General features: G+C 68.6%; 54 protein-coding genes (1 of these 54 running past the window's edge). 31 read left to right on the top strand and 23 right to left on the bottom strand.

Features of this window, described 5'->3' with window-relative positions:
* Positions 1-1084, bottom strand: partial view of an indolepyruvate ferredoxin oxidoreductase family protein gene (locus E5198_RS01905; protein WP_136488325.1) — the start only. 2522 nt of this gene lie to the left of the window's left edge; 1084 of the gene's 3606 nt are visible here — the first part of the coding sequence; its start codon is at positions 1082-1084; its stop codon lies beyond the left edge, outside the window.
* Positions 1085-1220: 136 nt separating this feature from the next.
* Here E5198_RS01905 and E5198_RS01900 point away from each other — a divergent pair, with 136 nt between their 5' ends.
* The gene (locus E5198_RS01900; RefSeq protein ID WP_136488324.1) at positions 1221-1676 is read left to right on the top strand and encodes an Lrp/AsnC family transcriptional regulator; all 456 of its coding nucleotides are present in this window, start codon (positions 1221-1223) and stop codon (positions 1674-1676) included.
* Positions 1677-1715: 39 nt separating this feature from the next.
* Here the strand turns inward: E5198_RS01900 and E5198_RS01895 are convergent, their stop codons facing one another.
* Positions 1716-2834: a hypothetical protein gene (locus E5198_RS01895; RefSeq protein WP_178084034.1), complete on the bottom strand. Its 1119-nt coding sequence runs from the start codon at positions 2832-2834 to the stop codon at positions 1716-1718.
* A gap of 330 nt (positions 2835-3164) precedes the next feature.
* A complete protein-coding gene (locus E5198_RS01890) occupies positions 3165-3854 on the bottom strand; it encodes an OmpA family protein (protein WP_136488323.1) in 690 nt (229 codons plus the stop codon).
* Between the two features lie 274 nt (positions 3855-4128).
* On the opposite strand from E5198_RS01890, the gene ycaC reads away from it, so the two are divergent.
* Positions 4129-4755, top strand: a complete 627-nt coding sequence (ycaC, locus tag E5198_RS01885) for an isochorismate family cysteine hydrolase YcaC (protein WP_136488322.1) — start codon at positions 4129-4131, stop codon at positions 4753-4755.
* A 218-nt stretch (positions 4756-4973) separates the two neighbouring features.
* Entirely contained in the window at positions 4974-5708 is a 735-nt protein-coding gene (locus tag E5198_RS01880) for an OmpP1/FadL family transporter (RefSeq protein WP_168772454.1), read from the top strand.
* Between the two features lie 257 nt (positions 5709-5965).
* Here the strand turns inward: E5198_RS01880 and fahA are convergent, their stop codons facing one another.
* The 3 genes from fahA to E5198_RS01865 all read right to left on the bottom strand — a co-directional run bounded on the left by fahA (position 5966) and on the right by E5198_RS01865 (position 9234).
* Positions 5966-7279, bottom strand: coding sequence for a fumarylacetoacetase (gene fahA, locus E5198_RS01875; protein WP_136488320.1), 1314 nt, complete (start codon positions 7277-7279; stop codon positions 5966-5968).
* 3 nt (positions 7280-7282) lie between these two features.
* Positions 7283-8587 carry a homogentisate 1,2-dioxygenase gene (hmgA, locus tag E5198_RS01870; RefSeq protein ID WP_136488358.1) on the bottom strand — a complete coding sequence of 435 codons (1305 nt, stop codon included), beginning with the start codon at positions 8585-8587 and terminating at the stop codon, positions 7283-7285.
* Between the two features lie 95 nt (positions 8588-8682).
* Positions 8683-9234, bottom strand: a complete 552-nt coding sequence (locus E5198_RS01865) for a VOC family protein (RefSeq protein WP_136488319.1) — start codon at positions 9232-9234, stop codon at positions 8683-8685.
* A 147-nt stretch (positions 9235-9381) separates the two neighbouring features.
* On the opposite strand from E5198_RS01865, the gene E5198_RS01860 reads away from it, so the two are divergent.
* Positions 9382-10158: an IclR family transcriptional regulator gene (locus E5198_RS01860; RefSeq protein ID WP_136488318.1), complete on the top strand. Its 777-nt coding sequence runs from the start codon at positions 9382-9384 to the stop codon at positions 10156-10158.
* 21 nt (positions 10159-10179) lie between these two features.
* Here E5198_RS01860 and E5198_RS01855 read toward each other — a convergent pair whose 3' ends face one another.
* Positions 10180-11649 carry a PLP-dependent aminotransferase family protein gene (locus E5198_RS01855; RefSeq protein WP_136488317.1) on the bottom strand — a complete coding sequence of 490 codons (1470 nt, stop codon included), beginning with the start codon at positions 11647-11649 and terminating at the stop codon, positions 10180-10182.
* A gap of 92 nt (positions 11650-11741) precedes the next feature.
* Between E5198_RS01855 and E5198_RS21880 the strand changes: the two genes are divergently transcribed.
* Genes E5198_RS21880 through E5198_RS01840 form a run of 3 tightly spaced genes read left to right on the top strand, consistent with a single transcriptional unit; the run spans position 11742 to position 13023 of the window.
* Positions 11742-11831 (top strand): FMN-binding negative transcriptional regulator, encoded by a 90-nt coding sequence (locus E5198_RS21880; protein ID WP_136488316.1) that lies wholly within the window; start codon positions 11742-11744, stop codon positions 11829-11831.
* Between the two features lie 45 nt (positions 11832-11876).
* Positions 11877-12329, top strand: coding sequence for a GNAT family N-acetyltransferase (locus tag E5198_RS01845; protein ID WP_136488315.1), 453 nt, complete (start codon positions 11877-11879; stop codon positions 12327-12329).
* A gap of 13 nt (positions 12330-12342) precedes the next feature.
* A complete protein-coding gene (locus tag E5198_RS01840) occupies positions 12343-13023 on the top strand; it encodes a GNAT family N-acetyltransferase (protein WP_136488314.1) in 681 nt (226 codons plus the stop codon).
* Between the two features lie 171 nt (positions 13024-13194).
* Here the strand turns inward: E5198_RS01840 and hppD are convergent, their stop codons facing one another.
* Both hppD and maiA read right to left on the bottom strand, forming a co-directional pair.
* On the bottom strand, positions 13195-14271 hold the full coding sequence (gene hppD / locus E5198_RS01835; RefSeq protein WP_136488313.1) for a 4-hydroxyphenylpyruvate dioxygenase: 1077 nt from the start codon (positions 14269-14271) through the stop codon (positions 13195-13197).
* A 155-nt stretch (positions 14272-14426) separates the two neighbouring features.
* Positions 14427-15059: a maleylacetoacetate isomerase gene (gene maiA, locus E5198_RS01830; protein ID WP_136488312.1), complete on the bottom strand. Its 633-nt coding sequence runs from the start codon at positions 15057-15059 to the stop codon at positions 14427-14429.
* 203 nt (positions 15060-15262) lie between these two features.
* Here maiA and chrA point away from each other — a divergent pair, with 203 nt between their 5' ends.
* The 3 genes from chrA (at position 15263) to gorA (ending at position 19125) form a co-directional block, all read left to right on the top strand.
* The gene (gene chrA, locus E5198_RS01825) at positions 15263-16477 is read left to right on the top strand and encodes a chromate efflux transporter (RefSeq protein ID WP_136488311.1); all 1215 of its coding nucleotides are present in this window, start codon (positions 15263-15265) and stop codon (positions 16475-16477) included.
* A gap of 341 nt (positions 16478-16818) precedes the next feature.
* Positions 16819-17658, top strand: a complete 840-nt coding sequence (gene galU / locus E5198_RS01820; protein WP_090348120.1) for a UTP--glucose-1-phosphate uridylyltransferase GalU — start codon at positions 16819-16821, stop codon at positions 17656-17658.
* A gap of 108 nt (positions 17659-17766) precedes the next feature.
* Positions 17767-19125, top strand: a complete 1359-nt coding sequence (gene gorA, locus E5198_RS01815; protein WP_136488310.1) for a glutathione-disulfide reductase — start codon at positions 17767-17769, stop codon at positions 19123-19125.
* 59 nt (positions 19126-19184) lie between these two features.
* Here gorA and E5198_RS01810 read toward each other — a convergent pair whose 3' ends face one another.
* Entirely contained in the window at positions 19185-19679 is a 495-nt protein-coding gene (locus tag E5198_RS01810) for a copper chaperone PCu(A)C (protein ID WP_136488309.1), read from the bottom strand.
* A 370-nt stretch (positions 19680-20049) separates the two neighbouring features.
* Here E5198_RS01810 and E5198_RS01805 point away from each other — a divergent pair, with 370 nt between their 5' ends.
* From E5198_RS01805 to E5198_RS01795, 3 genes are read left to right on the top strand one after another with little or no spacing between them, the layout of a single operon-like run.
* Positions 20050-20571: a chalcone isomerase family protein gene (locus E5198_RS01805; protein ID WP_136488357.1), complete on the top strand. Its 522-nt coding sequence runs from the start codon at positions 20050-20052 to the stop codon at positions 20569-20571.
* Positions 20572-20580: 9 nt separating this feature from the next.
* The gene (locus E5198_RS01800) at positions 20581-21108 is read left to right on the top strand and encodes a DUF3833 domain-containing protein (RefSeq protein ID WP_136488308.1); all 528 of its coding nucleotides are present in this window, start codon (positions 20581-20583) and stop codon (positions 21106-21108) included.
* Entirely contained in the window at positions 21108-21803 is a 696-nt protein-coding gene (locus tag E5198_RS01795; RefSeq protein ID WP_136488307.1) for an SDR family NAD(P)-dependent oxidoreductase, read from the top strand. The genes E5198_RS01800 and E5198_RS01795 overlap by 1 nt, the downstream gene beginning before the upstream one ends.
* Positions 21804-21807: 4 nt before the next feature.
* On the opposite strand, the gene E5198_RS01790 is transcribed toward E5198_RS01795, so the two are convergent.
* From E5198_RS01790 to E5198_RS01750, 9 genes are all read right to left on the bottom strand, one after another.
* A complete protein-coding gene (locus E5198_RS01790; RefSeq protein ID WP_136488306.1) occupies positions 21808-22305 on the bottom strand; it encodes a DUF2878 domain-containing protein in 498 nt (165 codons plus the stop codon).
* A 1-nt stretch (position 22306) separates the two neighbouring features.
* Entirely contained in the window at positions 22307-23581 is a 1275-nt protein-coding gene (locus E5198_RS01785) for a cyclopropane-fatty-acyl-phospholipid synthase family protein (RefSeq protein WP_136488305.1), read from the bottom strand.
* Entirely contained in the window at positions 23568-24359 is a 792-nt protein-coding gene (locus E5198_RS01780; RefSeq protein ID WP_136488304.1) for a DUF1365 domain-containing protein, read from the bottom strand. Before E5198_RS01780 ends, E5198_RS01785 begins: the two co-directional genes overlap by 14 nt.
* Positions 24356-25603 carry an NAD(P)/FAD-dependent oxidoreductase gene (locus tag E5198_RS01775; protein ID WP_136488303.1) on the bottom strand — a complete coding sequence of 416 codons (1248 nt, stop codon included), beginning with the start codon at positions 25601-25603 and terminating at the stop codon, positions 24356-24358. The genes E5198_RS01780 and E5198_RS01775 overlap by 4 nt, the downstream gene beginning before the upstream one ends.
* Positions 25600-26361, bottom strand: coding sequence for an SDR family oxidoreductase (locus E5198_RS01770; protein WP_136488302.1), 762 nt, complete (start codon positions 26359-26361; stop codon positions 25600-25602). The genes E5198_RS01775 and E5198_RS01770 overlap by 4 nt, the downstream gene beginning before the upstream one ends.
* Positions 26358-26783, bottom strand: a complete 426-nt coding sequence (locus E5198_RS01765; protein WP_136488301.1) for a nuclear transport factor 2 family protein — start codon at positions 26781-26783, stop codon at positions 26358-26360. Before E5198_RS01765 ends, E5198_RS01770 begins: the two co-directional genes overlap by 4 nt.
* Before the next feature lie 35 nt (positions 26784-26818).
* Positions 26819-27775, bottom strand: a complete 957-nt coding sequence (locus E5198_RS01760; protein ID WP_136488300.1) for a MerR family transcriptional regulator — start codon at positions 27773-27775, stop codon at positions 26819-26821.
* Between the two features lie 215 nt (positions 27776-27990).
* Positions 27991-28242 (bottom strand): TIGR02450 family Trp-rich protein, encoded by a 252-nt coding sequence (locus tag E5198_RS01755; protein WP_136488299.1) that lies wholly within the window; start codon positions 28240-28242, stop codon positions 27991-27993.
* A gap of 216 nt (positions 28243-28458) precedes the next feature.
* Positions 28459-28911 (bottom strand): PAS domain-containing protein, encoded by a 453-nt coding sequence (locus tag E5198_RS01750; protein WP_136488298.1) that lies wholly within the window; start codon positions 28909-28911, stop codon positions 28459-28461.
* Positions 28912-29090: 179 nt separating this feature from the next.
* Between E5198_RS01750 and E5198_RS01745 the strand changes: the two genes are divergently transcribed.
* Positions 29091-30041: a MerR family transcriptional regulator gene (locus tag E5198_RS01745; RefSeq protein WP_136488297.1), complete on the top strand. Its 951-nt coding sequence runs from the start codon at positions 29091-29093 to the stop codon at positions 30039-30041.
* A gap of 11 nt (positions 30042-30052) precedes the next feature.
* Here the strand turns inward: E5198_RS01745 and E5198_RS01740 are convergent, their stop codons facing one another.
* Positions 30053-31036, bottom strand: a complete 984-nt coding sequence (locus E5198_RS01740) for a site-specific integrase (RefSeq protein ID WP_218569027.1) — start codon at positions 31034-31036, stop codon at positions 30053-30055.
* A gap of 344 nt (positions 31037-31380) precedes the next feature.
* On the opposite strand from E5198_RS01740, the gene E5198_RS01735 reads away from it, so the two are divergent.
* From E5198_RS01735 to E5198_RS01695, 9 genes are all read left to right on the top strand, one after another.
* Complete coding sequence (locus E5198_RS01735; protein ID WP_136488296.1) at positions 31381-32229, top strand: TauD/TfdA family dioxygenase; 849 nt, start codon at positions 31381-31383, stop codon at positions 32227-32229.
* A gap of 50 nt (positions 32230-32279) precedes the next feature.
* Positions 32280-33335, top strand: coding sequence for a 3-keto-5-aminohexanoate cleavage protein (locus E5198_RS01730; protein WP_136488295.1), 1056 nt, complete (start codon positions 32280-32282; stop codon positions 33333-33335).
* A 244-nt stretch (positions 33336-33579) separates the two neighbouring features.
* On the top strand, positions 33580-34560 hold the full coding sequence (locus E5198_RS01725) for a quinone oxidoreductase (protein WP_136488294.1): 981 nt from the start codon (positions 33580-33582) through the stop codon (positions 34558-34560).
* Positions 34561-34571: 11 nt separating this feature from the next.
* Complete coding sequence (locus E5198_RS01720) at positions 34572-35420, top strand: TauD/TfdA family dioxygenase (protein WP_136488293.1); 849 nt, start codon at positions 34572-34574, stop codon at positions 35418-35420.
* A gap of 81 nt (positions 35421-35501) precedes the next feature.
* Positions 35502-36554, top strand: a complete 1053-nt coding sequence (locus tag E5198_RS01715) for a 3-keto-5-aminohexanoate cleavage protein (RefSeq protein ID WP_136488292.1) — start codon at positions 35502-35504, stop codon at positions 36552-36554.
* Between the two features lie 150 nt (positions 36555-36704).
* Positions 36705-38036 carry an MFS transporter gene (locus E5198_RS01710; protein ID WP_136488291.1) on the top strand — a complete coding sequence of 444 codons (1332 nt, stop codon included), beginning with the start codon at positions 36705-36707 and terminating at the stop codon, positions 38034-38036.
* The gene (locus E5198_RS01705) at positions 38033-38692 is read left to right on the top strand and encodes a DsbA family oxidoreductase (protein ID WP_136488290.1); all 660 of its coding nucleotides are present in this window, start codon (positions 38033-38035) and stop codon (positions 38690-38692) included. Before E5198_RS01710 ends, E5198_RS01705 begins: the two co-directional genes overlap by 4 nt.
* Positions 38689-39018 (top strand): Rieske 2Fe-2S domain-containing protein, encoded by a 330-nt coding sequence (locus tag E5198_RS01700; RefSeq protein ID WP_136488289.1) that lies wholly within the window; start codon positions 38689-38691, stop codon positions 39016-39018. The genes E5198_RS01705 and E5198_RS01700 overlap by 4 nt, the downstream gene beginning before the upstream one ends.
* A complete protein-coding gene (locus tag E5198_RS01695; protein WP_136488288.1) occupies positions 39015-40025 on the top strand; it encodes a YeiH family protein in 1011 nt (336 codons plus the stop codon). Before E5198_RS01700 ends, E5198_RS01695 begins: the two co-directional genes overlap by 4 nt.
* 68 nt (positions 40026-40093) lie before the next feature.
* Here E5198_RS01695 and E5198_RS01690 read toward each other — a convergent pair whose 3' ends face one another.
* Complete coding sequence (locus E5198_RS01690) at positions 40094-41107, bottom strand: AraC family transcriptional regulator (protein WP_136488287.1); 1014 nt, start codon at positions 41105-41107, stop codon at positions 40094-40096.
* Between the two features lie 280 nt (positions 41108-41387).
* On the opposite strand from E5198_RS01690, the gene E5198_RS01685 reads away from it, so the two are divergent.
* The 7 genes from E5198_RS01685 to E5198_RS01655 all read left to right on the top strand — a co-directional run bounded on the left by E5198_RS01685 (position 41388) and on the right by E5198_RS01655 (position 52975).
* Positions 41388-41963, top strand: coding sequence for an alpha/beta hydrolase (locus E5198_RS01685; RefSeq protein WP_136488286.1), 576 nt, complete (start codon positions 41388-41390; stop codon positions 41961-41963).
* 82 nt (positions 41964-42045) lie between these two features.
* Positions 42046-43974 carry a DUF1302 domain-containing protein gene (locus E5198_RS01680; RefSeq protein WP_136488285.1) on the top strand — a complete coding sequence of 643 codons (1929 nt, stop codon included), beginning with the start codon at positions 42046-42048 and terminating at the stop codon, positions 43972-43974.
* A 39-nt stretch (positions 43975-44013) separates the two neighbouring features.
* On the top strand, positions 44014-45372 hold the full coding sequence (locus E5198_RS01675; protein ID WP_136488284.1) for a DUF1329 domain-containing protein: 1359 nt from the start codon (positions 44014-44016) through the stop codon (positions 45370-45372).
* Positions 45373-45515: 143 nt separating this feature from the next.
* Positions 45516-46589, top strand: a complete 1074-nt coding sequence (locus E5198_RS01670) for a YCF48-related protein (protein ID WP_136488283.1) — start codon at positions 45516-45518, stop codon at positions 46587-46589.
* A 29-nt stretch (positions 46590-46618) separates the two neighbouring features.
* A complete protein-coding gene (locus tag E5198_RS01665) occupies positions 46619-49177 on the top strand; it encodes an RND family transporter (RefSeq protein ID WP_136488282.1) in 2559 nt (852 codons plus the stop codon).
* 55 nt (positions 49178-49232) lie between these two features.
* Positions 49233-51011 (top strand): acyl-CoA dehydrogenase C-terminal domain-containing protein, encoded by a 1779-nt coding sequence (locus tag E5198_RS01660; protein WP_136488281.1) that lies wholly within the window; start codon positions 49233-49235, stop codon positions 51009-51011.
* A gap of 302 nt (positions 51012-51313) precedes the next feature.
* Positions 51314-52975 (top strand): fatty acid--CoA ligase, encoded by a 1662-nt coding sequence (locus E5198_RS01655; RefSeq protein ID WP_136488280.1) that lies wholly within the window; start codon positions 51314-51316, stop codon positions 52973-52975.
* A 112-nt stretch (positions 52976-53087) separates the two neighbouring features.
* Here the strand turns inward: E5198_RS01655 and E5198_RS01650 are convergent, their stop codons facing one another.
* Positions 53088-54419, bottom strand: coding sequence for an aspartate aminotransferase family protein (locus tag E5198_RS01650; protein ID WP_136488279.1), 1332 nt, complete (start codon positions 54417-54419; stop codon positions 53088-53090).
* 99 nt (positions 54420-54518) lie between these two features.
* On the opposite strand from E5198_RS01650, the gene E5198_RS01645 reads away from it, so the two are divergent.
* Positions 54519-55430 carry a LysR family transcriptional regulator gene (locus E5198_RS01645; RefSeq protein ID WP_136488278.1) on the top strand — a complete coding sequence of 304 codons (912 nt, stop codon included), beginning with the start codon at positions 54519-54521 and terminating at the stop codon, positions 55428-55430.
* A gap of 66 nt (positions 55431-55496) precedes the next feature.
* Here the strand turns inward: E5198_RS01645 and E5198_RS01640 are convergent.
* A partial coding sequence (locus E5198_RS01640; RefSeq protein WP_178084033.1) for a 4Fe-4S dicluster domain-containing protein occupies positions 55497-55991 on the bottom strand: 495 nt, incomplete at its 5' end.

Below are 55991 nucleotides of genomic sequence, written 5' to 3'. Positions count from 1 at the left end.
CGCGCAGCTGGCGCTCGATCACCGGCGCCTTCTCCTCGATCACCAGCACCTCTTCCAGACCCTTGACGAAGTCCAGCGCGCGGTTCGGCTCGATGGGGAAGGACAGGCCGATCTTGTAGACGCGGATGCCGGCGCGAGCCAGGTCGTCGAGGCCGATGTCGAGGCGGCGCAGGCACTCGAGGAAGTCGAGGTGCGCCTTGCCGCAGGTGACGATGCCGAAGCGCGCCTGCTCGCAGGCGACGATGGTCTTGTCGATGCTGTTGGCCTTGGCGAAGGCGCGCACCGCGTCGAGCTTGTCGGCCTGGCGGGCTTCGAGCTGCAGCGAGGGCAGGTCCGGCCAGCGATAGTGCAGGCCGCCGGCCGGCGGGGTGTAGTCCACCGGAGCGTCGAAGCGGGTCTGGATGCGGTCCAGGTCGACGGTCGAGCCGCTTTCCACCACCTCGGACAGCGCGGTGAAGCCGACCCAGGCGCCGGAGAAGCGCGACAGCGCCCAGCCGTACAGGCCGAACTCCAGGTATTCGGCGATGGTCGCCGGGGAAACGGTCGGCACGCTCCAGGCCTGGAAGGCCAGGTCGCTCTGGTGCGGCATGGAGGAGGACACGCAGCCGTGGTCGTCGCCGGCGACGATCAGCACGCCGCCGTTGGGCGAGGAGCCGTAGGCGTGGCCGTGCTTGAGGGCATCGCCGGCGCGGTCGACGCCCGGACCCTTGCCGTACCAGTAGGCGAACACGCCGTCGACGGTGCGCGCGGGATCGGACTCGACCTGCTGGGTGCCGAGCACCGCGGTGCCGCCCAGTTCTTCGTTGATCGCGGGGAGGAATTCGATCTGGTTGTCGGCCAGCAGGCGCTTGGCCTTCCACAGCGCCTGGTCGACCATGCCCAGCGGCGAGCCGCGGTAGCCGCTGATGAAGCCGGCGCTGTTGAGGCCGCGCGCGCGGTCGAGGGCGCGCTGCATCAGCGGCAGACGGACCAGGGCCTGGGTGCCGGTGAGGAAGATCTGGCCGCTGGTGGCTTCGAGGCTGTCGCTCAGGCGGTAGTCGCTGCGCAGCTGCACGGTGCTGGCGCGCTCGGTCGCATGGGTCATTGTTGTTGTCCTGCGAGGGTGTTGTTCTGTGGCGAATAGTGTTCCCCAGCGCAGGCGGTTTTTTGTTTCTCTTTTTCCCTGCATGGCGGTAGATTCGAGAAAAAATGAATCGCCATATCGGCAAAAGGAGAATACCATGCTCGACAAGTTCGCCCGCCAGCTGCTCCGCGAGTTGCAGCGCGATGCCCGGCAGACCATGCAGCAGCTCGCCGAGCGGGTCGGCCTGTCGACCACGCCCTGCTGGCGGCGCATCAAGGAACTGGAGGAGGAGGGGGTGATCCGCCGCTACACGGTGCTGGTGGATCGCGAGAAGGTCGGCCTGCAGAACTGCGTGTTCGCCGAGGTGGCGCTGAGCCGCCACGCCGGCGACGTCACTGCCGAGTTCGAGGCGGCGGTGGCCGCCACCCCGGAGATCGTCGCCTGCTACGCCACCACCGGCAAGGCCGACTACCTGATCAAGGTGGTCACCAGCGACATCAAGGCCTACGACGAGGTACTGCAGCAGCGCATCTTCCGCCTGCCCGGGGTGGCCAGCGTGCACACCAGCGTGGTGCTGCGCGAGGTGAAGGACGAGGTGAGCCTGCCGCTGTGAGGTGCAGGTGGCTGTGGCCGGATCGGTGCGCGGCGCGTGCTACCACAGCCGATACGAGGCGTCCTCGTTCCCCTCTTCGGCTTGCGGCTGCGGAGGTTGCGCCTCCCGCTCGGGCGCGGCCAGCGCTGGCGGCTCCTCATCCCGCAGCGGCTGCATGGCGCGCTCGGCGAGGCTGCTCTCGATCTGTCCGGAGATGTGGTTGACCCCGGCCAGCACACCGGTCTCGGGGTTGTGCAGCAGATCGAGCCATTCCTCGTCGAAGGTGGCGTGCAGGTTCTGGCGCAGCTGGTTCTCCATTTCCGGACGCTGTTTTTCGCGCAGCATGGCGGTGAAGCCCGTCGTGCCCAGGGAAATCAGCATGCCTGCCACCCGTCCGACCGCTGCCGAGATGGCGCCTGCGACACTCCGGGTGGTGAGTTCGGTCACCAGCGTTTCACTGGTTTGCCGCGCCACGGAGGATATGCCGGCATCGGTCGTCCAGTCGCCGGAGCGTCCGGGCGTGCTGTGCAGGCGAGCGACCAGGGCCGCATAGGCCGGCTGGCCGTCGATGGGTTCGGCGCGGGCAAGCTGGTAGAGCGACGCGTTGTGGGCGGGGGGCGGTGCCAGCGCGATGGCGGGAATCTCCTGGAGGTGGCCGTCGAACTGGTCCAGGGGAACGCCGTAGCGTGGCGGCATGCCCTGCAGGTGTTCGCGGAGCAGGCGGATGTAGAGTTGCACCGTCTGTCCCGTGATCCAGTCGGGGTTGATCTCCCGGGCGACGGGGGCCAGCACGCGGTCGTGGTATTGCTCCTGCAGATAGGCAGCCAGACGCTCGACCGTCGGGTCCCTTTCTCCCCCGGCGTTCAGCTTGTACCAGGTCACCTTCATGGACAGCCATTGGCGGGTCCAGTAGCCGGAAAACCAGGGAATGAACGCTTCGTCGGTGCGCTGGTAGATGCGCTCCCGCCAGCGCTGCATGACGTCGCGGGCGTAATCCGAGGACTGCGCCCGGGCGTCCAGCGACGCGGCAGCAATGTCGCCGTCGATCTGCATCCAGGTGCTTTGCGGAACCACCACCGCAGGCGGGGGAGGGGGTGGCGGCTCGCGAGTGGCGCAGCCGCTCAGCGCCGTCAGCAGGACGACGATCAGGGCGCACAGCAGCGGGGTCGCCGGGGCCATGAACCGACTCGCCGGCGCCTGCCCGCTCGTCAGCGGAGTTCTCGCAACCGGGTTCGCAGGGCTGTTCATGCACGAACTGCCTGCTCCGCAGACCACAAGGGGCTGCGCTTTCCCTCCTCGCAAACTGCATGCGGAGCCTTCGCAGATTTGCCAGCCTCGCCAGCGGAACGTCCTGCGCGTCCGCGACCGTTCCTCAAGTCTAGGTGACGCAGCACTGCGGCGGAGCATTCTCCGGCGAACGGTCGGGGCGGGCGGCGAAGGCGGCCGTGGCCGGCGGCAAGGCGGTAGCCGGGGGGCGTTGCGGCCACCCCCCGGGAGATCGGCGAGTGTCTATTGCCGGGCCTCTACCTCCGCCTCCACTCGGCGGTTGATAGCCCGTCCTTCCGGAGTGGCGTTGTCGGCCACCGGGCGGCTTTCGCCGTAGCCGACAGCGTCGACGCGGTCGGCCGCCACGCCGTACTCGTTGACCAGCACGTCGCGCACGGCGTTGGCGCGCCGCTCGGACAGCCGCTGGTTGTAGGCGTCGGGGCCGACCGAGTCGGTATGGCCTTCGACGGTGGTGGTGGTCTGCGGATACTCGCGCATGAAGTCGGCCACTGCCTTGATGTCGACCTTGCTGCCTTCCTTGACCTCGGACTTGTTGAAGTCGAACTTGACGTCCAGCTCCACGCGTACCGGGGCGGCGGGCATCGGCTCCGGTGCGGGAGCGGCGGCGACCGGTTGCGGGCAGCCGGTGGCGTCCACCGGAGTGCCCTTCGGCGTGTCGGGGCACTTGTCTTCCTTGTTCACCACGCCATCGCCGTCGGCGTCGCCGCGTACCCAGCAGTAGGCCGCGCCGGTGAGGGCGCCGATGCCCAGGCCGCCGGCCGCCCATTCCGCGCTTTCGATGGCGCCCAGGGCCGCGCCGGTGACACCGCCGACGGCCGCACAGGGCGGCCAGTCGCTCTGGACCAGCCCGGCACAGCCTGTGAGCAGGCTGCTGGCCAGTACCAGGGGTACAGCTGTTCTTGCGATATGCATTGCCAGTTCTCCTCGATGGAACGGGAGGTACTACTTGTCTTGCCGGCCGTAACGGGCTGAGCAATGCAGCAAGTCTTGCACCGGATGTGGGGTTGTCAAAATGACGAGCCGCCCGGCGCCGCGGATGGCGCAGGCCGCGGCGGACCTTCTGACGAATGGCCGTGTCCAGTGGCCATGCCGCGCGGATCCTGACCTAACGTGAGTGTTTGTTCGCCCACTCCGGTGCCACCGGCCGAGCGAACTCCTGCAATCCCGCCCTCGTCAGGAGATCAGCATGAGCACTCCCTACTCGCGTCTCGACAGCAGGCAGGCCGCCGTCCTGCTGGTGGATCACCAGACCGGCCTGTTGTCGCTGGTCCGCGACCACGACCCGGACCGTTTCAAGAACAACGTGCTGGCGCTGGCCGATCTGGCCGCCTACTTCAAGCTGCCGACCATCCTCACCACCAGCTTCGAGAGCGGCCCCAACGGCCCGCTGGTGCCGGAGCTGAAGGCGCAGTTCCCCGACGCGCCCTACATCGCCCGGCCGGGCCAGATCAATGCCTGGGACAACGAGGACTTCGTCAGGGCGGTCAAGGCGACCGGCCGCCGGCAACTGATCCTCGCCGGGGTGGTGACCGAGGTGTGCGTGGCCTTCCCGGCACTGTCGGCCCTCGCCGAGGGCTTCGAGGTGTTCGTGGTCGCCGATGCCTCCGGTACCTTCAACGAGGTGACCCGACAGGCGGCCTGGCAGCGCATGGCGGCAGCCGGGGCGCAGCTGATGACCTGGTTCGGCGTGGCCTGCGAGCTGCATCGCGACTGGCGCAACGACGTCGAGGGACTGGCGGCGCTGTTCTCCAGCCACATTCCGGACTACCGCAACCTGATCAACAGCCATGCGGCCTTCACCGCGGGCAAGTAGTTCGGGCCGCTTCGCTCCGGGGAGGGGCGTGCGGCCGGTCGACCGGCGGTATTTTGTCGGCCGGGGCGCGCGGAGTCGGTGCCTGCGCAGGTCTTCGCCTAGAGTAGATAAGGTGCTTTACCACCCTGTAGTTGCCCTGCCGCTTCGCAGCGCAAGCGCAGGGCTTGCGAGCAGAGACGCTGCGCAGGTAAGCCACCATGTACACTCCGCGATACCCCATGGCCCTGTTAGGCAGCCTGCTCTGCCTGACCACCCCCGGCGTGGCCAATGCCGGGAGCATCGTGTCCTCCCCCTCGTCCGCCGCTGACGACCTCGGCCTGGTCTACCAGCTGCGCGAGGACACCCGCATCGGCCTGTTCTACAGCTTCCCGGTGGCGGGCGAGCAGGGTGCCGACAACCCGCCGCTGGCTCGAGCGAGCCTGCTGGATGCGCGCGGCCTGAGCAGCGCCCCGATGCCCGACATGAACCTGCCGCAGGCGGCGACCCTCAGCCTGCACCAGGCCCTGGGCGAGCAGTGGGTCGTGCAGATCAGCGCCGGCTGGCAGGACTGGTCGGCGTACAGCCGAACCGGTGTCGAGTGGGATGCCGCCACTGCGAGCGCCGTTGCGGCCAGGCGCAACTACCGCGACACCTGGCACCTGGCCATCGGCACCCAGTACCGGCCCAGCCCGAAACTGCTTCTGCAGGCAGGGGTGGGCTACGAGACCTCTGCGCTGACCGACGGCAGCCGGGCCTTCTCCGCCTCCATGGCGCCCACCTGGCGCCTGGCGTCGGGGCTCAGCTATGCCTACGACCGGAACACCGAACTCAACTTCAACTATGCCTTCACCCGGGTGGGCGACATGCCGGGGATCCAGGGCGGCGCGGAAAGAACCGGGCGTTTCGGCATCTCCGACGAGTTTGCCAATGCCTACTTCCATACCCTGACCTGGTCCGTGACCTGGCGTTACTGAAGCCTCCTGCACGGTGGCGACAGCGGGATGCGCGCCACCGGCTGGCCTGGCGTCGGGCTCCGCTGGCGGGGCGGCTCATTGCCGGGGGCAGGGGGGCGAATAAAAAAGCGTGGCCGCAAGGGCCACGCGAAGGGCGAAGGGCAGGACTGAAATCCCTCCGCCTTGGAGATGGAGCGGCTGGACACGGGCGGATGCCCGGCAGGGCGCGCAGAGGAAAAACGCGCAGGATTCTCCTCCGGATGGCCAGCCGCGGTGGGTCAGGCGCCGCTGCGCGCCGGCAGCAGCACGCCGCGGCATTCGCCGAAGCCGATCGAGGGCTGGCCCTCGCGGCGGCAGCGGGCGCGCAGGATCACCTCGTCGCCGTCCTCGAGGAAGGTGCGGGTCTCGCCGCTGGCGAGCGTCAGCGGCTGCTTGCCGCCGAAGGTGCTCTCCAGCAGGCTGCCGAACTGGCTGGGCTCCGGGCCGGACAGGGTGCCGGAGCCGAACAGGTCGCCGGGCTGCAGCTTGCAGCCGCCGACGCTGTGATGGGCGACCATCTGCGCCACGGTCCAGTACATGTGGCGGGTGTTGCTCAGCGCCAGGCGCTGCGGGGCCAGGCCCTGCTCGCGCATGGCGGCGGTGAGCAGCAGCACTTCCAGCTCGATGTCGAAGGCGCCGCGGGCCTGGTCCTGGGCGTCCAGCAGGTAGGGCAGCGGCTGCGGATCGCCGTCCGGGCGCGCCGGCTGGGCGGTGCGGAACGGCTCCAGGGCTTCGGGCATCACCACCCAGGCCGACACCGTGGAGGCGAAGTTCTTGGCCAGGAACGGGCCGAGCGGCTGGTATTCCCAGGCCTGCACGTCGCGCGCCGACCAGTCGTTGAGCAGGCAGAAGCCGGCCACGTGCTCGCCGGCCTCGCCGATGGCGATGGCCTCGCCCATCGCGTTGCCCTCACCGATCCAGATGCCCAGTTCCAGCTCGTAGTCCAGGCGCTTGCTCGGGCCGAAGCTCGGCGCTTCCTGGCCCGGCGGCAGGGTCTGGCCCAGCGGGCGGCGCACAGGGGTGCCGGAGACGCACACGGTGGAGGCGCGGCCGTGGTAGCCGATCGGCACGTGCTTGTAGTTGGGCAGCAGCGGGTTGTCCGGGCGGAACAGGCGGCCGACGTTGTTGGCGTGGTGGATGCCGACGTAGAAGTCGGTGTAGTCGCCGACCTTGGCCGGCAGCTGCAGCTGGCAGGCGGCCATGGCCGGCAGCAGGGCGTCGCCGAGGGCCTCCATCTGCGCCTGTGCCGGCGAGCCTTCGGCGAGCAGTTCGCTCAGCGCGGCGCGCAGGGCGCGGCGGGCCGGGGCGCCCAGGGCGAAGAAGGCGTTCAGGCAGTCGCCGCTGGCGGCCTCGGCGGCGGCTTTCGCCTCGCCCTCGAACAGGCCGGCCTCGCAGGCGACCTTGAGGTCGAGGATGCGCTCGCCGATGGCCACGCCGCCGCGCGGCGCCTGGCCCTGCGGGCTGAAGATGCCCAGCGGCAGGTTCTGCAGGGGGAAGTCGGCGTGGCCGTTGGCCGAGGCGATCCAGCTGTTGCGGTTGGCTGCGTTGCTCATCAATCAGTTCCCCTCCGGGGTGAAGGTCTTGGCCATGCCGGCCCAGCAGGAATCGTAGTCCTTCTGCAGCTGCGGGCATTCCAGGGCGTATTGGGTCGGGCGCAGTACCTGGCCGCTCTCGAACATGAAGGCCATGGTGTTGTCGATCTTGTGCGGCTTGAGTTCGGCGGCGATGGCCTGGGCGGTGGTGGCGTTGTCCGGGCCGTGGGCGCTCATGCAGTTGTGCAGCGAGGCGCCGCCGGGCACGAAGCCCTCGGCCTTGGCGTCGTAGACGCCCTGGATCAGGCCCATGAACTCGTTCATCAGGTTGCGGTGGAACCACGGCGGGCGGAAGGTGCTCTCGGCCACCATCCAGCGCGGCGGGAAGATCACGAAGTCGACGTTGGCCTTGCCGGGGGTGTCGCTCGGCGCGGTCAGCACGGTGAAGATCGACGGGTCCGGGTGGTCGTAGCTGACCGTGCCGATGGTGTTGAAGCGGCGCAGGTCGTACTTGCAGGGCACCAGGTTGCCGTGCCAGGCGACCACGTCGAGCGGCGAGTGGTCCAGCTCGGTGGCCCACAGTTCGCCGCAGAACTTCTGCACCAGCGTCACCGCCACGTCGCTGTCCTCGTAGCGGGCGACCGGGGCGAGGAAGTCGCGCGGGTTGGCCAGGCCGTTGCTGCCGATCGGGCCGAGGTCGGGCAGGCGCAGGGCGCAGCCGTGGTTCTCGCAGACGTAGCCGCGCGCCGAATCATCCAGCAGTTCGACGCGGAACTTCAGGCCGCGCGGGATCACCGCGATCTCCAGCGGCTCGACGTCGAGCAGCCCCAGCTCGGTGGCGATGCGCAGGCGGCCGGCCTGGGGGACGATCAGCAGCTCGCCGTCGGCGTCGAAGAACACCCGCTGCATCGAGGCGCTGGCGGCGTACAGGTAGACGCTGATGCCGCTGGTGGATTCGGCGGGGGCGTTGGCGGCCAGGGCGACCAGGCCGTCGACGAAGTCGGTCGGCACCTGCGGGATCTCCAGCGGGCTCCAGCGCAGGCGGTTGGGGTTGACCGGGCCGAGGCGGTTGCCGGCGATCTGCCGCTCCAGGCGCTCGAAGCGGCCGTGGGCGGCGGACGGGCGGATGCGGTACATCCAGGTACGCCGCGCCTCGCTGCGCGGCACGGTGAAGGCGGTGCCGGACAACTGCTCGGCGTACAGGCCGTAGGGCACCTTCTGCGGCGAGTTCTGACCGACCGGCAGGGCGCCGGGCAGCGCCTCGCTGGCGAACTCGTTGCCGAAGCCCGCCAGGTAGGTCAGGGCTTCGGGGGATTGTTGTGCGTGCATAGGCATCGGGGTGCTTGTTGTTATTTGCGTAAGTTTATTTTGATAAGCGTAATCATGGCGCCGTTTGGGCGTCAAGCGCAGGGTTTGCGAAAGCCTTACTGGAACATCTCCTTGTAGCTGCCGTCGTGCATCCAGGCTGCGTGCTTGGGCGCGCGCTTGGTCTGCGCCCACTCCTCGAGCATGGCCCACTTCACTTCATCCAGCGCCGCGAGCATCTTCGGCGAGCCGGTGTTGGCGGCCAGCTCCAGGCGGTGGCCGTTGGGGTCGAAGAAGTAGATCGACTGGAACAGCGCATGGTCGGTCGGGCCGATGACCTTGATCCCGGCGGACTCCAGGCGCGCCTTGGCGGCCAGCAGCACCTCCATGGACTCGACCTGCAGGGCCAGGTGCTGGGTCCATACCGGGGTGTTGGGGTCGCGGCCCATCTCCGGCTGGGTCGGCAGCTCGAAGAACGCCAGCACGTTGCCCATGCCGGCGTCGAGGAAGATGTGCATGTACGGATCGGCCTCGCCGGTCGACGGCACGGCGTCCTCGGCGATGGACAGGATCAGCTGCATGCCCAGGTGCTGCTCGTACCAGCGGGCGGTTTCCAGCGCGTCCTTGCAGCGGTAGGCCACGTGATGGATTTTCTGCACGATCGGATTCATGACGGTCTCCCTTTCTCGGTGGTCGGTGCGGGCTCGCTGGCGAACGCGCGTTTTGTTATTCGTAATCAACTTACGCAAAACGTAACTCGCGTGTCGGAGAGCGTCAAGCGTAGAATTCGCCATCCATCGCCACGCACAGGAAGGACCATGACCAGCGATACCGAGCGCGCCGCGGCGCCGCGGCGGCAGAAGGTGCAATCCGCCGAGGTCGGCACCGACATCCTCAAGGGCCTGGCCGAACTGGCGCCGGCCACCTCGCTGTCGCGCCTGGCCGAACACGTCGGCATGCCGGCGAGCAAGGTGCACCGCTACCTGCAGGCGCTGATCGCCAGCGGCTTCGCCGAGCAGGACGAGAGCACCGGCCACTACGGCCTGGGCCGCGAGGCGCTGTTCGTCGGCCTGGCCGCCATCGGCCGCCTGGACGTGACCAAGGTGGCGCTGCCGCGCCTGGTCGAGCTGCGCGACGCGCTCAACGAGACCTGCTTCCTCGCCGTGTGGGGCAACAAGGGGCCGACCGTGGTGCACGTCGAGCAGGCGGTGCGCGCGGTGACCGTGGTCACCCAGGTGGGCTCGGTGCTGCCGCTGCTGGGCTCATCGACCGGCCTGGTGTTCGACGCCTTCCTGCCGGCGGTGGAGAGCGCCGCGCTGCAGGCCCAGGCGCTGGCCGAGCCGGGCGCGCCGAGTACCAGCGAGCTGGAGGCGCTGCGCGCGCAGATCCGCGCCCGCGGCCTGCACCACGTGCACGGGCTGCTGATGTCGGGGGTGAACGCGCTGTCGGCGCCGCTGTTCGCGGCGGGCGGCAAGCTGGCCGGGGTGATCACCGTGGTCGGCACCGCGCCGGGCTTCGCCGCCGATCCCGAGGGTGCGCAGGCCGAGCGGCTGCTGGCGGTGGCCCGGGAGATCAGTGCGCGGATGGGCGGGTAGGGGGCCTGGTCTTTCTCTCGTCTATGGCCCCGCACCCCAGGCCTGGCGCAGGGCCAGCAGGGCATGGGCGATGTCGGCCTCGGGGACGGCGGCGAAGCCCAGGACCAGGCCGGCCCGGGCATCCGCCGGCGTGTCGCCGCCGGGCAGCCAGTAGCGGCTCAGGCCGTTCAGCTCGACCCCGACCCGCTGCGCGGCGGCGAGCAGCGCACGCTCGCGGGCCAGACTGTCGAGCCGCACGCACAGGTGCAGGCCGGCCTCCACCGCCGGCAGCGGCGCGCAGCCGGGCACGTTCTCGGGCCAGCCGGCCAGCAGGGCATCGCGGCGGCTCCGCGCCGCCGCACGCATGCGGCGGATATGCCGCTGGAAGTGTCCGGCGGCGATGAACTCGGCCATCACCGCCTGGGTGCCGATTTCGGAATGGCGCATGTCCAGGGCGCGGCGGCGCGCAAACGGCTGCGCCAGCGCCGGCGGTAGCACCAGATAGCCGAGCCGCAGGGCGGGAAAGGCGATCTTGCCGAAGGTGCCGACGTAGATCACCCGGCCGCTACGGTCGAGGGCCGCCAGCGGCGCCAGAGGGGCGCCGCTGTAGCGGTATTCGCCGTCGTAGTCGTCCTCGACGATCCAGCTGTCGTTCCGCTCGGCCCACTCCAGCAGCTGCAGGCGCCGCGCCAGCGACAGGGTCACGCCGGTGGGGTACTGGTGCGCCGGCGTGACGTAGACCAGCCGGCAATCCCCCAGCCGCTCCAGAGCCTGCGTGTCCAGCCCCTCGCCATCCACGGCGATGCCCTGCAGGTGCGCCCCGGCCAGGGCGAAGGCCTCGCCGGCGGCCCGGTAGCCGGGGTCCTCGACCGCCACCCGCTCGCCGGGGCGGACCAGCAGCTGCGCGCACAGGCTGATGCCCTGCTGGGCGCCGCAGGTGATCACGATCTGCGCCGGATCGCAGTGCAGGCCGCGGCTGCTGCGCAGATAGGCGGCGATCAGCTCGCGCAGCGATGCCTCGCCGGCCGGGTCGCCGTAGCCCAGGCGCGCCGGCGACGGCTTGCGCCAGAAGCGCGCCGACAGCCGGGCCCAGGTCTCGAAGGGAAACAGGTCGAAGGCCGGTACGCCCACGCGGAAGGCGCGCGGCGCGTCTGGTGGCGGTGCGGGCAGGTGATGCGCGGCCAGCTGCTGCAGCGCCGGGGTCGCGGCCGGGTCGCCGGCGGGCATGCTGACCGGCCGCACCACGCCGGCCAGTTCGGCGACGTAGGTGCCGGCACCGACCCGCCCCTCGACATAACCCTCGGCGTACAGCTGGTCGAAGGCACGGATCACGGTATTGCGCGACAGGCCGAGCAGGGCGGCCAGCTCGCGGCTGGCCGGCAGACGCGCGCCAGCGGGCAGGCGGCCGTCGAGGATGCGCTCGCGCAGGGTCTGGTACAGCTGGCGGGCGAGGCCCTGGCGCGGATCGAGCTGGATGCCGGAAAGATCGACCGGCAGCGGCGGGAGCGACATGGATTGGCTCCATGAAAGTGACAGTAAATGGATCTTACAGCAGACCAATATTCCGTTCAGGATGGCTGCATCCCCCCGCAAGAGCCACCGCTATGTACCTGCCCCCCGCCTTCAGGCAGACCGATCTCGTCGAGCTGCACCGGCAGATCGCCGCCAGCCGTTTGGCCACTGGCGCGGACTGACCGCATCCATGGCCACCGACTGACCCACCACGCAAAGGAACCCGCATGTCCAGCACACCGCTCGTCATCCGCCCGCTCGACGCCGCCGATCACGCCGCCTGGCTGCCACTCTGGCAGGCCTACCAGCGCTTCTACGACACCGAACTCCCCGCCGCGACCAGCGCCGTCACCTGGCAGCGCTTCCTCGACCCGGCCGAGCCCATGCATGCCGCCCTCGCCTGGCGCGACGGCGTGGCCGTGGGCCTGGTGCACTGGATCTTCCATCGCTCGTGCTGGACGCCGGGCGACTACTGCTACCTGCAGGACCTGTACGTGGCCGAGGGCCAGCGCGGCGGCGGCATCGGCCGCGCGCTGATCGAGCACGTGCGCGCCCAGGCCGTGGCCGCTGGCGCCAGCCGCGTGCACTGGCTGACCCAGGAAACCAACTACCCGGGCCGCCAGCTCTACGACCGCCTGGCCGAGCGTTCCGGCTTCATCCAGTACCGCCAGCTGCTGTGAAGGAGACGTGGCCGTGACCGACACCGACCTCAGCCACTGGCAGCCCTGTCCCGTGCCGCAGCACGCCCCGCTGGCCGGACGCTTCGTCAGCCTCGAACCGCTCGACGCGGCGCGCCACGCCGGCGAGCTGTGGACGGCACTGCACGGACCGCACGCGGATCCGCAGCAGTGGCAGTACATGGCCTACGGTCCGTTCGCCGCACGTGACGCCTTCGACGCCTGGCTGGCGGAGCGGGCCGCCGGCCGTGATCCGCTTTTCTTCGCCGTGCGCGAGCACGCCGACGGCCGCGTGGTCGGCCAACTCGCCCTGATGCGCATCACCCCGGCCCACGGCTGCATCGAGATCGGCCACGTGCTGTTCGGCCCCGCCCTGCAGCGCACGCCGGGCGCCAGCGAGGCGGTCTATCTGCTGATGCGGCTGGTCTTCGCGCTGGGCTACCGGCGCCTGGAGTGGAAGTGCGATGCGCAGAACGTGCGTTCGCTGCGCGCTGCCGAGCGCCTGGGCTTCGTCGCGGAGGGCCTGTTTCGCCAGCACATGGTGGTCAAGGGGCGCAGCCGTGACACCGCCTGGCATGCCTTGCTCGACCACCAGTGGCCGGCCCGGCGGGCGGCTCTGGAGCGCTGGCTGGCGGCGGAAAACTTCGATGCCGAGGGGCGGCAACGGCGGCGGCTGGAGGAGCTGCGCAGGGAGTGAGCGGGCTATCCGGCGCGGATCGGCGTGCCGGCAGGTGCGCCGGAAAGAAAAACGGCAACCCGGAACCAAGCTGCCAGGCCGTCCGGATTGCCGTGGGAGAAACGTGGGGGCGCCGTGAGTGCCCTTTCCCCCGCAGCCCTCTCCCGCGAGCGGGAGAGGGGAAGGTGTCGCTTACTCGGTGGCCAGCACGCCGCGGCGGATCTGGTCACGCTCGATGGACTCGAACAGCGCCTTGAAGTTGCCTTCACCGAAGCCGCTGTCACCCTTGCGCTGGATGAACTCGAAGAACACCGGGCCCATCAGGGTTTCCGAGAAGATCTGCAGCAGCAGGCGCTGCTCACCGTTCTCCGAGGCGCCGTCGAGCAGGATGCCGCGCGACTGCAGCTCGTCCACCGGCTCGCCGTGGCCGGGCAGGCGGCTTTCCAGCATCTCGTAGTAGGTGGCCGGCGGCGCGGTCATGAAGCGCATGCCCAGTTCCTTGAGGGCGTCCCAGGTCTTCAGCAGGTCGTCGGTGAGGAAGGCCACGTGCTGGATGCCCTCGCCGTTGAACTGCATGAGGAACTCCTCGATCTGCCCGCTGCCCTTGGAGGATTCCTCGTTGAGCGGGATGCGGATCAGGCCGTCCGGCGCGGTCATCGCCTTGGAGGTGAGGCCGGTGTACTCGCCCTTGATGTCGAAGTAGCGGATCTCGCGGAAGTTGAACAGCTTCTCGTAGAAGTCCGCCCAGTAGGCCATGCGCCCGCGGTAGACGTTGTGGGTCAGGTGGTCGATCAGCTTGAGGCCGGCGCCCTGCGGGTGGCGGTCGACGCCCTCGATGAACTCGAAGTCGATGTCGTAGATCGAGCTGCCCTCGCCGAAGCGGTCGATCAGGTAGATCGGCGCGCCGCCGATGCCCTTGATCGCCGGCAGGCGCAGCTCCATCGGCCCGGTGGGGATGTCGATCGGCTGGGCGCCCAGCTCCAGGGCGCGGGCGTAGGCCTGGTGGGCGTTCCTCACCCGGAAGGCCATGCCGCAGGCCGACGGACCGTGCTCGGCGGCGAAGTAGGAGGCGAGGCTCTTCGGCTCCTTGTTGAGGATCAGGTTGATGTCGCCCTGACGGTACAGGTCGACGTCCTTGGAGCGGTGGGTGGCGACCTTGGTGAAGCCCATCATGGCGAAGATGGGTTCCAGGGTGTTCGGCGTCGGCGCGGCGAATTCGATGAACTCGAAGCCCATCAGGCCCATCGGGTTTTCGAACAGATCGGTCATTTCGGTATCTCGCTTCTGTATCTTGTTGTCTTGAAGTTTGGCAGGTCAGCGGGCAGGTGCCGGCGCCGGTGGGGCGCAGGACAGGCCGCGGACGCTGCGCGCGAGGAAATCGCCGATCAGCAGCTGGAGGCCGAGGATTTTCATCTGGCGTGTGCTCAGGTCGGCCTGTCGGCCTGGGCGTCCGGGTGGGCCTTCTGGAAGGCCGGGTGTTCGAGGGCCAGGCGCTCGACGCGGGCAATGCGCGGGTAGGGCGACAGGTCCACGGCGAAGCGGTGCGCGGCGTACAGCTGGGGCAGCAGGTAGGCGTCGGCCAGGCCCGGTTCGCCGAAGCAGAAACCCTGGTCGCCGATCAGCGCCTCGACCGCGCGCAGGCCCTCGCCGATCCAGTGGGCGATCCACTGCTGTACCTGTTCCTCGTTCAGACCCAGGCCGCGCAGGCGGTTGAGCACCGCGACGTTGTGCAGCGGGTGGATGTCGCAGCCGATCAGCGCCGCCACGCCGCGCTGGCGGGCGCGCTCGACGGGATCGCTCGGCAGCAGGGGAGGCTGTGGGTAGCGCTCCTCGAGGTACTCGATGATCGCCGGCGACTGGATCAGCAGTGCGCCCTCGTCGCTGCGCAGGGCCGGCACGCGGGCCTGCGGATTGATGGCGCGGTAGACCGGCTGCAGCTGTTCGGTGACGCCCGGCGCCAGGTTGACCGGGATATGGCGGGCTTCCAGGCCCTTGAGCGCCAGGACGATGCGCACGCGGTAGGAAGCGGTGGAGCGGTAGTAGGTGTAGAGGTCCATGGGGCGCGCGCTCGTCGTTAATTGTTTTTTGCGTAATGCAGTTATGTTTTGTGCAATTTGCGGATTCGCGTGGCCGCTGTCAAGACGAAAAACGGCCGGTGCATCTCCCGTGTCGCGCCCCTGCACGGAGCGCAGGGCGAACCTTGCCATGTCATCGAATTCCGCTATCGTGCCCCGTTCTTCCGGCTGCACAAGGCAAGTCCATGGCCAGTTCTTCCGTCGACGACCGCAGTCCCTGGGCGGTTTTCCTCATCTTCCTGCGTCTGGGCCTGACCTCCTTCGGCGGCCCCATCGCCCACCTGGGCTATTTCCGCGAGGAGTTCGTCAGCCGCCGGCAGTGGCTGAGCGAGCGCAGTTATGCCGATCTGGTGGCGCTCTGCCAGTTCCTGCCGGGCCCGGCGAGCAGCCAGGTGGGCATGGCGCTGGGGCTGTCGCGCGCCGGCTACCGCGGTGCGCTGGCCGCCTGGCTCGGCTTCACCATGCCTTCGGCCATCGCCCTGATCCTGCTGGCGCTGGGCATCGCCAGCCAAGGCGATGGGCTGCCAGCCGGCGCATTGCACGGCCTCAAGGTGGTGGCGGTCGCGGTGGTCGCCCAGGCGGTGTGGGGCATGGCGCGCAACCTGTGCCCCGATGCGCCGCGGGTGACGCTGATGGCGGCGGCCGCCTGCATCGTCCTGCTGCTTCCCTCGGCCTGGACCCAGGTCGGGGTGATCGTGGCGGCGGCCGTGGTCGGGCTGCTGCTGTTCCATCCCTCGTCGGCTCCCGGCAGCGATGAGTTGCCGGTGACGGTAAGCCGGCGCGCCGGGGCGTGCTGGCTGACGCTGTTCTTCGTCCTGCTGGCCGGCCTGCCGGTTCTCGCCGCCGTGCTGCCGGGGCAGGCCATCGATCTGGTGGATGCCTTCTATCGGGCCGGCGCGCTGGTGTTCGGTGGTGGCCACGTGGTGCTGCCGCTGCTGCAGGCCGAGGTGGTGCCGACCGGCTGGGTCGACAGCCAGGCCTTCCTCGCCGGCTATGGTGCGGCGCAGGCGGTGCCCGGTCCGTTGTTCACCTTCGCCGCCTTCCTCGGCGCCTCGCTCGAGGGCGAACCGTCCGGCTGGAGCGGCGGGCTGCTGTGCCTGCTGGCGATCTTCCTGCCGTCCTTCCTGCTGGTCGCCGGCGCCCTGCCGTTCTGGGAGCAACTGCGCCGCAGCCTGCGCATGCAGGCCGCACTGGCCGGGATCAATGCCGCTGTGGTCGGCCTGCTGCTGGCGGCGCTCTACCAGCCGGTCTGGACCAGCGCCATCGGTGGGGCAGGGGATTTCGGCCTGGCGCTGATCGCACTGGTCGCACTGATGTTCTGGAAGCTGCCGCCGTGGCTGGTGGTGGCCGGCAGCGGCCTGGCGGGCTGGGGACTGAGCCTCGCTGCATCCACCGTCTGAGGGAGGAGGGGAGGCTGCCGCAGCATCTGTTCCCCCTGTCTTTTCGGACCCTCCGAACCTTCACCGGACCTGATCCGGCAACCGGCGTGCCCTTGCCCATGATCGAGGCGGCTCTGCAGCCCGATGGGCAAGGGTCGGCATGGCTCATCGAATTTATTCTTTGTTTAACATAATGAATTGTAAGGAACACATCTTCATCCTGAATCTCCCGGCCAGCCCGGCAATCAGTGCAAGAGCCGCCGGTGGAGCAGGGGCAACGAGCCACGGCCACGATTGAAGGCGGCAGGCGCGATGATTAGACTTGCCGCCCAGAACCCTCCTACCTGTAAGGCTTCTCTCAGATGATCAAGAAGTGCCTCTTCCCGGCGGCCGGCTACGGCACCCGGTTCCTGCCCGCGACCAAGGCCATGCCCAAGGAAATGCTGCCGGTGGTGAACAAGCCGCTGATCCAGTACGCCGTCGAGGAAGCCCTGGATGCCGGCCTGAACGAAATCGCCATCGTCACCGGCCGCGGCAAGCGGGCGATCGAGGACCATTTCGACATCAGCTACGAGCTCGAGCACCAGATCCGCGACACCGACAAGGAGAAGTACCTGGTCGGCATCCGTCGCCTGCTCGACGAGTGCACCTTCTCCTACACCCGCCAGATCGAGATGAAGGGCCTGGGCCACGCCATCCTCACCGGCCGCCCGCTGATCGGCGACGAGCCGTTCGCCGTGGTGCTGGCCGACGACCTGTGCCTGAACCTGGAAGGCGACGCCGTGCTGGCGCAGATGGTCAAGCTGTACAAGCAGTTCCGCTGCTCCATCGTCGCCATCCAGGAAGTGCCGCGCGAGGAAACCAACAAGTACGGCGTGATCGCCGGCGAGATGATCCGCGACGACATCTACCGGGTGAACACCATGGTCGAGAAGCCCAAGCCGGAGGACGCGCCGTCCAACCTGGCGATCATCGGCCGCTACATCCTGACCCCGGACATCTTCGACCTGATCGAGCAGACCCCGCCCGGCAAGGGCGGCGAGATCCAGATCACCGACGCGCTGATGAAGCAGGCCCAGGACGGCTGCGTGATCGCCTACAAGTTCAAGGGCAAGCGCTTCGACTGCGGTGGCGCCGAGGGTTACGTCGAGGCCACCAACTTCTGCTTCGAGAACCTGTACAAGGCCGGCAAGGCCTACTGATCCGCCAGCAGCTCCGGCAGCGAGTTCCAACCGCCCCGTACCGCATGGTCCGGGGCGGTTGCGTTTGGGGTGGTGGTATCCTGCCGGCCATCTGCAAGGAGATCCGACATGGCTTTCGATTTCGACCTGTTTGTAATTGGCGCCGGCTCCGGTGGCGTGCGCGCCTCGCGCTTCGCCGCCGGTTTCGGCGCCCGCGTGGCGGTGGCCGAAAGCCGCTACCTGGGCGGCACCTGCGTCAACGTCGGCTGCGTGCCGAAGAAGCTGCTGGTCTACGGCGCGCACATGGCCGACGAGTTCGAGCAGGCGCGCGGCTACGGCTGGTCGCTGGAGGGCGCGCAGTTCGACTGGCCGACCCTGATCGGCAACAAGACCCGCGAGATCCAGCGCCTCAACGGCATCTACCGCAACCTGCTGGTCAACAGCGGCGTGACCCTGCTGGAAGGCCATGCGCGCATCGTCGGCGCCCACGAGGTCGAGGTGAACGGCCAGCGCTACAGCGCCGGGCACATCCTGATCGCCGTCGGCGGCTGGCCGCAGGTGCCGGACATCCCCGGCCGGGAGCTGGCGATCACCTCCAACGAAGCGTTCTACCTGGAGCAGTTGCCGCGTCGCGTGCTGGTGGTCGGCGGCGGTTACATCGCCGTCGAGTTCGCGTCGATCTTCCATGGCCTGGGTGCACAGACCAGTCTGCTGTACCGCGGCGAGCGCTTCCTGCGCGGCTTCGACGAGGCGGTGCGCAGCCACCTCGAGGAGGAGCTGCGCAAGAAGGGCATGGACCTGCAGTTCAACAGCGACATCGCCAGCATCGAGCGCCAGGCCGACGGCAGTCTGCTGGCGACCCTGCGCGACGGCCGCGCGCTGGAGGCCGACTGCGTGTTCTACGCCACCGGGCGGCGGCCGATGCTCGACGACCTCGGCCTGGAGAACGTCTGCGTGGCGCTGGATGCGCGCGGCTTCATCGCCGTGGACGACGAATACCGCACCAGCGTGCCGTCGATCCTCGCCATCGGCGACGTGACCGGCGGCGTGCAGCTGACCCCGGTGGCGCTGGCCGAGGGCATGGCGGTGGCGCGCCGGCTGTTCCGCCCGGAGGAGTACCGCCCGGTCGACTACGCGCTGATCCCCACCGCGGTGTTCAGCCTGCCCAACATCGCCACCGTCGGCCTGACCGAGCAGCAGGCGGTCGAGCAGGGGCACAAGGTCAAGGTGTTCGAGAGCCGCTTCCGGCCGATGAAGCTGACCCTCACCGACTGCCAGGAGCGCACGCTGATGAAGCTGGTGGTCGACGCCGACAGCGACCGCGTGCTCGGCTGCCACATGGTCGGCCCGGAGGCCGGTGAGATCATCCAGGGCCTGGCGGTGGCGCTGAAGGCGGGGGCCACCAAGGCGGTGTTCGACGAGACTCTCGGCATCCACCCGACGGCGGCCGAGGAGTTCGTCACCATGCGCACGGCGCGGGCGGACTGAGTCCAGCCAGGAACGACGAGGCCCGCCAGATCGGCGGGCCTCGTCGTTTCAACCGGGGCTCAGTGGCCCTTGTGGTTGCCGTGCTCCATCGGCATCTTGTGGCTCATGCCCTGGCCGTCGGCGCCTTCCACCTGGACCTGCACCTCGACCTTGCCGGCCTTCTCGAACTCCAGGGTCAGCGGGAATTCTTCGCCGGCCTTCAGCGGCTGGCCGAGACCGAACAGCATCACGTGGTTGCCGCCCGGCTGGAACACCACCTCGCCCTTGGCGGGAATCTCCACGGCGGGGATCTGCTGCATCTTCATCAGGCCGTCCTTGTGGACGTGGGTGTGCAGTTCGCTCTTCTGCGCGCGCGGCGTGCTGGCGCCGATCAGGCGGTCGGCGGCGGCGCCCTGGTTCTTCAGGGTGAAGTAGGCGGCACCGGCCGGAGCGTTGGGCGGCAGCTCGCGTGACCAGGGGTGATCGATGGTCAGCTCGCCGACCTTGTAGTCATGGGCGAAGCTCGGCAGGGCGCAGGCGAGCAGGGCGGCCAGGCTCAGGGTGCGGATCAGCATCTGTGGATTCCTCATGATGGCGGGGGCCCGACGGGCGACTGCGCGCACCATAGCACAGCCCGACGGACGGCCAGCAGGCGACTAAAGCGCGCAGATCCGGCGCCCAGGTGGAAAGCTGTACAAGAAAGACCGTGGTGTTCAACCTGCTCCAGTCAGGGGCCCGATATTCGCTGCGCTGATCAGTCTGGCTGTCTGTGTCTGTATAATTTTATTGTACATATTTTGTGTTGTCGTATAGATTTCATGCAGGGTTCAGCTGGCGCGCCGTCGCAACTTGTCAGGTACCCGGTGACGCGACACTGAGCCCTGCCATTTCCGTGCGAGGACCCGTGCGATGTACGACTACCTGTCCGTGACCGGAACTGCCGTGATGCACAGTCTGCGGGTCGTCCTGTTCGGCCTCTGCCTGCTCAGCGGCAGCGCACTGGGCAACTGGCGCGAAGCTCTCCCCGAAGCCCGCCTGCTCGGCGAGGGGGAGCTGAGCCTGTTCGGCTTTCGCCTGTACAGCGCCCGTCTGTGGAGCCCGGCCGAGCGCCTCGCCGCCGGAGTGCCGTTCGCCCTCGAGCTGATCTACCACCGCGAGATCAGCCGCGAGCGGCTGGTCGAGGTGAGTATCGACGAGATCCGTCGCCTGCACGGTGACCAGGTCGGCACGGCGCAGCTCGCCGAATGGGCCGGGCACATGCACCAAGCCTTCGTCGACACCGCGCCGGGTTCGCGCATCACCGGCGTGTACCTGCCCGGGTTCGGCGCGCGCTTTTACGCCGGCGACCGCCTGCAGCACGAGGTGCGCGACGAGGAGTTCGCCCGCATCTTCTTCTCCATCTGGCTGGATGCCCGCACGCGCAACCCCGAGCTGCGCGCCAGGTTGCTGGGCGCCGCCGCACCCTGAGGACCCTCCATGCTGAAGAAACTTCTTCTGTCGCTCTGCATCTGCCTCGGTGGCTGCAGCCAGATCGACGTCGAGCACTACCGCGACCAGCAGCCGCAACTCGACCTGCCTGCCTACTTCGACGGCCGGGTGGACGCCTGGGGCATGTTCCAGAAGCGCTCGGGCGAGGTGATCAAGCGCTTCCACGTGGTGATCAACGGCCGCCGCGAAGGCGACCGGCTGATCCTCGACGAGGACTTCACCTACAGCGACGGCAGCAAGCAGAAGCGCGTGTGGACCCTGCGCCCCGACGGTCCCGGCCGCTGGCGGGGCACGGCCGGCGACGTGGTCGGCGAGGCGCGCGGCGAGGTGGCCGGCAACGCCCTGCGCTGGCGCTACGTGCTCAGCCTGCCGGTGGACGGTAAGGTCTACCAGGTCGACTTCGACGACTGGATGTACCTGCTCGACGAGCGCACCATGGCCAACCGCTCGTTCATGACCAAGTTCGGCTTCGAACTGGGCCAGGTCACCCTGTTCTTCCGCAAGGAAGCGCCCTGATGGACTCCTTCCCCGACGGCTACCGCGCCCTGGTGATCGGCGCCTCGGGCGCCATCGGCTCGGCGCTGGTCGCGGAGTTGCGTGCGGACCCGCGCTGCGCGGCGGTGCTCGGTCTGTCGCGCGGCTCCCGGCCGGCCATCGACTTCGCCGACGAGGCGAGCATCGCGGATGCGGCCGAGGCACTGGCCGCGCAGGCGCCGTTCCAGCTGATCGTCAACGCCGCCGGCGTGCTGCACGCCCCGGCGTTCATGCCGGAGAAGAAGCTCGGCGATCTCCACTACGACCAGCTGCTGGATACCTTCAGGGTCAACACCTTCGGGCCGGCGCTGCTGCTGCGCCACTTCGCCCGCCTGCTCGACCGCCGGCGCGGCGTGCTGGCCATGCTTTCCGCCAAGGTCGGCAGCATCGGCGACAACCGCCTGGGCGGCTGGTACAGCTATCGCGCCGCCAAGGCGGCGCTGAACATGCTGGTGAAGACCGCCGCCATCGAGGTGCGGCGCAGCAATCCCAACGCCGTGCTGCTGGCCCTGCATCCGGGCACGGTCGACTCCGCGCTGTCACGGCCATTCCGCGGCGCGGAGATCGGCCGCGCGCCGGTGCTGGCGGCCAGGCAACTGCTGCAGGTGATCGACGGGCTCGGCCCCGAGGCCAGCGGCGGCTTCTATTCGTGGAACGGCGAGCAACTGCCCTGGTAGGCGCTCAGCGGACCGCGCCAAGACGCAGGCGCAAGCCGTGCAGCAGCGGCACCAGCAGCGCCCAGATCAGCGCCAGCAGGAGCAGGGTCGGCCACAGGCCCAGCGGCAGGCCGACGCCGGCCAGGCGCGCGCCGAGCAGGTAGGACAGCGGCCCGCCGAGGGCGCCGAGCAGGCTGCCCAACCACCAGGGCCGGGCGCTCCAGGCCAGGCTGTGGCCGAGGGTGGTGGCGAACAGCGCCCACAGCAGGGCCAGCCAGAGCGGCAGCACGCGGCTGTCGCCGGCGAAGTCGAAGACCCCGAGATTGAGCAGCAGGCTGTCGAGGGCGCAGCTGGCGAGGGTCAGCGCGCCGACCCTCGCCAGCTCGCCGCGCCCGCGGCCGACGAAGGCGAAATGGGCCAGCAGGCAGGCGCCGGCGAGCAGCAGCAGGGCCGGGCGCTGCGCCCCCAGCACGCAGGCGAACCAGCCGAGCTGGAACAGCGCCGCGTTGGCCAGCAGGCGCATGTCAGGCCTGCTGGCGGCCGAGCAGCGGCGCCGGGCGGGCCGCCGGCTTGGCCAGCAGCAGCTGCGCGGTACCGATGCTGCGCTCGAGGAAGCCCCCTTCGCAGTAGCACAGGTAGAACTCCCACAGACGGAAGAACTGCTCGTCGTAGCCGAGCTGCTCGAGGAAGTGGCGGGCGCGGCGCAGGTTGTCGTGCCACAGGCGCAGGGTGCGCGCGTAGTGCAGGCCGAAGTCCTCCATGTGGAACAGGTTGAGATCGGTGTCGCGGCCGACGACCTCCAGCATGCGGCTGATCGAGGGCAGGGCGCCGCCGGGGAAGATGTAGCGCTGGATGAAGTCCACCGAGCGGCAGGCCTGCGCGTAGCGCTGGTCGCGGATGGTGATGGCCTGCAGCAGCATCAGGCCGTCGTCCTTGAGCAGGCGGGCGCACTGGCGGAAGTAGGTCGGCAGGTAGCGGTGGCCGACCGCCTCGACCATCTCGATCGACACCAGCTTGTCGTACTGGCCCTGCAGGTCGCGGTAGTCCTCGAGCAGCAGGGTGATGCGATCCTCCAGACCCTGCTCCTCGATGCGCCGGCGGGTATAGGCGTACTGCTCCTGGGACAGGGTGGTGGTGGTCACCCGGCAGCCGTAGTGGGTCGCCGCATACATCGCCATGCTGCCCCAGCCGGTACCGATCTCCAGCAGGTGGTCGCCCGGCTGCAGGTCGAGCTTGCGGCAGATGCACTCGAGCTTGTTGAGCTGGGCCTGCTCGAGGGTGTCGGCCTCGTCCTGGAACATCGCCGCCGAGTACATCATGGTCGGGTCGAGGAACTGCTCGAACAGCGCGTTGCCGAGGTCGTAGTGGGCGGCGATGTTGCGTCGCGAGCCCTTGCGGGTGTTGCGGTTGAGCCAGTGCAGGCCCTGCAGCAGCGGCCGGCCGAGGCGGGCGATGCCGCTGTCCAGGGCGTCCAGCACCTCGAGGTTGGCGACGAACACGCGCACCACGGCGGTGAGGTCCGGGCTGCTCCAGTAGCCGTGGATGTACGCCTCGCCGGCGCCGATCGAACCGTTGCCGGCGACCATCGCCCAGGCGGCGGCATCGTGGATGTGGATCTCGCCATGCAGCTCGCTGCCGGGCTGGCCGTAGCTGCGGCGTTCGCCGTCCTCGCAGACGGTGAGCTGGCCGTGGCGCAGGCCGGCGAGCTGGCGCAGCACGGCACGCTTGAGCAGGCCCGCGCCCAGTCCGTTGCCGGCGAACAGGCCAGGTTTGGCCGGGGAAAGGCTAGTGCTCTTCATGGCTGGGCTCCGGTCGGGCGGTACGGTGGTCGCCGTCCGCAGGTTGGTGGTCGAAGATCGGCACGCGCTTGAGTGCCAGGCGCAGGGCCTGCCAGTAGATGGCGGCCACGGTCTTGGCGGTCATCGCCGGGAAGGCCAGCAGGTGGCGGTGCAGGCTGCGGCGGTCGAGTTCGATGCGGCTGAGGCCGAGCGCGGCCTCGAACAGCTTGGCGTCGCCCTGCCAGTCCTCCATGTGGATGCGCAGCTGCTCCCCGGGGGCGGAGAGGCGCATGCGGTACTCCAGGTCGCGCGGCAGGAAGGGCGAGACGTGGAAGCCCTTGGCCACCCGGTGGCGCGACTCGCCGGTGACATCGACCGGCAGCACGTAGTGGTAGCGCTCCAGCCAGGGCGTGTTGCTGACCTCGCAGAGGATCGCGGCGAGGCGGCCGTCGGCCTCGAAGCAGTAGAAGAAGCTCGCCGGATTGAAGGCCAGGCCCCAGCTGCGCGGCTGGGCGAGCAGGCAGATGCGGCCCTGCGGCGCATGGCCGAGCGCCTCGCCGACGCGCAGGCGCACCGCCTCGGCCAGCGGCATGCCGCTGCGCGTGTACTGCGGCAGGAAATCCGTCTCGCGGATGGCGAACGGCGCCCAGCGCGAACGCCCGGCCAGCGGCGACAGGGCCAGCACCGCGTCCAGTTCGGCGAGATCCAGGTAGAGCAGACCGATGCGGTAGCGGAAGGCGTGGCCGCGCGGCAGGAAGCGCCGGTGGCCGACCCAGCCCTGGTAGAGCGCGCTGTTCACAGGCGCTCCCCGAAGGCCTCGGCCACGCGCAGCGCGCTGACCACGCCGTCCTCGTGGAAGCCGTTGGCCCAGTAGGCACCGCAGAAGAAGCTGTGCTGCTGGCCGTGCAGCTCGCGCCAGCACGCCTGGGCGGCGATGCCGGCGAGGCTGTACTGCGGATGGGCGTAGTTGTAGCGGCCGAGGATCCGCGCCGGATCGATGGCGGCGGTCTGGTTGAGGCTGACGCAGAAGGTCTTTGGCGCCTCGATGCCCTGCAGGATGTTCATGTTGTAGGTCACCGCCGCCGGCTGGCGCGCCGGGCCGCCGAGCCGGTAGTTCCAGCTCGCCCAGGCCAGCGGACGTTGCGGCAGCAGGCGGGTGTCGGTGTGCAGCACCACGTCGTTGTCGGCGTAGCGCAGCGCGCCGAGGATCCGCTGCTCGGTCAGGCTCGGCGCGGCGAGCAGCGTCAGGGCCTGGTCGCTGTGGCAGGCGAACACCACCTTGTCGAAGCGCTCGCGGCCGGCCGGGCTGAGCAGGGTGACGCCGTCCGCGTCGCGCTCGACCAGCCACACCGGGCAGTTGAGGCGGATGCGCTCGCGGAAGCTGGCGGTCAGCGGCGCCACGTAGGCGCGCGAGCCGCCCGCGATGACCCGCCACTGCGGGCGGTCGTTGACCGACAGCAGGCCGTGGTTCTTGAAGAAGCGCACGAAGAACTGCAGCGGGAAGTCGAGCATGTCCGCCAGCGACATCGACCAGATCGCCGCGCCCATCGGCACGATGTAGTGGTCGACGAAGCGTCGGCCGTAGCGACCGCGCGCCAGGTAGTCGCCGAGGGTGATGTCGGCGCCGATGCGCTCCTCGGCGAGATCCCTCAGCGCCTCGCGGTTGAAGCGCAGGATGTCGCGCAGCATGCCGAGGAAGCTCGGCGACAGCAGGTTGCGGCGCTGGGCGAACAGGCTGTTGAGGTTGTTGCCGTTGTATTCGCAGCCGCTGTCGGGATCGTGCACCGAGAAGCTCATCTCGGTGGGGCGCGAGGCGACGCCGAGCCGCTCGAGCAGGCGGATGAAGTTGGGGTAGGTCCAGTCGTTGAAGACGATGAAGCCGGTGTCGATGGCGTAGTCGCGCCCGTCCAGCTGCACGTCCACGGTATGGGTGTGCCCGCCGATCCAGTCGCTGGCCTCGAACAGGGTGATCTCGTGGCGGCGGTTTAGCAGGTAGGCGGCGGTCAGGCCGGCGATGCCGCTGCCGATGATGGCGATCTTCATGGACGGTCTTCCGTGGTGGTGCGGGACATGCGCCGGCCCAGCGCCAGCTGCAGGCGGCGCGGCAGGTGGGCGAGCAGCAGCAGGATGGCGACGAAGGCGCCGGGAAAGGCGATCTCGAACGGCCGCCGCGGCAGCCGCTCGGCGATGTGGCGGGCGGCGCGTTCCACGGGCCAGCGCATGGGCATGGGGAAATCGTTGCGGCGGGTCAGCGGGGTATCGACGAAGCCGGGGCTGACCAGGGTGACGGCGATGCCCTCGGCGGCCAGATCGAGGCGCAGCGACTCGCACAGGTAGCGCAGCGCCGCCTTGGACGCGCCGTAGGCCTCGGCGCGCGGCAGCGGCAGGAAGGTCACCGAACTGGCCACCGCCACCAGGTGCGGCTGGTGGCCACGGCGCAGCAGCGGCAGCGCCGCCTCGATGCAGTGGGCGGCGGAGAACAGGTTGGCGCGCACCACGCGCTCGACCATGGCCGCCTCGAAGGCGCGCGCGTCGATGTACTCGCAGGTGCCGGCGTTGAGGATGGCGCAGTCCAGCGCGCCCCAGGCCGCGGCGATGCGCTGGCCGATGGCGCGCACCTGCTCGGCGTCGACGAGGTCGCCGGGCAGCACCAGCACCTGCTGCGGCCAGCGGTTGGCCAGGGCCTGCAGGGGCGCCTCGCTGCGCGCGCTGAGCGCCAGGTGGTGGCCCTGCTGCAGGAGGATTTCCGCCAGCGCGGCGCCGATGCCGCTGCTGGCTCCGGTCAGCCAGATGCGTTTCATGCCAGCCTCCGTTTCAGCCAGGCGATCACGCCGCCCAGCACGGGTAGGTGTTCGTAGAGCAGGGCGCCGGCATCGAAGTAGTCGCGGTGGCGGTACACCCGCTCGTCGTGCCAGCGCAGGTGCGAGCAGCCCTCGACGCGGATCGGCGCACCGCGGCGCAGGCGCGGGTGGCGGTAGCTCATGGTCCAGCGCAGGTAGCCCTCGCCGGCGCCGACCTGGTCGAAGCCGTGGAAGTCGAAGCGCAGATCCTCCACGTTGGCGTACATTTCGCCGAAGTAGTCGCGCAGGGCCTCCAGGCCGCGGATCTCGTGCAGCGGATCGCGGAACACCACGTCGCGGGTGTACAGCGCATCGAGGTGCTGCAGCCGGTGCTTGTCCAGGCGGGCGAAGTCGTCGGCGAAACGGCGCAGGAAGTCAGCCATGGCCGGCGTCCTGCCGCGCCCGCTGGTGCAGGTCGTCACGGGGCCAGGTCGATCGGCGCATGGCGCAGTTCTCCTTGCAGGCCGAGCAGGCCGAGGCGATGCAGGCACTGCTGGGCGTCGAGCGGGTCGAGGGTCAGATGCAGATCGGTGATCGCTGCCAACTGATCGCGCTGGCGCTCCGCCGCCGGACCGCACAGCAGACACGGGCAGGCCACTCCCTGCAGCAGGCGGGCGAGGGCATCGCGATCGAGCGCCTCGCTGGCGTAGAGCAGCACGGCACGCGGCTGCATGCGCTGTACCGCCAGCGCCAGCTGGGGCGCCGGCAGCGGCCAGTCGAGCACGCTGACCGGGCATTCGGCACTGCCGACCAGCCAGGCGCACAGCCAGAGCGCCGGCTCCAGCGGCGCCGAGGAGCAATTGACCAGCAGCAGCGGGGCGCTGCCGAGCAGGCGGTTGCTGTGGTACAGCCGCGCGCCCAGCTTGCTGCGCAGCCAGGACAGGAAGAACGCACGCTCCAGTTCGGCATTCGGCAGGCTGACCCAGCGCCGGTGCAGGTCCTCGAGCAGCGGCAGCAGGAGATGGCGGCATACCGTCGCCGGCGGATAGAGGGCTACTGCCTGGTTGAAGCCGTCGTCGAGGGCGCGTTCGGCCAGGTTGGCGATGGCGCCCAGCAGTTGCTCCCGGCGCGCCCGCCAGCCGTGGTCGTCGGCACCGCTCGGCACCCGGGCATCGCTGAGCAGGCCACGCACCTGGCTGACCGACACGCCGCGCTCCAGCCAGTCGAGGATCTGCTGCACCTGCGCCACCTGCGCCTGCGAGTACAGGCGGTGGCCCTTGGCGGTGCGCTGCGGGACGATCAGCCCGTAGCGGCGCTCCCAGGCGCGCAGGGTCACCGGGTTCACCCCGGTGCGCCGCGCCACCTCGCGGATCGGCAGCAGGCCGGCCATTTCGTCGTCCGACAAATCGTCGCGTGGATCGCGGTCGTCGTGCATGGTCAGATCGCGTCACGCAGGCTGGAGGTTGCCCGATGCAGCTGCGGGCCGGCGCTGCGGCCGGGCTTGTGGCGGGGGAGCGTGAGGGACATGGCAGTCTCCAACTTGTACGTCGCAAGATTTGTGTACAACCTTGCTACAGGATAAGTCGTTGCTGCCGCCGGTCAATAGGTTTTGTATAGATTTTGTATAAATATTTGTCGCGGGCGGCGAGGTCAGTGCCAGCCGATCCGCCAGCGTGCGCTGTCGCGCAGTTCGCGCCAGTCGAGCCACTGGCTGCGGCCGCTGTACACCGCCTGCAGCTCGATTTCGAGCAGGTTGCCCGCTTCGTCCTCGAGCAGTTCGACGACCAGGAAGTGCTTTTCCCGGTTGCACGGCTGGCGAGCGGTCCACTTGGAGAGCCGCAGCTTGCGCGGATTGAAGCGGTTGGGCGGATTCTTCGGGGTTGGCGGTTCGATCTGGCTCATCACGGACCTCGCGTGGTTACCCCACAAGGCTACGCCGGACGGGCAAATCTGTACAATGCGGCGAGTCGTACAAGGCGGGGTGTACAGGTCGCAGGCCGCTGAGATCCGTGCGGGCACTGGCGCACGCCGTGCGCCGGCGCCGCAGGCGGGCGGGCCGGAACAGGGGGAAGGCGTTGCCGGCGGACGACGGCAACGCCGTTCGGGCGGGAGCGGTTGTCAGCCTTTGGCTTGCAGTGCCGCGAGCTGGTTCTTCAGTTCGGCAACCTCGGCTTCCAGCTCGCGCACGCGCTGCTGCGCCTCGACCTCGGAGCTGACGTCCTTCTGGATGCCGATGAAGTAGGTGAGCTGGTCGGCCTCGTTGAATACCGGGGTGATCGACAGCTCGTTCCAGAACACGCTGCCGTCCTTGCGGTAGTTGCGGATGATCTGCCGGCAGGGGCGGTTGTGCTTGACCGCCTCGCGGATCGCCGCGAGGCCCGGCTGGTCGCGGTCGCCATCCTGGAGGAAACGGCAGTCCTGATAGAGGATATCGTCGACGGAGTAGCCAGTCAGGCGCTCGAAGGCCGGGTTGGCGTAGATCAGGATGTTGTCGTCGCCTTCCTGTTCCGCGACCACGATTCCGTCGTTGGAGGCTTCGATCACCAGTTGCAGCAGCTTGGCATTGATCATCTTGCAGGTCCCGGGTGGTTTCCGCGCATTTTAAAGCAACTGCGCCATCCTGCATGCAGGCCGCGCGTTTTTCGTGGCCGGAAACGCCAGAAGACGGCGAATCGGTGCCATGCACCTGCCTTGCGAGGGCGAGCTCTGCGATACAATGGCGGTTCATCAAGTCCCTCGAGCCATTCGCCATGACCGAACTCACTGCAGCCCCGTCCCCCGCCAGCGGCCTGCCCTTGGGGGAGGAGCTGTTTCCGATCCGTGAAGTGGTCCGCCTCACCGGCGTCAACCCGGTCACCCTGCGCGCCTGGGAGCGTCGCTACGGGCTGATCCAGCCGGTGCGCACCGAGGGTGGCCATCGCCTGTACTCGCAGAGCGACATCGAGTCGATCCGCAGCATCATCGCCTGGACCGAGCGCGGCGTGGCGGTGAGCAAGGTCGGCAGCCTTCTGGCGCGCAACAGCGGGGACAAGGCCGAGGCCCCGGTCGAACAGGGCTCGTCCACCGGCGAGTGGGGCGAATGGCAGGACCGGCTGCGCGAGGCGGTGCGCCATTTCGACGAGGTGCGTCTGGAGCAGCTCTACGGCCAGGTGTTCTCCACCTATCCGCTGGCGTCGGTGTTCCAGGACGTGCTCATGCCGCTGTGGCTGGAGCTGCAGCAGCAGGACGGCTTCGGCCAGACCAGCCAGTGGCTGTTCCTCGATGCCTTCCTGCGCGCCCGCGTGCTGCAGCGCCTGCAGTTCTCGCGAGCGGCGGCGGGGCGAGACTGCGTGCTGGTCGCAGCGATTCCCGGACAGTGTCGCGAGCTGGAGCTGCTGGTCACCGCGCTGCTGCTCGGTGGCGACAGCAATCCGGTGCGGGTGCTGCCGCCGGGCCAGCCCCTGGATGAGTTGTCGCTGGTCTGCCAGGAAGTCCGGCCACAGGCGCTGGTGCTGTATTCCACCCTGGCGCCCAGCGCCGCGCTACTGCGCCAGCTGGCCCGGCTGGTGCTGATCCTGGACTGCCCGCTGGCCCTGGCTGGCGAGGCCGCGGTGCTCGGCGAAGGCAGCCTGGCCGGCAGCGCCATCGCCTGCCTGGGCAACTCCGGTCGTCTCATGCAGCGCCGTCTGTCGCAGTTCCTCGCCGGCCACCTCGATACCTGAGGTCGTCTTCCTCAGTTCCCGTCGCCGTAGGGCGGCGGCAGCCGCTGCCGCGAGCCGTCGGCTTCGGCCGGCCGCAGCGCCAGGCCGCCGAAGGAGATGGCCGGGTCGATGTAGCGCATCGCCGACTTCACGTCGCGCCAGCCCACGTAGCTCATCAGCGCCTTGAGGTCCCAGCCGTTGCGGGTGGCCCAGGTGGCGAAGCCGCGGCGCAGCGAGTGGCTGGTGTAGGCCTCGGCCGGCACGCCGGCGCGCTCGAGGATGCGGCGCAGCAGGGCGATCAGGCTGCTGGCGTGCAGGCCATCCTCGCCCAGGTGGCCCCAGCGGTCGATGCGGCGGAACACCGGGCCGTGGGCGATGCCGGCCACCTCGATCCAGTTCAGGTAGGCGGCCACCGGGCACAGCCGCCGCAACGCCGGCGCCTGGTAGGTGGTGCCGTGGTGGTCGCGGTCGCCCTTGCTGTGCGGCAGGTACAGGGTCATCCCCACGCCGGCCTCGGCGCGGATGTCCTCGACGCGCAGGCGGCACAGCTCGTCGCTGCGAAAGCCGCGCCAGAAGCCGACCAGCAGCAGCGCCGCATCGCGCCGGCAGCGCCGCAGGCTGGCGAGGTCGTCGCACTCGGCCGCCTGCGCCGCCTCGCGCTCCAGCCAGTCCACCGCCTGCTGCAGGTGCAGCACCTGCAGCGGCGCCGCCTGCCTGGCCTGCTGCGGGTGCAGGGCGCGGATGCCGCGCAGCACCTGGCGCACCGCCGGCGCCTTGGTCGGATCGGGAAAGCCCTGGCTGTTGTGCCACTGCGCCAGCGCCGCGAGGCGCTGCTTGAGGGTGCTGAAGGCCAGTTGGTCGGCGTAGGCGGCGAGGTAGCGGAGGATGCTCTCGCTGCTGGCCGGCAGGAAGCCGCCCCAGGTCACCTCGAAGTGCTCGACGGCCGACCGGTAGCTGCGCCGGGTGTTCTCCCGCGTGCCGGCCTCGATGTAGCGCTCGACCTCGTTCATTGCCATTGACCCTGCGCCGCTGCCGGTGCGCTCTCGAACCTGATGAATGGCGGCCATCTTATCCCAGGGCAGCGACGGAAACGGAGCGCCCTGCAGCTCGGTCTGCCCGGCCCATTGCGGCGCCTCCTGCGGGCGTCCAGCCCGGCCGGATAAAACTGACCCAGATCAAAGGTCGCTGCAGCTCGCCGGTGGCGGCGGGGATCTGGTCATGAAATGAAAAGCCACTGTCGCCAAATGAAAGGCCGGCAGCCTGGTGCCTCCCTAAATTCCTCCTCACGGCCTGCCCGGCGAGCCCCGCCATCCGGCGCCTCGCCCGGCCGAAGACCTTCGCCCAAGAGGAGAACAACAAGATGCGCGTAGAACCACTCACCTGCAGTATTGGCGCCGAACTGCTCGGCGTGAACCTCGCCGATGCCGTCCATGACGATGGCCTGTTCAACGAGATCAAGGGCCTGCTGCTGCAGAACAAGGTGCTGTTCCTGCGCGATCAGGACATTTCCCGTCCGGATCACGTGGCCTTCGCCCGCCGCTTCGGCGCGCTGGAGGACCACCCGATGGCGCCGACCCATCCGCAGGCGCCGGGCCTGGTGCAGATATACAAGCGCCCCGACCAGCCGATCGACCGCTACGAGAACGCCTGGCACACCGACGGCACCTGGCGCGAGACCCCGGCGCTGGGCTGCGTGCTGCGCTGCGTGGAGTGCCCGCCGGTGGGTGGCGACACCATGTGGGCGAACATGGTGCTGGCCTACGAGCGCCTGCCGCTGGCGATCAAGGAGCAGATCGAGGGCCTGCGCGCCAACCACAGCTTCGAAGCGTCCTTCGCCGCCGCCATGCCGCTCGAGCAGCGCCTGGCGATGAAGGCCCAGTACCCGGACGCCGAACACCCGGTGGTGCGCACCCATCCGGAAACCGGCGAGAAGATCCTCTTCGTCAACGCCTTCACCACCCACTTCACCAACTTCCACACCAAGGAGCGCGTGCGCTTCGGCCAAGACTACAGCATGGGCGCCAGCGACCTGCTGCGCTACCTGATCGGCCAGGCGTACATCCCCGAGTACCAGGTGCGCTGGCGCTGGAAGCCCAACAGCATCGCCATCTGGGACAACCGCAGCACCCAGCATTACGCGGTCATGGACTACCCGGCCTGCCATCGCAAGATGGAGCGCGCGGCCATCGTCGGCGACAAGCCCTTCTGAAATCCGAACAGCACAACAAGCACAACACCGAGCAATCCGAGGAAAACGCCATGAACTTCATCGATGGTTCCCTGTTCGTCGAGAACATGCAGAAACTGGTCATCACCGCCGCGCCCTACGGCCCGGAATGGATGCCGTCCGACTTCCCGGAAGACATCCCGGTGAGCATGGAGGCGCAGATCCAGAAGGCCGTCGACTGCTACAACGCCGGCGCCACCGTGCTGCACGTGCACGTCCGCGAGGAGGACGGCAAGGGCTCCAAGCGCCTGTCCAAGTTCAACGAACTGCTGGCCGGCATCCGCGAAGCCTGCCCGGGGATGATCCTGCAGGTCGGCGGCTCGATCTCCTTCGCCCCGGAGAACGACGGCGACGTCGCCAAGTGGCTGTCCGACGACACCCGCCACATGCTGGCCGAGCTGACCCCGACGCCGGACCAGGTGACCATCGCCATCAACACCAACCAGATGAACGTCTGCGAGCAGATGACCGCCGCCGACATCCGCGGCACCTCGCTGGCCGATCCGGTGATGCTCAAGGCCTACCAGGAGATGACCATCCCGGCCGGCCCGGCCTGGGTCGAGGAGCACATCCGCCGCCTGAGCGACAAGGGCATCCAGACCCACTTCCAGCTGGCCAACATCACCCAGCTCAACACCGTCGAGCGCATGATGCGTCGCGGCGTGTGCAACGTGCCGCTGATCCTCACCTGGGTGGCCATCGGCGGCGGTTTCGACTCGCCCAACCCCTACGACCTGGCCAACTTCGTGCGCGCCTGCCCGGACGGCTCGGTGCTGACCCTGGAAACCAGCATGCGCAACGTGCTGCCGCTGAACATGATGGCCATCGCCCTGGGCCTGCACGTGCGCTGCGGCATCGAGGACAACATCTGGAACCAGAAGCAGACCGCCAAGATGACCACCGTCGAGCAGATCGAGCAGCTGGTGCGCCTCTCCCGCGAGTTCGGCCGCGAGGTCGCCAATGGCCAGGAAGCGCGCGAGATCTACAGGATCGGCACCTTCTACAAGGACGCCGACGAGACCCTGGCCAGGAACGGCTTCGCCCCCAACCGCAAACCGGGTCAGGTGGGTTTCACCCAGCACGCCTGATTCCTTGAGCGGCCAGCGCTGAGCTGAGCCTTGCCGGCACGCCCGGCGGGACCTGCATGCAGATGCAGGCCTGCCGCGCCTGCCGGCTTTTTTGCGTGCGGCGCACGGAGAGGCAGGAATCCCCAGCGGTTGTCATGAAATGAAAAACCGCTGTCGCCCGATGAGAAGCGCAGGAAGGGGCAACTCCCTAAATTCCCTACTACACGAGCGGTATTGCTCAACAGGAATGCATTGGGAGAAAAACATGGCCAAAGCCGTACGCTTCTATGAAACCGGGGGTCCCGAGGTCCTGCGCTACGAGGACGTCGAGGTCGGCGAGCCCGGACCGGGACAGGTCCGCCTGCGCCACGTGGCGGTCGGCCTGAACTACGCCGACACCTACTTCCGCAACGGCACCTACCCGATCCCGCTGCCCAACGGCATGGGCGTGGAAGCCTCCGGCGTGGTGGAAGCGGTGGGCGAGGGCGTCACCAACGTGGCGGTCGGCGATCGCGTCACCTACACCGGCTTTCTCAACACCCTCGGCGCCTACTCGACCGAGCGCCTGATCCCGGCCGCGCCGCTGATCAAGCTGCCGGAAACCATCGCCTTCGAGACCGCCGCGGCGATGACCATGCGCGGCCTGACCTCGGCCTACCTGATGCGCCGCATCTACGACTTCAAGGCCGGCGACACCGTCCTGCTGCACGCCGCCGCCGGCGGTGTCGGCCTGATCGTCGCGCAGTGGGCCAAGCTGCTCGGCCTCACCGTGATCGGCACCGTGTCCACCGAGGCCAAGGCGGAAGTCGCACGCGCCCACGGCTGCGACCACACCATCAACTACAGCGTTGAGGACGTCGCCAAGCGCGTCCGCGAGCTGACCGATGGCGTCGGCGTCAACGTGGTGTTCGACAGCGTCGGCAAGAACACCTTCATGGCCTCGCTGGACTCGCTCAAGCGCCGCGGCCTGCTGGTCTGCGTCGGCACCGCCTCCGGCCCGATCCCGGCCTTCGACCCGGTCATGCTGGCGATGAAGGGCTCGCTGTACCTGACCCGTCCGGCGCTGGCCGACTACATCGCCGACCCGGCCGAGAAGGCCGACCTGGCCGGCGAGCTGTTCGATCATGTCGGCAGCGGCCGCATCAGGATCGAGATCAACCAGCACTACGCCCTGCAGGACGCCGTGGAAGCCCACCGCGACCTGGAGTCGCGCAAGACCACCGGCTCGTCGATCTTCGTCATCTGAGGAGGCCCGCCATGCAAGTCGAACAACTGACCTGCGCCATCGGCGCCGAGCTGGTCGGCGTCAGGCTGGCCGACGCCATCCACGATGACGGCCTGTTCGCCGAGATCCGCGCCCAGCTGCTCAGGCACCGCGTGCTGTTCCTGCGCGACCAGGACATCAGCCGCGCCGAGCACGTGGCCTTCGCCCGCCGCTTCGGCGAGCTGGAGGACCACCCGGTGGCCGGCAGCGACCCGGAGCATCCGGGCCTGGTGCAGATCTACAAGCGCCCCGACCAGCCGATGGACCGCTACGAGAACGCCTGGCACACCGACGCCACCTGGCGCGAGGCGCCGCCGCTGGGCTGCGTGCTGCGCTGCGTGGAGTGCCCGCCGGTGGGCGGCGACACCATGTGGGCCAACATGGTGCTGGCCTACGAGCGCCTGCCCGACGAGGTGAAGGTGAAGATCGAGGGCCTGCGCGCCCGCCACAGCATCGAGGCCAGCTTCGGCGCGGCCATGCCGATCGAGAAGCGCCTGGCGCTCAAGGCCCAGTACCCGGACGCCGAGCACCCGGTGGTGCGCATCCATCCGGAGACCGGCGAGAAGGTGCTGTTCGTCAACGCCTTCACCACCCACTTCAGCAACTACCACACTCCGGACCACGTGCGCGTCGGTCAGGACTACAACATGGGCGGCAGCGACCTGCTGCGCTACCTGATCAGCCAGGCCTACATCCCGGAGTACCAGGTGCGCTGGCGCTGGAAGCCCAACAGCATCGCCATCTGGGACAACCGCAGCACCCAGCACTACGCCGTCATGGACTACCCGCCGTGCCATCGCAAGATGGAACGCGCCGGAATCATCGGCGACAAGCCGTTCTGAACCACACGTCACCCCTGCGTGCATGCCATCGCCGCCCCGGCCCGAACGGGGTGGCCAAATAACAAGACCGAGGATCACAACATGCAATTCTTCGACGATTCCCTGCACCCCGAAAACATGGAGAAGGTGGTCATCACCGTCGCCCCCTACGGCCCGGAATGGATGCCCGAAGACTTCCCGGAAGACATCCCGGTGACCATGGACGAGCAGGTGCAGAAGGCCGTCGACTGCTACGAGGCCGGCGCCACCGTGCTGCACCTGCACGTGCGCGAGCTGGACGGCACCGGCTCCAAGCGCCTGTCCAAGTTCAACGAGCTGATCAAGGGCGTGCGCGAGGCCGTGCCGGAGATGATCATCCAGGTCGGCGGCTCGATCTCCTTCGCTCCGGAAGGCGAGGGCGAGGCGGCCAAGTGGCTCTCCGACGACACCCGCCACATGCTGGCCGAGCTGACCCCGAAGCCGGATCAGGTCACCGTGGCGATCAACACCACCCAGATGAACATCATGGAGCTGCTCTATCCGGAATACCTGGAAGGCACCTCCCTGGCCAATCCGGCGTTCCAGGCCGCCTACAGCGAGATGACCGTGCCGGCCGGCCCGGCCTGGGTCGAGGAGCACTTGAAGCGCCTGTGCGCCAACGGCATCCAGCCGCACTTCCAGCTGACCGGCATGCACGCCCTGGAAACCCTCGAGCGCCTGGTGCGCAAGGGCGTCTACAAGGGCCCGCTGAACCTGACCTGGATCGGCATCGGCGGCGGTTTCGACGGCCCCAACCCGTTCAACTTCTTCAACTTCATCCACCGCGCGCCGGACGGCTGCACCCTGACCGCCGAGTCGCTGCTGAAGAACGTGCTGCCGTTCAACATGATGGCCATGTCCATGGGCCTGCACCCGCGCTGCGGCATCGAGGACACCATCGTCGGCCAGCACGGTCAGCGCATGACCTCGGTCGAGCAGATCCAGCAGTGCGTGCGCGTCGCCCACGAGCTGGGCCGCGAAGTGGCCAACGGCAAGGAAGCGCGCGATATCTACCGCATCGGCGTGCAGTACGAGACCGTCGAGGAAACCCTGCTGGCCAACGGCATGGCGCCGAACCGCAAGCCGGGGCAGAAGGGCGTGCCGCAGCGCGGCTGACCCTCAAGCGGGCCGGCGCACCGCCGGCCCGCCTGCGCGGTACAAACAAAGGTTGCGCAAAGGCTTCACCCCGGGCGAAGCCTTTGCAGAACCGGTCAGGCATGACCCATAACAACAATTACCTACGCCAGACAGACACAAGGAGGCAGCATGGCCGCCTACCACCCCACCGCCGACGACGGCGAAGACACCTCCATCGGCATCCCGCGCCGCTACGCCTGGATCGTCTTCGCCCTGACCTTTGGCCTGCTGATCTCCGACTACATGTCGCGGCAGGTGCTCAACGCCGTATTCCCCATGCTCAAGGGCGAATGGGCGCTCAGCGATGCCCAGCTCGGCCTGCTCAGCGGCATTGTCGCATTGATGGTCGGCCTGCTGACCTTCCCGCTGTCGCTGCTCGCCGACCGCTTTGGCCGGGTCAGGAGCCTGACCATCATGGCGGTGCTGTGGAGCCTGGCGACCCTGGGCTGCGCGCTGGCGGAGAGCTACGAGCAGATGTTCGTCGCCCGCTTCCTGGTCGGCGTCGGCGAGGCCGCCTACGGCAGCGTCGGCATCGCCGTGGTGGTCTCGGTGTTCCCGCGCGAGATGCGTGCCACCCTGTCCGGCGCGTTCATCTCCGGCGGCATGTTCGGCTCGGTGCTGGGCATGGCCCTCGGCGGGGTGATGGCCCAGCACTTCGGCTGGCGCTGGGCGTTCGCCGGCATGGCGCTGTTCGGCCTGGCCCTGGCGCTGCTCTATCCGGTCATCGTGCGCGAGGCGAAGATCGCGCCCCAGCGCATCGTCGACGCCGCCAGTAAGGCGGCGCTCAAGGCCCAGCGCCCGCTGCGTACCCTGTACTCCAGCCGCTCGGTGATCTGCGCCTACGTCGGCAGCGGCCTGCAGCTGTTCGTCGGCGGCACCGTGATCGTCTGGATGCCCAGCTACCTGAACCGCTACTACGGGATGGGCACCGACCAGGCCGGTGGCGTCGCCGCCATCATCGTGCTGTGCAGCGGTGTCGGCATGATCCTCTGCGGCATGCTCAGCGACCGTATGTGCCGCAACCGCCCGGATCGCAAGATCGGCCTGGCCATCGGCTACTGCCTGGGCAGCTGCCTGCTGCTGTCGGCGGCCTTCGCCCTGCCGGCCGGCCCCGCCCAGCTGGCGCTGATCTGCCTGGGCATGCTGATCGCCGCCGGAACCTCCGGCCCGGCCGGCGCCATGGTCGCCAACCTGACCCACTACACCGTGCACGGCACCGCGTTCGCCACCCTGACCCTGGCCAACAACATGCTGGGCCTCGCCACCGGCCCGCTGCTCACCGGCAAGGTGTCCGACCTGATCGGCCTGGACAACGCCTTCCAGCTGGTGCCGCTGGTCAGCATCGCGGCGGCGGCGGTGTTCTTCTACGCCAAGCGCTACTACCTGAACGACATGGCCCGCCTGCAGGGCGAGGGCGTCGAGGAAACCGCCAGCGAAGCGGCACTGGAGGCCCAGTCGTGAGCCAGCCGCTGCATATCGAGGTGTTCTTCGACTTCATCTGCCCCTGGTGCCTGATCGGCAAGCGCCAGCTGGAGCGCGCGCTGGCCCGCCTGCGCGCCACCCGGCCGGACGTGGCGGTGACAATCCAGTGGCGCGGCGTGCAGCTGCTGCCGGACCTGCCGGCCGCGGGCGTGCCATTCGCCGAGTTCTACCTGCGCCGCCTCGGCAGCGAGCAGGCGGTGCGTCTGCGCCAGGCCCAGGTGCGCGAGGCAGCCAGCGCCGCCGGGGTGGACATCGACTTCGCGCGCATCCTGCGCATGCCCAACACCGCCGACGCCCACCGCCTGCTGCAGCGCGCCGCCGCCATCGGCAGCGCGGAGCAGGTCGAGGCGCTGCTGGAGCGGCTGTTCGCCGCCTACTTTCACAACGGCGAGGATCTCGGCGATCCCGCGACTCTGCTGATCGCCGCCGAGTCCTGTGGCTTCGCCGCGACTGAGCTGGTCGACAGCCTGCGCGGCGATGGCAGCCCGTTCTACGGCGAGGCGGCCAGCATGGCCGCCGGTGGTGTGCCGTGTTTCGTCTTCGATCGCCAGCTGACGGTGTCCGGGGCGCAGTCGACCGAAGTGCTGCTCGGCGCCATGCACGCCGCGCTGCAGCGTCGGGAGCAGCCGGCATGAGCCGCCATATCGAAGTGCCGGCGGCGAAGGTGCCAGCGTCCGGTGGGCGTGCGCTGGTCGAGTCCGCCGGCAAGAGCCTGGCGCTGTTCAACGTCGACGGCCAGTTCTACGCCATCGACGACAGCTGCCCGCACCAGGGCGCCTCGCTGTGCGGCGGGCGCCTGGACGGCCGGGTGATCCAGTGCTGCGCCCACGGCCTGCGCTTCAACCTGGCCAGCGGCTACCTGCTCAACTCGACCGCGCTCAAGGTCGCCAGCTATCCGGTCGAGCTGCAGGCAGACGGCCGGCTGTTCATCGTCATCGCTTCCGAGGAGTCCGCTCAATGAGCGCCATCGCTCTCGTTTCCTTCCCCAGCCGCGTGCGCGAACTGGCGCCGGGCTTCATGGTCAGCCTGATCGTCGCCGCGGCGGCGACCTTCCTCTCCGAGCACTACGGCGCGCCGGTGATGCTGTTCGCCCTGCTGCTGGGCATGGCGCTCAACTTCCTGTCCGCGGACGGCAAGTGCAAGGTCGGCATCGAGTTCACCGCGCGCACCGTGCTGCGCATCGGCGTGTGCCTGTTGGGCATGCGCATCACCCTGGAGCAGATCGCCGGCCTCGGCTGGAAGCCGGTGGCGCTGGTGGTGATCCTGGTGGCAGTGACCATCAGCGTGTCGATGGTGGCGGCCAGGGCGCTCGGCTTCCAGCGCCTGTTCGGCATGCTCACCGGTGGCGCCACCGCCATCTGCGGTGCCTCGGCGGCGCTGGCGCTGTCCGCCGCGCTGCCCAATCACCCACAGAAGGAACGCGCCACCCTGTTCACCGTGATCGGCGTGTCGGCGCTGTCCACCGTGGCGATGATCCTCTATCCGATGATCGCCAACTGGTTCGGCCTGTCGCCGCAGGACGCCGGGGTGTTCCTCGGCGCCACCATCCACGACGTCGCCCAGGTGGTCGGCGCCGGCTACAGCATGTCCCCGGAAACCGGCGACACCGCCACCGTGGTCAAACTGATGCGCGTCGCCATGCTGCTGCCGGTGATCGTCTGCGCGGCGATGATCACCCGCATGCAGGGCGCCGACCCGACCGGCAAGCGCCCGCCGCTGCTGCCCTGGTTCGCCGTCGGCTTCCTGATCCTCGCCTGCGTCAACAGCACCGGCTGGGTGCCGACGCTGGTGCAGGGCGGGGTCAACGAGCTGTCGCGCTGGTGCCTGGTGATCTCGATCAGCGCCCTGGGCATGAAGACCCAGCTCAAGGAACTGGCCGCGGTGGGCATCAAGCCGATCCTGCTGATGGTGGGCGAGACCGCCTTCCTGGTCGCGCTGGTGCTGGCGCTGATGCACTGGGGGCTGTGATCGCCGCGCTGCAGATTACCCGCTGACGGACAAGGCCCAGTGGCGGCTGTCCGCCGAGGGCCCTGCCGCTACTTGCGCGGCACCACGCCGTGCTGCGCGCGCCAGCTCGCCGGCGGCATGCCGAACTGGGCGATGAACCAGCGGGTGAAGGAGCTGGGCATCGAGTAGCCGAGCATGTCGGCGATGCGCCCGAGCGAATAGCCGGGGTTCTCCAGGTAGCGGATCACCAGGTCGCGGCGCACGCCGTTGATCAGCTCGCTGAAGGTGGCGCCGCCTTCCTCCAGGCGGCGCTGCAGGGTGCGCACGTTCATGCCCTGGGTCTGGGCGATCTGCTCGATGGTGGCGCGGCCCATCGGCAGCAGCAGGTAGATGCTCTTGCGCACGTCGAACACCAGCGAACTCTCGCCCTCGGTGTGCAGCGAATCCAGGTAGCGCCGGGCATGCCGCGCCATGGCCTCGTTGGCCAGCGGGTTGGCGGCGTCCAGGTCGGCGGCGGGGCAGACGATGCCGTTGAACTCGCTGCCGAACTCCAGCTTGCAGCCGAAGATGCGCCGGTGCACGGTCAGGTCGGCCGGCGCCTCGTGGGTGAAGTTGACGCTGATCGGGTGCCAGTGCGCGCCGAGCAGGGCGGCGCAGAAGCGGTGCATCACGGCGACCGCCAGCTCGCTGGCCTGGCGGCTGCGCGTCGGCTCGTCGGTGATCACTTCCTCGCGGATGATCACCGTCTTCCCCGCCTCCTCGATGAAGATCGCCAGCGAGTCGTTGAGCAGGTGGCGGTACTGCACGATCACCTGCAGGGCGTCGCGCAGGGTGCGCTGGTGGCTGAGCAGCAGGCTGACCTCGCCGAAATCCGACAGCTGGCGCAGTTCGGCCATGCGCAGGCCGAACGACTCGCAGCCGCTGACCCGCGCCGATTCCTCGAGCAGGTTGACCGCGGCGGCGACCGGAATGCGCTGGTTGGGGTCGTCGAGCTGGCTCTGGCTGAGGCCGAAGCGGGCGAGCAGGCTGAGGGCGTTGAGGCCCAGGTGGCGGGCGACTTCCTGGTAGTTGGTGAGCACGGCGGCTCGGGCGAGGGCGGTCATCTTGTTGTTTCCACGTTTTGCAAATGGCGTCCCGCTACGCTGGCGGGGACACCACTTATAGCCCTGGCGTCGCCAAATGAAAAGCCGTGATCGCTCTGCCACGGCCGTTTCGGCGGGTCTCGGCGGCGGGATGGCGAGTCGGGCGGGTGGCAAGGCGCCTGTCATCAAATGAAAACTGCCTGTCGCGGAATGTAAAGCGGGTCGGGGGAGCGCTCTTTACTGTTGATCTCAAGCCGTCGGCTGGCTGGCCGACCCGAATATCGAGAGCAATGGTGCTGACGTGGAAAAACTGCAAACCGCCGCAACCGTCCTGATCGTTCCCGGCCTGCGCGACCATGTGGCCGAGCACTGGCAGACGCTGCTGGAAGCCCGCCTGGCCAGGGTGCGCTCGGTGCCGCCGCTGGAGACCGACAAGCTCAGCTGCGCCGCGCGGGTCGAGGCGATCCAGCGCGAGCTGGCGCAGATCGACGGCCCGGTGATCCTGGTGGCGCACAGCGCCGGCGTGCTGATGGTGGCGCACTGGGCGGCACGTTACCGCCATGACATCAGGGGCGCGCTGCTGGCCGCGCCGCCGGATCTCGATGCCCAGTGGCCGCAAGGCTACCCGACCCCGGAAACCCTGCGCGCCAACGGCTGGGATCCGCTGCCCGCCGGCCCGCTGCCGTTCCCGAGCCTGGTCGCGGCCAGCAGCAACGATCACCTGGCCAGCTTCGAAGCGGTGGCCCGCCTGGCCGGGCAGTGGGGCAGCGAGCTGGTCAACTGCGGGGCCGTCGGTCACCTGAATCCGGCCGCCGGCTACGGGCCCTGGCCGCAGGCCGAGGAGTTCGTGCTGGCTCTGGACCGCCGGCAGGCGTAGGCGTCGCAACCGGTCGCCCAGGCCGCCGCTCTCTGAAAGCGCTTCATCGTCAACAACAATAAAAACAAGCGGAGTCAACGCAATGCATAACAAGCAAACTCTCGGTGCAACCCCGCTGCGTCGCAGCCTGCTGGCCACCGCCATCATGCTGGCCTCGCTGCCCGCCGCCCACGCCGTCGAGATCGACACCGGCAGCGAGGACTGGTCGGTGCGCTTCGACAACACCGCCAAGTACAACTACGGCGTGCGTACCGAGAGTGCCGGCAAGCGCTTCCTGGGCTCTCCGAACAACAACGACGGCGACTACAACTTCCGCAAGTCGGGCACCAACATCACCAACCGGGTCGACCTGCTGTCCGAGCTGGACGTGATCTACCAGGAGTCGATGGGCTTTCGCGTCAGCGGCGCGGCCTGGTACGACAAGGCCTACGACAACACCGGCTCCAACTCCAATCCGTTCGTCAACGGCAACGGCGACCAGTCCGGCATCAATCCGGGCATCGGCGGCCTGCCGGGTACCGGTGTCCCGCTGGGCAGCCCGCACCTGAGCAACTACGCGCAGCGCTACTACAGCGGCCCGTCCGGCGAGATCCTCGACGCCTTCGTGTTCTACAAGACCGAGGTGGGCGAGCAGTCGGTATTCAGCACCAAGATCGGCCAGCACAACCTGTTCTGGGGCGAGACCCTGCTCAACCCGGTGCACTCGCTGAGCTACGGCCAGTCGGGCCTGGACCTGGCCAAGCTGGCCGCCTCGCCGGGCACCGAGGCCAAGGAGCTGTTCGTCCCGCGCAACCAGATTTCCGCCTCCTTCCAGGTCAACCCGGAGCTGACCATCGGCGCCCAGTACTTCCTCGAGTGGGACGCCGCCCGCCTGCCGGAGGCCGGCACCTACTACGGCGGTTCCGACCTGGTGGGCGAGGGCGCGCAGAGCTTCCTGCTCGGTCACACCGGCACTCCCGGGCTGATCCCGGTCCAGGGCGCGCTGACCACCATCCGCCGCGGCGACGACCTCAACCCCGACAAGCGCGGCGACTGGGGCGTGATGGCCAAGTGGTCGCCGGAGTGGCTGGACGGCACCCTGGGCGTCTACTACCGCAACAGCTCGGAGATCCTGCCGCAGGCCTGGCTGGACGCCCGCGGCCTGACCGTCACCGGTGCCGGTGGCCCGATCGCCAACCTGTACAACTCGCTGCAGACTGCCACCTACCAGTTCGCCTACGCCGACGACATCGACATCTACGGCATCAGCCTGTCCAAGGAGATCGCCGGCATCAGCGTCGGCAGCGACCTGAACATCCGCCACAACATGCCGCTGGCCAGCATCCCGGCGATCGTCAGTTCGACCAGCTCGACCGGCCTGGGCAACGGCTTCGGCCTGCTGCCGCCGCGCTCGGCAGGCACCGGGGTGATCTACGACGTGCCGGGCGACGGCGACGGCCTGAGCGCCACCGGCGACACCCTGCACTGGACCCTCAACGGCCTGATGACCATCGGCGACACCCCGCTGTTCGATGCCGCCACCCTGCTGGGCGAGCTGTACTACAGCAACCTGCTGGAGCTCGATGGCAACAACGAGGCGCTGTACAAGGGCAAGAGCACCTACCGTGGCATCGACAAGCCGACCCGCGACAACTGGGGCATCGGCGTCAACTTCACCCCGACCTGGTACCAGGTCGTCCCCGGCGTCGATCTGAGCATGCCGGTTTCCGTCAACCTTGGCCTGGATGGCGTTTCCCCGGTGCAGGGCGGTGGCGCGGAGGACACCGGCAACTACTCGGTCGGCCTGAGCGCCGCCATCTACAACCAGTACTTCGTCGACCTGAAATACGTGGACGCCTTCGGCGAGGCCAAGGCCTGCCATGACGGCCAGACCGACGGCTCGACCCCGAACGCCTTCGACGGCGAGCAGGACTACACCTGCTACGGCGGCGGCTACTCGTCCTTCTCCGGTGGTGGTTCGACCACGGAAGACCGCGGCGCGGTCTACCTGACCCTCAAGACCACCTTCTGATCCGCGTATTTCTCAGCCTTAGAGCAGGAAAACAACAATATGAAATTCGTGCACACCCTGATCGCAGCCTCTCTCGCCCTGGCCATCGCCGGCCAGGCCCATGCCGCCGTATCCGCCGATGAAGCCGCCAGGCTCGGCGCCAGCCTGACCAAGGTCGGCGCCGATGCGGCCGCCAGCGCCGACGGCGCCATCCCCGCCTACCAGGGCGGCCTGACCACCCCGCCGGCCGGTTTCAAGAACGGCGACTCCATGCGCCCCGATCCGTTCGCCGGCGAGAAGCCGCTGCTGAGCATCGACGGCAAGAACGTCGACCAGTACAAGGACCAACTGACCGCCACCACCGTCGAGCTGGCCAGGCGCTTCCCGACTTTCCGCGTCGACGTCTACCCGACCCACCGCAGCGTGGCGCTGCCGCCGGACGTGCTCGCCAACACCCTGAAGAACGCCAGCAACGCGCAGTCCAAGGAAGGCGGCAGCGCCGTCGAGAACGTCCTGCCGGGCATTCCCTTCCCGATCCCGAAGAGCGGCGCCGAGGCGATGTGGAACTTCCTGCTGCGCTACCAGGGCGTGAGCATCGCCTCCAAGTACGACTCGTGGAACGTCGATGCGGCCGGCAAGGCGACCCTGTCCACCACCGGCCAGGCGCACATCAGCTATCCGATCTACGAGGACATGAACAAGCCGATCGGCGCCAAGGACACCTACTACCAGATGAAGCTGGCCTACACCGCGCCGGCCCGCCGCGCCGGCGAGGCCATCATGCTGCGCGACGCCGCCAACCCGCTGGTGCAGCCGCGCAGCGCCTGGCAGTACCTGCCCGGCCAGCGTCGCGTCAAGCTGGCGCCCAACCTGGCCTACGACACCCCGAACCCCGGCACCTCCGGCTCCGGCACCTACGACGACGTGTTCGTGTTCAACGGCGCGCTGGACCGCTACGACTGGAAGCTGGAAGGCAAGAAGGAGATGTACGTTCCGTACAACACCTACAAGCTGACCTACGCCACCGATCCCAAGCAGCTGACCACCGCCAACCACCTGAATCCGGATGCGGTGCGCTGGGAGAAGCACCGCGTGTGGGTGGTGGAAGGCACCCTGAAGGGCAACGCCCGCCACATCTACCACAAGCGTCGCTTCTACCTGGACGAGGACAGCTGGGTCGCCCTGGCGTCCGACCAGTATGACGCCCGTGGCCAGCTGTACCGCGGCTCCTTCGCCTTCCTGACCCAGAGCTACGACAAGCAGACCCCGGACGCCACCCCGTTCATGATCTACGACCTGATCGGCGGCACCTACAACATCAACGGCGTGGTCGGCCCGTACGGCGGCATCAAGTACATCGCGCCGCTCTCCAAGACCCAGTGGTCGCCGGAGTCCCTGGCCGGCGCCGGCATCCGCTGAGCAAGGCTCTGCGACAGGCCGCCACCCCTCGCCATTCAGGACGGCGAAGGGTGGCGGCCGGGAGCCTTGCGGCTCCCGATGCGACGTGATTCCGGGTGGCGCCTCGCCGCGACCCGGTACGGTTTCCCCAAGAGGACGCGGTAATGGGTTCCTTCAAGAAGTCCGCGCTGCTGGCGCTGGGTATCGCACTGGGCTCGCTGCAGGGCATCGCCCAGGCAGCCACCTTCGTGGATGTGCTGGACCTGCCGGCCAAGCCGAGCGCCCTGGCGACGCGCAGCCCGCTGCGCGACGTGGCACGGGCCGGTGAGCGGCTGGTGGCGGTCGGCCAGCGCGGGCACATCCTGTATTCCGACGATGCCGGCAAGAACTGGCAGCAGGCCAGCGTGCCGGTCAGTTCCGATCTCAACGCCGTGCATTTCCCGACTGCGAAGCAGGGTTGGGCGGTCGGCAACGACGGCGTGGTGCTGCACAGCAGCGACGGCGGCGCCAGCTGGGTCAGGCAGCTCGACGGCCGGCAGATCGGCGAGCGGGTGCTGGCCCACTACCAGGCGCTGGCCAGCGCCGAGCCGGACAACGAGCAGTGGGCGCAGTTCGTCGCCGAGGGCGAGCGCCTGGTCGCCGAGGGCGCCGACAAGCCGCTGCTCGATGTGTGGTTCGCCGACGACAAGCGCGGCTACCTGGTCGGCGTGTTCAACCTGATCCTGCGTACCGAGGATGGCGGCCGGAGCTGGGTGCCCATGCAGGATCGCACCGACAACCCGCAGAGCCTGCACCTCAACGCCATCGCCGCGGTCGGCGACGAGCTGTACCTCGCCGGCGAGCAGGGCCTGCTGCTCAAGTGGGATGCCGGCCAGCAGCGCTTCGCGGCGCTGCCGTCGCCCTACCAGGGCACCTGGTTCGGCGTGGTCGGCAAGCCCGGCGAAGTGTTCGCCTACGGCCTGCGCGGCCACGTGTTCCGCAGCAGCGACGGCGGGCAGAGCTGGAGCCAGGTGGACACCGGTCTGCCGGTGAGCATCACCGCCGGCGCCCTGGATGCCGGCGGCGACATCTGGCTGTTCAGCCTCGCCGGCCATGCCCTGCGCGGGCGTGACGATGGCGCGGGCGTGGTGCTGGTGCCGCAGCAGAGCCTGGCGCCGGTGGCCGGCGCCGCACCCGCCGGCAGCGCCGGCCTGGTGCTGGTCGGTGAACGTGGCGTGCGTGCGCTGCCCGTCGAATAACGATAAGAAAACAGAGCGAGTACCCAGACATGGGCAATATCAAGCAAGACACCATGCCGGTGATCCGCGACTTGCGTGAGTTCGACCCGCGCTCCGGCAATCTGCTGGAGCGCCTGGTGTTCAACTACCGGCCGCTGTTCATGCTGATGATGGCGCTGGTCACCGTGGTGCTGGGCTACATGGCCGTCACCCGCCTGGAGCTGCGTCCCAGCTTCGACAAGATGATTCCGCAGAGCCAGCCCTACATCCAGAATTTCCTGGAGAACCGCAAATCGCTGCGCGGCCTGGGCAACTCGGTGCGGGTGGTGGTGGAGAACACCCAGGGCGACATCTTCGATCCCGAGTACCTGGATGTTCTCAAGCAGGTCAACGACGAGCTGTTCCTCGCCGAGGGCGTCGACCGCGCCTGGATGAAGTCGCTGTGGAGCCCGGCGGTGCGCTGGACCGAGGTCACCGAGGAAGGCTTCCAGGGCGGCCCGGTGATGCCCGACAACTACGCGGGTTCGCCGGCCGACATCGAGCAGCTGCGCCAGAACATCAACCGCGCCGGCATCGTCGGCAGCCTGGTGGCCAGCGACCTGAAGTCGACCATGCTGATCGTGCCGCTGCTCGACCAGGACTCGGCCACCGGCCACGGCATCGACTACCACAAGTTCTCGCAGATGCTCGAGGAGAAGCTGCGTGCCAAGTACGAGTTCGCCGGCGACGCCAAGGCGGCGGCGAGCGGCGAGGAGGGCAGCGGCAAGTACAAGATCCGCGTGATCGGCTTCGCCAAGCTGATGGGCGACCTGATCGACGGCCTGATCCAGGTGATGCTGTTCTTCGCCCTGGCGGTGGTCACCTCGCTGGTGATCATCTTCCTCTACACCCGCTGCGTGCGCAGCACCCTGCTGGTGGTCGGCTGCTCGCTGGCCGCGGTGGGCTGGCAGCTGGGCATCGTCGCCTGGATGGGCTACGCCATCGATCCCTATTCGATCCTGGTGCCGTTCCTGATCTTCGCCATCGGCGTGTCGCACGCGGCGCAGAAGATGAACGGCATCATGCAGGACATCGGCCGCGGCACCCACAAGCAGATCGCCGCGCGCTACACCTTCCGCCGCCTGTTCATCGCCGGGGTCACCGCGCTGCTGGCCGACGCGGTGGGCTTCGCCGTGCTGATGCTGATCGACATCCCGGTGATCCAGGACCTGGCGGTCACCGCCAGCATCGGCGTGGCCGTGCTGATCTTCACCTCGCTGCTGCTGATGCCGGTGGCGCTGTCCTACATCGGCGTCGGCAGCAAGGCCGCCGAGCGCGCCCTGCGCATCGACTCGCGGGCCGCCCAGCATCGCGGTTTCGGCAAGCTGTGGGACCTGCTCGACCTGTTCACCTCCCGCAAGTGGGCGACCGGTGCGGTGCTGGTGGCGACGCTGATGGGCATCGGCGGCTTCATCGCCAGCCTGCAGCTGAAGATCGGCGATCTGGACAGCGGCGCCCCGGAACTGCGGGAGGATTCCCGCTACAACCGCGACAACGCCTACATCACCAGCCACTACGCGCTGTCCAGCGACCTGTTCGCAGTGATGGTCAAGACCGCGCCGGAAGGCTGCCTCAACTACCAGACCCTGGTCCTCGCCGACCGCCTGGCCTGGGAGCTGCAGCAGCATCCGGGGGTGCAGACCACCGTGTCGCTGGTCAACGCGGTGCGCCAGATCACCGCCGGCACCTTCGAGGGCAACCCGAAGATGAACAGCATCCAGCGCAACCAGGACATGCTGAACTACGCCGCCCAGCAGGCCTCGGTGAACGCCCCCGAGCTGTTCAACAGCGACTGCTCGGTGATGCCGGTGATCGCCTACCTCAAGGACCACAAGGCCGAGACCCTGGATGAAGTGGTGGCCATCGCCGACCGCTTCGCCCGCGAGAACAGCAGCGAGGAGCGCCAGTTCCTGCTCGCCGCCGGCAGCGCCGGCATCGAGGCGGCCACCAACATCGTGGTCCGCGAGGCCAACCGCACCATGCTGCTGTTCGTCTACCTGGCGGTGACCGTGTTCTGCCTGTTCACCTTCCGCAGCTGGCGGGCGACCCTGGTGGCGCTGCTGCCGCTGGTGCTCACCTCGGTGCTCTGCGAGGCGCTGATGGTGGCCATGGGCATCGGCGTGAAGGTGGCGACCCTGCCGGTGATCGCCCTCGGCGTGGGCATCGGCGTCGACTACGCGCTGTACCTGCTCAGCGTGCAGCTGCACTACCAGCGCCAGGGCATGTCGCTGTCCGACGCCTACGAGAACGCCGTGGCCTTCACCGGCCGGGTGGTCGGCCTGGTCGGCATCACCCTGGCCGCCGGCGTGGTGGGCTGGGCCTGGTCGCCGATCAAGTTCCAGGCCGACATGGGCATCCTGCTGACCTTCATGTTCCTGTGGAACATGCTCGGCGCACTGATCCTGATCCCGGCGCTATCCTACTTCCTGCTGCCGGACAAACGCAGTGGCACGGTCGCCGTGCGCCAGGTGGAGAGCGGTTCCACCCGGGCCCAGGCCCAGGTCAACCCGCAAATCCACCCCGAGTTCGAAGCATGCGCCGATCGTGGCCTGATACAAAAACAGCGGTGAATGGCCGCAACGACGGCTACTACTACAACAACAGAAATCAGGGTGAGTGTTACCAATGTCCGATTACAAAGCGCCCCTTCGCGACATGGACTTCGTGCTCAATGAAGTCTTCGAAGTTTCCAAACTGTGGGCCGAGTTGCCGGCGCTGGCCGAGGTCGTCGACGCCGACACCGCACGCGCCATCCTCGAGGAGGCCGGCAAGGTCACTGCCGGGGTGATCGCCCCGCTGAACCGCAGCGGCGACGAGGAAGGCTGCTCCTGGCACGACGGCGCCGTGAAGACCCCGGCCGGTTTCCCCGCGGCCTGGCGCACCTACGCCGAAGGCGGCTGGGTCGGCGTCGGCGGCTCGCCAGAGTTCGGCGGCATGGGCATGCCCAAGGTGATCGGCGCCCAGGTCGAGGAGATGGTCAACTCGGCCAACCTGTCCTTCGCCCTGTATCCGATGCTGACCGCCGGCGCCTGCCTGGCGATCCTCAACCACGCCAGCGAGGAGCTGAAGGCGCAGTACCTGCCGGCCATGTACGAAGGCCGCTGGGCCGGCTCCATGTGCCTGACCGAGCCGCATGCCGGCACCGACCTCGGCATCATCCGCACCCGGGCCGAGCCGCAGGCCGACGGCAGCTACAAGGTCAGCGGCACCAAGATCTTCATCACTGGCGGCGAGCAGGACCTGTCCGAGAACCTCATCCATCTGGTGCTGGCCAAGCTGCCGGATGCGCCGGCCGGTCCCAAGGGCATCTCGCTGTTCCTGGTGCCCAAGGTGATGGTCGAGGCCGACGGCGCGCTGGGCGAGCGCAACGCGGTGAGCTGCGGCTCCATCGAGCACAAGATGGGCATCAAGGCCTCGGCCACCTGCGTGATGAACTTCGACGGCGCCACCGGTTACCTGGTCGGCGAAGTGAACAAGGGCCTCAACGCCATGTTCACCATGATGAACTACGAGCGCCTGGGCGTCGGCATCCAGGGCCTGGCCCTCGGCGAGCGCTCCTACCAGAACGCCGTGGAATATGCCCGCGAGCGCATCCAGAGCCGCGCGCCGACCGGTGCGGTGGCGAAGGACAAGGCGGCCGACCCGATCATCGTGCATCCGGACGTGCGCCGCATGCTGCTGACCATGAAGGCGCTCAACGAGGGCGGCCGCGCCTTCTCCAGCTTCGTGGCCCTGCAGCTCGACCTCGCCAAGTACAGCGAGGACGCCGCCACCCGCAAGCGCGCCGAGGAGCTGGTTGCCCTGCTGACCCCGGTGGCCAAGGCCTTCCTCACCGACATGGGCCTGGAAACCACCATCCACGGCCAGCAGGTGTTCGGCGGCCACGGCTACATCCGCGAGTGGGGCCAGGAGCAGCTGATCCGCGACTGCCGCATCACCCAGATCTACGAAGGCACCAACGGCATCCAGTCGCTGGACCTGATGGGCCGCAAGGTGGTCGCCAGCGGCGGCAGCTACTACCGCCACCTGTCCGAGGAGATCAATGCCTTCATAGCCGGCGCCGACGCCTCGCTGGCCGAGTTCACTGCGCCGCTCAAGGCCGCGGTGGACAACCTCGACGCGCTGACCGCCTGGGTGATCGACAAGGCGCAGACCAACCCCAACGAGATCGGCGCCGCCTCGGTCGAGTACCTGCACACCTTCGGCTACACCGTGTACGCCTACCTGTGGGCGCGCATGGCCGCCGTGGCGCTGGCCAGGCAGGGCGAGGACGACTTCTACGCCAGCAAGCTCGGCACCGCGCGCTTCTACTTCGCGCGCCTGCTGCCGCGTATCCACTCGCTGAGCGCCTCGGTGCGCGCCGGCAGCGAGAGCCTGTACCTGCTGGACGCCGAGCAGTTCTGATCGCGTCCCTCCGCGCTCGCCACGCCCTTTAGCCGGGGCGTGGCGGCGCCGCTTACCCCCATCTCCTCATTCCCCGCTTTCCGCGCTGCAGCGGCGGGCCACGCACGCCCTGCAGAAGTACAGGTTGTCATCAAATGACAAGTGTGTGGCGTGGAATGTGAAGCGGTCGAGGGGAGGGCTATTTACTGTTCGCTCCATAGGGGAATCAGGCCCTCCGGTCGCGTGCTCCGGCCGGTGCGGATACCGGCTTCCCCGCGTGCAGCGAACCCAAATTTCAGATTGGCAAAGTCGGGAACACAAACATGGCGATGACAAAAATAATTCCGCCTGCGCAAGGTGCCTACAACTACCAGCTGCTGATCAAGCGCCTGCTGCTGTCCGGGGTGCGCTACCAGCCGGACCAGCAAATCGTCTACTCCGACAAGCTGCGCTACAGCTACCGCACTCTCAACGAGCGCATCCAGCGCCTGGCCAACGCGCTGAGCGCTGCCGGCATCAAGGCCGGCGACACCGTGGCGCTGCTGGACTGGGACAGCCACCGCTCGCTGGAGTGCTTCTTCGCCGTGCCGATGCTCGGTGCGGTGCTGCACACGGTGAACGTGCGCCTGTCGCCGGAGCAGATCATCTACACCATGAACCATGCCGAGGACGACATCGTCCTGGTGCATGACGACTTCCTGCCGCTGCTGGAGCAGATCCACGGCGAGCTGGCTACCGTGAAGGGCTACGTGCAGCTCACCGAGAGCGATGCCAAGGCCACGCAGCTGCCGCTGGTGGGCGAGTACGAGGCGCTGCTGGCCGGTGCCGCCAGCCACTTCGAGTTCCCCGACTTCGACGAGAACTCGGTGGCGACCCTGTTCTACACCACCGGCACCACCGGCCATCCGAAGGGCGTGTACTTCACCCACCGCCAGCTGGTGCTGCACACCCTCAACGAGCTGGGCACCTTCGCCGGCTGGGAGGGCCAGCCGTTGCTGCGCTCCAGCGACGTGTACATGCCGATCACCCCGATGTTCCACGTGCATGCCTGGGGCGTGCCCTACGTGGCCACGGCGATGGGCGTCAAGCAGGTCTACCCCGGCCGCTACGAGCCGAACCTGCTGGTCCGCCTGTTCCGCGAGGAGGGGGTGACCTTCTCCCACTGCGTGCCGACCATCCTGCAGATGATGCTGGACTGCGAGCAGGGCAAGCAGACCGACTTCGCCGGCTGGAAGATGCTGCTCGGCGGCAGCGCGCTGACCCTCGGCCTGGCGCGTCAGGCCAGCCAGCAGGGCATGCTCATCCATGCCGGCTACGGCATGTCCGAGACCTGTCCGCTGCTGACCCTGACCCACCTGCGCGCCGAGGACCTCGCCCTGCCGATGGACGAGCAGCTGCCGGAGCGCATCAAGACCGGTGTGCCGATCCCGCTGGTCGACCTGCGCATCGTCGACGGCGCCGGCAACGACGTGCCGCACGATGGCGCGGCGCTGGGCGAGATCGTGGTGCGTGCGCCCTGGCTGACCCAGGGCTACCTGAAGGAGGCGGAGAAGGGCGCCGAACTGTGGGACGGCGGCTGGCTGCACACCGGCGACATGGCCTCGATCGACGCGCGCGGTGTGGTGGAGATCAAGGACCGCATCAAGGACGTGATCAAGACCGGCGGCGAGTGGATCAGCTCGCTGGAGCTGGAGAGCCTGATCAGCCAGCACGCGGCGGTCGCCTCGGTGGCCGTGGTGGGCATTCCCGACGAGCAGTGGGGCGAGCGGCCGCTGGCCCTGGTGGTCTGCGCGCCGGGCGAGAACCTCGACCAGCAGGCCATCGAGGTGCACCTGCAGCAGTTCGTGGCAAGCGGCCACATCAACAAGTGGGCGATTCCGCGGCAGATCCGTTTCGTCGCCGACATCCCCAAGACCAGTGTCGGCAAGATCAACAAGAAGCTGATCCGCGAGACCGAGCTGGCTGCGGTCGCGACCACTGCCTGAGCGATGACCGGCTGACTCTCGGGGGGCCGGTCATCAGATTTTCCCTGGCTCGACAGGCCCCGCCGCGCGGGTGGGGCAACATGGATTGGGTTTGTCGGGTGACTGGCGGCAATCAGGCGACGCCCTGCAGGGCCTGGCCGACCGCGTCGAACAGACGGTCGAGGTCTTCCGGCCGGGCGTTGAAGGTCGGGCCGAACTGCAGGGTGTCGCCGCCGAAACGCGCGTAGAAGCCGGCCTTCCACAGTGCCATGCCGGTCTCGAACGGGCGGACGATGGCGTCGCCGTCGCGCGGGGCGAGCTGCAGGGCGCCGGCCAGGCCGCAGTTGCGGATGTCGACCACGTGCCTGGCGCCCTTCAGGCCGTGTAGCGCCTGCTCGAAGTGCGGCGCCAGCTCGGCGGACTGCTGGATCAGGTTGTCCTTCTTCAGCAGCTCCAGGGTGGCCAGGGCGGCGGCGCAGGCCACCGGGTGCGCCGAGTAGGTGTAGCCGTGGGTGAACTCGACGGCGTACTCCGGGCTGTTCTGCTGCATGAAGGTCTCGTAGATCTCGCGGCTGGCGATCACCGCGCCCATGGGGATGGCGCCGTTGGTGATCTGCTTGGCCACGTTCATCAGGTCCGGGGTCACGCCGAAGTACTCGGCGCCGGTCCACCTGCCGAGGCGGCCGAATGCGGTGATCACCTCGTCGAAGATCAGCAGGATGTTGTGCGCATCGCAGATCTCGCGCAGGCGCTGCAGGTAGCCCTGCGGCGGCACTATGACCCCGGCCGAACCGGACATCGGCTCGACGATCACCGCGGCGATGTTGGAGGCGTCGTGCAGCTCGATCAGCTTGAGCAGCTCGTTGGCCAGCGCCACGCCGCCGCTCTCGGCCATGCCGCGGGTGAAGGCCAGTTCCGGCAGCAGGGTGTGCGGCAGGTGGTCGACGTCCATCAGCTGGCCGTACATCTTGCGGTTGCCGCCGATGCCGCCGAGGCTGGTGCCGGCGATGTTGACCCCGTGGTAGCCGCGGGCGCGGCCGATGAACCTGGTCTTGCTCGGCTGGCCCTTCAGGCGCCAGTAGGCCTTGGCCATCTTCACCGCGGTGTCGGCGCACTCGGAGCCCGAGCCGGTGAAGAACACGTGGTTCAGCTCGCCCGGGGTCAGCTCGGCGATCTGCTCGGCCAGCCGGAACGACAGCGGGTGGCCGAACTGGAAGCCCGGCGAGTAGTCGAGGGTGCCGAGCTGCCTGGCCACCGCCTCCCGGATCTCCTGGCGCGCATGGCCGGCGCCGCAGGTCCACAGTCCGGACAGGCCGTCGTAGACCCGGCGCCCGTCGCTGTCGAGCAGCCAGCTGCCTTCGGCGCCGACGATCAGCCGCGGGTCGCGCTGGAAGTTGCGGTTGGCGGAGAAGGGCATCCAGTGGGCATCCAGCTTGAGCTGGCTGGCGAGCAGGCGCTGGTTCATGACGGGGTCCCGGCGAGTGGGCGTGCAGCCAGCTTGTGCCGGAAGGTTGGGTGAGTTAAATCTGAATCTTCTCAACTCGACTTTCGGAAACGCTCACGTATGCCCCGGAAGACTCCCCTGAGCCAGGTCAGCGACTTCGACCTGCGCCTGCTGCGGCTGTTCAAGACGGTGGCCGAGTGCGGCAGCTTCTCCGCCGCCGAAAGCGCCCTGGGCATCAGCCGCTCGGCGATCAGCCTGCACATGAGCGACCTGGAGAAGCGCCTGGGCATGCGCCTGTGCCAGCGCGGTCGGGCCGGCTTCGCCCTCACCGACGAGGGCCGCGAGGTGCTGCGTGCCGGCGAGGTGGTACTGGCGGCCATCGAGGGTTTCCGCAGCGAGGTCAACCTGCTGCACCGGCAGCTGCGCGGCGACCTCAACATCGGCATCGTCAACAACTTGGTGACCCAGCCGCGGATGCGCATCACCCATGCCCTCAGGGGGCTGCGGGCGCAGGGTGCCGGGGTGCGCATCAACATCAGCATGAGCAAGCCGGGCGAAATCGAGCGCGGGCTGCTGGACGGGCGCCTGCACGTCGGTGCGCTGCCGCTGATCACCCCGCTGTCGGGGCTGGAGTACAGCCTGCTCTACGAGGAGCGCTCGTGCCTGTACTGCAGCCACGAGCACCCGCTGTTCGCCCGCGCCGCCACGGTGAGCGACGAGGAACTGGGGCGCGCCGATGCGGTGGTGCCCAGCTACGGGATGACCGCCGAGGCGATCGGCCTGCACCAGCGGCTCAACGCCGCCGCCTCGGCCACCGACCGCGAGGGCATCGCCTTCCTGATCCTCACCGGCGGCTACATCGGCTTCCTGCCCGATCACTACGCGGCGACCTGGGTGGACCGGGGGCTGATGGCGCCGCTGAATCCGCAGCGCCTGTCCTTCGACGTCCGGCTGGCGGTCGCCACCCGCAAGGGGTGCCGGCAGAACCTGATCCTCGAGCACTTCCTCGACGCCTTGCAGCACACCCGCTGAATCCTGCTCAGGACCGGGCCCGCTGCCGCCCGCTCGGCTCAGCGGGGAGCCGAGCGGACCATGCCGTCACATGTTGGGATAGGTCGGCCCGCCGGTGCCCTCCGGGGTCATCCAGGTGATGTTCTGCGCCGGGTCCTTGATGTCGCAGGTCTTGCAGTGCACGCAGTTCTGCGCGTTGATCTGGAACTTCTTCTCGCCGCTTTCCTGGGTGACGATCTCGTACACCCCGGCCGGGCAGTAGCGCTGCGCCGGCTCATCGAAGAGCGGCAGGTTCTTCGCCAGCGGGATCGAGGCATCGGCCAGCTTGAGGTGGCAGGGCTGGTCTTCCTCGTGGTTGGTGTTGGAGAGGAACACCGAGGACAGCTTGTCGAAGCTCAGCTTGCCGTCCGGCTTGGGGTAGTCGATCTTGGTCGACTGGGCGGCGGGCTTCAGGCAGGCGTGGTCCGGCTTGTTGTCGTGCAGGGTCAGCGGGATCTTGCCGCCGAACAGGTTCTGGTCGACGAAGTTGAACGCGCCGCCGAGGATGGCGCCGAACTTGTGTATCGCCGCGCCGAAGTTGCG

It is taken from the genome of Pseudomonas sp. A-1 (assembly GCF_004801855.1).
Taxonomy (GTDB): domain Bacteria; phylum Pseudomonadota; class Gammaproteobacteria; order Pseudomonadales; family Pseudomonadaceae; genus Geopseudomonas.
The sequence above is the reverse complement of the archived record's forward strand: the minus strand, read 5'-3'. Positions and strand labels throughout refer to the sequence as shown.

Coding starts and splice junctions, on each gene's coding strand:
- E5198_RS01755 (WP_136488299.1), bottom strand. CDS start 28,242: ATGAGCCAGATCGAACCGCCAACCCCGAAGAATCCGCCCAACCGCTTC.
- E5198_RS01860 (WP_136488318.1), top strand. CDS start 9,382: ATGACCAGCGATACCGAGCGCGCCGCGGCGCCGCGGCGGCAGAAGGTG.
- hmgA (WP_136488358.1), bottom strand. CDS start 8,587: ATGCACGCACAACAATCCCCCGAAGCCCTGACCTACCTGGCGGGCTTC.
- E5198_RS01660 (WP_136488281.1), top strand. CDS start 49,233: ATGTCCGATTACAAAGCGCCCCTTCGCGACATGGACTTCGTGCTCAAT.
- E5198_RS01800 (WP_136488308.1), top strand. CDS start 20,581: ATGCTGAAGAAACTTCTTCTGTCGCTCTGCATCTGCCTCGGTGGCTGC.
- E5198_RS01775 (WP_136488303.1), bottom strand. CDS start 25,603: ATGAAGATCGCCATCATCGGCAGCGGCATCGCCGGCCTGACCGCCGCC.
- E5198_RS01665 (WP_136488282.1), top strand. CDS start 46,619: ATGGGCAATATCAAGCAAGACACCATGCCGGTGATCCGCGACTTGCGT.
- E5198_RS01645 (WP_136488278.1), top strand. CDS start 54,519: ATGCCCCGGAAGACTCCCCTGAGCCAGGTCAGCGACTTCGACCTGCGC.
- E5198_RS01730 (WP_136488295.1), top strand. CDS start 32,280: ATGAACTTCATCGATGGTTCCCTGTTCGTCGAGAACATGCAGAAACTG.
- gorA (WP_136488310.1), top strand. CDS start 17,767: ATGGCTTTCGATTTCGACCTGTTTGTAATTGGCGCCGGCTCCGGTGGC.
- maiA (WP_136488312.1), bottom strand. CDS start 15,059: ATGGACCTCTACACCTACTACCGCTCCACCGCTTCCTACCGCGTGCGC.
- E5198_RS01790 (WP_136488306.1), bottom strand. CDS start 22,305: ATGCGCCTGCTGGCCAACGCGGCGCTGTTCCAGCTCGGCTGGTTCGCC.
- E5198_RS01890 (WP_136488323.1), bottom strand. CDS start 3,854: ATGCATATCGCAAGAACAGCTGTACCCCTGGTACTGGCCAGCAGCCTG.
- E5198_RS01715 (WP_136488292.1), top strand. CDS start 35,502: ATGCAATTCTTCGACGATTCCCTGCACCCCGAAAACATGGAGAAGGTG.
- E5198_RS01690 (WP_136488287.1), bottom strand. CDS start 41,107: ATGACCGCCCTCGCCCGAGCCGCCGTGCTCACCAACTACCAGGAAGTC.
- ycaC (WP_136488322.1), top strand. CDS start 4,129: ATGAGCACTCCCTACTCGCGTCTCGACAGCAGGCAGGCCGCCGTCCTG.
- E5198_RS01675 (WP_136488284.1), top strand. CDS start 44,014: ATGAAATTCGTGCACACCCTGATCGCAGCCTCTCTCGCCCTGGCCATC.
- E5198_RS01720 (WP_136488293.1), top strand. CDS start 34,572: ATGCAAGTCGAACAACTGACCTGCGCCATCGGCGCCGAGCTGGTCGGC.
- E5198_RS01760 (WP_136488300.1), bottom strand. CDS start 27,775: ATGCACGACGACCGCGATCCACGCGACGATTTGTCGGACGACGAAATG.
- E5198_RS01670 (WP_136488283.1), top strand. CDS start 45,516: ATGGGTTCCTTCAAGAAGTCCGCGCTGCTGGCGCTGGGTATCGCACTG.
- E5198_RS01810 (WP_136488309.1), bottom strand. CDS start 19,679: ATGCTGATCCGCACCCTGAGCCTGGCCGCCCTGCTCGCCTGCGCCCTG.
- E5198_RS01785 (WP_136488305.1), bottom strand. CDS start 23,581: ATGAAGAGCACTAGCCTTTCCCCGGCCAAACCTGGCCTGTTCGCCGGC.
- E5198_RS01855 (WP_136488317.1), bottom strand. CDS start 11,649: ATGTCGCTCCCGCCGCTGCCGGTCGATCTTTCCGGCATCCAGCTCGAT.
- E5198_RS01750 (WP_136488298.1), bottom strand. CDS start 28,911: ATGATCAATGCCAAGCTGCTGCAACTGGTGATCGAAGCCTCCAACGAC.
- fahA (WP_136488320.1), bottom strand. CDS start 7,279: ATGAGCAACGCAGCCAACCGCAACAGCTGGATCGCCTCGGCCAACGGC.
- galU (WP_090348120.1), top strand. CDS start 16,819: ATGATCAAGAAGTGCCTCTTCCCGGCGGCCGGCTACGGCACCCGGTTC.
- E5198_RS01650 (WP_136488279.1), bottom strand. CDS start 54,419: ATGAACCAGCGCCTGCTCGCCAGCCAGCTCAAGCTGGATGCCCACTGG.
- E5198_RS01700 (WP_136488289.1), top strand. CDS start 38,689: ATGAGCCGCCATATCGAAGTGCCGGCGGCGAAGGTGCCAGCGTCCGGT.
- E5198_RS01805 (WP_136488357.1), top strand. CDS start 20,050: ATGCACAGTCTGCGGGTCGTCCTGTTCGGCCTCTGCCTGCTCAGCGGC.
- E5198_RS01795 (WP_136488307.1), top strand. CDS start 21,108: ATGGACTCCTTCCCCGACGGCTACCGCGCCCTGGTGATCGGCGCCTCG.
- E5198_RS01895 (WP_178084034.1), bottom strand. CDS start 2,834: ATGGCCCCGGCGACCCCGCTGCTGTGCGCCCTGATCGTCGTCCTGCTG.
- hppD (WP_136488313.1), bottom strand. CDS start 14,271: ATGACCGATCTGTTCGAAAACCCGATGGGCCTGATGGGCTTCGAGTTC.
- E5198_RS01765 (WP_136488301.1), bottom strand. CDS start 26,783: ATGGCTGACTTCCTGCGCCGTTTCGCCGACGACTTCGCCCGCCTGGAC.
- E5198_RS21880 (WP_136488316.1), top strand. CDS start 11,742: ATGTACCTGCCCCCCGCCTTCAGGCAGACCGATCTCGTCGAGCTGCAC.
- E5198_RS01725 (WP_136488294.1), top strand. CDS start 33,580: ATGGCCAAAGCCGTACGCTTCTATGAAACCGGGGGTCCCGAGGTCCTG.
- chrA (WP_136488311.1), top strand. CDS start 15,263: ATGGCCAGTTCTTCCGTCGACGACCGCAGTCCCTGGGCGGTTTTCCTC.
- E5198_RS01900 (WP_136488324.1), top strand. CDS start 1,221: ATGCTCGACAAGTTCGCCCGCCAGCTGCTCCGCGAGTTGCAGCGCGAT.
- E5198_RS01880 (WP_168772454.1), top strand. CDS start 4,974: ATGGCCCTGTTAGGCAGCCTGCTCTGCCTGACCACCCCCGGCGTGGCC.
- E5198_RS01735 (WP_136488296.1), top strand. CDS start 31,381: ATGCGCGTAGAACCACTCACCTGCAGTATTGGCGCCGAACTGCTCGGC.
- E5198_RS01770 (WP_136488302.1), bottom strand. CDS start 26,361: ATGAAACGCATCTGGCTGACCGGAGCCAGCAGCGGCATCGGCGCCGCG.
- E5198_RS01845 (WP_136488315.1), top strand. CDS start 11,877: ATGTCCAGCACACCGCTCGTCATCCGCCCGCTCGACGCCGCCGATCAC.
- E5198_RS01865 (WP_136488319.1), bottom strand. CDS start 9,234: ATGAATCCGATCGTGCAGAAAATCCATCACGTGGCCTACCGCTGCAAG.
- E5198_RS01710 (WP_136488291.1), top strand. CDS start 36,705: ATGGCCGCCTACCACCCCACCGCCGACGACGGCGAAGACACCTCCATC.
- E5198_RS01745 (WP_136488297.1), top strand. CDS start 29,091: ATGACCGAACTCACTGCAGCCCCGTCCCCCGCCAGCGGCCTGCCCTTG.
- E5198_RS01680 (WP_136488285.1), top strand. CDS start 42,046: ATGCATAACAAGCAAACTCTCGGTGCAACCCCGCTGCGTCGCAGCCTG.
- E5198_RS01655 (WP_136488280.1), top strand. CDS start 51,314: ATGGCGATGACAAAAATAATTCCGCCTGCGCAAGGTGCCTACAACTAC.
- E5198_RS01695 (WP_136488288.1), top strand. CDS start 39,015: ATGAGCGCCATCGCTCTCGTTTCCTTCCCCAGCCGCGTGCGCGAACTG.
- E5198_RS01740 (WP_218569027.1), bottom strand. CDS start 31,036: ATGGCAATGAACGAGGTCGAGCGCTACATCGAGGCCGGCACGCGGGAG.